Consider the following 56274-nt stretch of genomic DNA (forward strand, 5'->3'; position numbering starts at 1 on the left):
GCGGCTCGCTGGCACTGTTCGCCTTGCGCGCCTCGAGGCTGACGGCCGGCGGCCTGTTCCATCCGATCTCGCGCGAAGGCGCTTTAGTCCTCAACAATCTGTTCCTCACCACCGCAACCGCCACCGTCCTGGTCGGCACGCTCTATCCGCTGGCGCTCGAAGCCGTCACCGGCGGCAAGATCTCGGTCGGCGCGCCGTTCTTCGACCTGACATTCGGCCCGCTGATGCTGCCGCTGCTGGCGATCGTGCCGTTCGGTCCGCTGCTTGCCTGGAAGCGCGGCGACGTCTTCGCCGCCGCGCAGCGCCTGATGACGGCCTTTGCCGCGGCACTTGCCGCCATGCTGGTAACGGTCCTGTTCGTCGATGGCGCCTCGGTGTTTGCCGCGCTTGGCGTCGGCCTTGCCGTCTGGCTGGTCTGCGGTGCGCTCACCGATCTCGCCGTCAAATCGGGCTTCGGTTCGGTGACGCCCACCATCATGCTGCGGCGCTTCGCCGGCCTGCCGCGCTCGGTGTTCGGCACCGCGCTCGCCCATCTCGGCCTTGGCCTGACGCTGCTCGGCATCGTCGGCACGCTCAGCTTCGGCACCGAGAAGATCCTGTCCATGCATGCCGGCGAGACCGTCGAACTGTCCGGCAACACGCTGCGCTTCGAAGGGCTCTACCCGGCGCAAGGGCCGAACTACAGCGAGGATCGCGGCCGCTTCGTCGTCATCGGCGCCGACGGCAATGCCAGGGGCGAGATAAGCTCGGCCAAGCGCTTCTATCCGGTGCGCCAGACGACCACGACCGAATCCGGCATCAGGACTGTTTGGTTCAGCCAGCTCTATCTGTCGCTGGGCGATGAGGGCAATGACGGCTCCGTCGTCGTCAGGCTGTGGTGGAAGCCGCTGGTGACGCTGATCTGGGGCGGTGGCCTGGTGATGATGGCGGGCGCGGCAATGTCGCTGATGGACCGCCGACTGCGCGTCGGCGCGCCGTCGCGCCGCAAGAAACTCGTGCCTTCCGCGAGCCTGTCATGATGGCAAGGTTCTCGCTGGCTTCGCTGGTGCTGTTGCTGGCCCTGCTGTTCGCCGGCAGCGCCTTCGCGGTGAAGCCTGACGAGGTGCTCTCGGATCCCGCGCTGGAGGCGAGGGCGCGAACCCTGTCGGAAGGGCTGCGCTGCATGGTCTGCCAGAACCAGTCGATCGACGAATCCGACGCCGATCTCGCCCGCGACCTGCGCATCCTGGTGCGTCAGCGGCTTGTCGCAGGCGACACCGACCAGCAGGTGATGGACTATGTCGTTTCGCGCTACGGCGAGTTCGTGCTGCTGAAGCCGCGCTTCAGCCTGAGCAATGCCTTGCTCTGGGGCACGCCGGTGCTCTTGCTTCTGGCCGGCGGCATCTTCATCGTGCTCACGGCGCGATCGCGCCGTTCGACGGCAACGAAGGCTCTGACCGCCGAGGAGCAGGCGGCGCTGGACAAGATGCTGCGCGACTGATCGCCAACATTACAAAAGTTTCATGCACCGGAAATGGCGCCGTAATGTGCGCCTCTCTATTCCTCTCGATCGAGGATGTCCTGGCTAAGCCGCATCCAATCAAAAGAGGATACGAGACCCATGAATATTGCCCCCAATTCATATTCCCGCACCCGCAAGCGCCTTCTGGCCGCCGTTGCCTCGCTGGCCGTTGCCGGCGCCGTCGGCTTTGGTGTCGTGACCACCGGAACGGCTCCAGTTCTGGCCGATGCCGTGCGTGTCGAGGCGCCGCAGGTTCCCGGCTTTGCCGACATCGTCGAGCGCGTCTCGCCAGCGGTGGTCAGCGTCAAGGTCAAGGCCAAGATCGAGCCGGCGGCCGATGATGGTTCCGACCAGTCGGACGACCAGGACGGCATGAACAACCTGCCCGACAATCCGCAGCTGCGTCGCTTCTTCAAGGAATTCCGCGGCTTTGGCGACCAGAACGGCCAGAACCAGTTCGGCAGCCGCCGCTTCAACCACCGCGACCACAACAACGACCAGCCGCGCCCGGTGGCGCAAGGCTCCGGCTTCTTCATCTCCGATGACGGCTATCTCGTCACCAACAACCACGTCGTCGAGGAAGGCTCGGCCTTCACCGTGGTGATGAATGACGGCAAGGAGCTCGACGCCAAGCTGATCGGCACCGACCCGCGCACCGATCTCGCCGTACTCAAGGTCGATGGCGTCGGCAAGTTCACCTATGTCGACTTCGCCGACGATTCCAAGGTCCGTGTCGGCGACTGGGTGGTGGCCGTCGGCAATCCGTTCGGCCTTGGCGGCACCGTGACCGCCGGCATCGTCTCGGCCCGCGGCCGCGACATCGGCGCCGGTCCTTATGACGACTTCCTGCAGATCGATGCCTCGGTCAACCGCGGCAATTCGGGCGGCCCGACCTTCAACCTCAACGGCCAGGTCGTCGGCATCAACACCGCGATCTTCTCGCCCTCGGGCGGCAGCGTCGGCATCGCCTTCGACATCCCGGCTTCAACCGCCAAGCAGGTCGTCGAGGATCTGATGAAGAACGGCTCCGTCCAGCGCGGCTGGCTCGGCGTCGAGATCCAGCCGGTCACGTCCGACATCGCCGAGTCGCTCGGGCTGAAGTCCGAGAAGGGCGCGCTGGTGTCGAGTGCGCAGGACGACGGCCCCGGCAAGAAGGCCGGCATCACCGCTGGCGATGTCATCACCCAGGTCGACGGCAAGGACGTCGCTTCGCCCAAGGAACTCGCCCGTCTGATCGGCGCCTACTCGCCTGGCAAGTCGGTCGACGTCATCGTGTGGCGCGACGGCAAGAGTGAGACCATAAAGGTCGACCTCGGCAAGCTGCCGGCAAGCGACAAGCAAGCCTCGACCGATCAGCAGCCGCCCGCCGCTCCGGCAAAGCCCGACACGCTGGCCGATCTTGGCCTCACCGTTACCAAGTCCGAAAAGGGCAAGGGGCTGGTTGTGACCGATGTCGACCCGGACAGCGACGCTGCCGATCGCGGCATCCAGCCCGGCGACATCATCACCTCGGTCAATTCGGTGGAGGTGAGCGGAACCGACGATGTCACCAAGGCAATGGCCGACGCGGTGAAGTCGGGCCGCAAGGCGGTGCTGATGCAGATCACCCGCGACGACTCCAACCGCTTCGTCGCCCTGCCTGTCGCCAAGGGCTGACATTCGAAACTTTTCCGGTGCGGCGGTTTCAACACCCCCGAGCCGCCGCGCGGGAAAGCACGGGGCCTGAATGCGTTAGTCAGTCATCGTGTTCCTCCCCCGGCGGCAGCGGGCTTCCCATCGCCCGCTGCCGCTCTAACTTAAAAGGCCCAGACGCAAATGCCGGCCACCACTCATTCTTCCAGCGAAATCGCGTATAACGGGTCTATGAAGATTCTTGTCATAGAAGACGATCGCGAGGCTGCGGACTACCTCGAGAAAGCCTTTGCCGAGGCCGGGCACACCGCCCATGTCGCCGGCGACGGCGAGACCGGCTTCACGCTTGCCGATGCCGGCGACTATGACGTCATGGTGGTCGACCGCATGCTGCCGCGCCGCGACGGCCTGTCGGTCATCGCCGGCCTGCGCTCGCGCGGCAACACGACGCCGGTGCTGATCCTGTCGGCGCTGGGCGAGGTCGACGACCGCGTCACCGGCCTGCGCGCCGGCGGCGACGACTATCTGACCAAGCCCTATGCCTTTTCCGAACTGCTCGCCCGCGTCGAGGTGCTGAACCGCCGCGCCAGCGCGCGCGAAGCCGAAACCGTCTACCGGGTCGGCGATCTCGAACTCGACCGTCTCTCTCACTCTGTGCGTCGCGCCGCGCGCGAAATCACGCTGCAGCCGCGCGAATTCCGCCTGCTCGAATATCTGATGCGCCACGCCGGCCAGGTTGTGACGCGCACCATGCTGCTCGAAAATGTCTGGGACTATCATTTCGATCCGCAGACCAACGTCATCGACGTCCATGTCTCGCGGCTGCGCGGCAAGATCGAAAAAGGCTTCGACAAGCCGATCCTGCATACGGTTCGTGGCGCCGGCTACATGCTGAAGAGCGGCTGAACCCAGCATGGCCCTTTCCCTGCCGGCCATCATGAGAACGACGGCGGCGCGGCTCTCGGCGCTCTATTTCCTGCTTTTCGCCCTCTGTGCGGTTCTGCTGGTCTTGTACATGACCTCGCTGTCGGCGCGCATGCTGACCGCACAGACGCAGGAGACCATCAATGACGAGGTGCTCGGCCTTGCCCGCGCCTATCAGCGCGGCGGGCTGCCGGTGCTGGTCCGCGTGGTCGAGGCCCGTTCCCGCCAGCCCGGCGCCAACCTCTATCTGATCGCCGATACCAACGGCCAGATCCTGACCGGCAATGTGCAGAGCCTGGAGCCGGGGGTGATCGAGACCGAAGGCTGGACGACGGAGCCCTTCTCCTACCGGCGCTTCGGCGAGGGCGAGCTCGAACGGCAGCGCAGCACGCCGGCCGACCAGAACGAGACGCAGCCCGGCCAGAACGAAGTCCAGGCCGAGGGCGAGAAGGGCCACAATGCGATTGCGTTGGTGCTGCGCCTGCCCAACCAGATGATCATGCTGGTCGGCCGCGATCTCGGCGAACCCGAGCGGTTCCGCGCCGTCATCCGCCGCTCTCTGATGCTGGCGCTGGGCATGATGGGGCTCGGCGGACTGCTGATCTGGTTCTTCGTCGGGCGCGCGGCGCTGAAGCGCATCGACAGCGTCTCCGAGGCCAGCCGCCGCATCATGGGCGGCGACTTGTCCGGGCGCCTGCCGGTCACCGGCGCCGGCGACGAATTCGACCGCCTGTCCGAGAACCTCAATGCCATGCTGGCCAGGATTGCGACGCTGAACGAAGGGCTGAAGCAGGTTTCGGACAACATTGCCCACGACCTGAAGACGCCACTGACAAGACTGCGCAACCGCGCCGAGGCGACGCTTTCCGGCAAGCACAAGACCACCGATTACCGGCAGGCGCTGGAAGGCACGATTGCCGAGTCGGAGCAGCTGATAAAGACCTTCAACGCCATTCTGATGATCTCCAGGCTGGAGGCGGGCTATTCCTCCGAGAGCACCAGCCGCGTCGATCTCGCCGCCGCCGTGCGCGACGTCGTCGAGCTCTATGAGCCGGTGGCCGAGGAGGCGGGCGTGACGTTGGAGAGCTCGGTCGTGGGCGATTTTGCCGTCAACGGCAATCGCGAACTGATCGGCCAGGCGCTGTCGAACATCGTCGACAATGCGATCAAGTACTCGACCGACGCGACCGGCAAGCCCGCGGTGCGCGTGGCGCTCGGGCGCGTCGGCGGCGAAGTCCGGCTTTCGGTCACCGACAACGGCCAGGGCATTCCCGACGATGCCGACCGCGCCCGCGCGACCGAGCGTTTCGTGCGGCTGGAAAAGAGCCGTTCGCAGCCAGGGTCGGGCCTGGGCCTCAGCCTCGCCAAGGCAATCATGACTTTCCATAACGGCAGGCTTGATCTTTTACCCGCCAATCCCGGATTGTCCGTGGTCATGGGTTTTCCTGCACGGGAGAACCATTGATGGCCGCGAGGAAGCCTGTGAAGCGGATCGAAACCGAATGGCATCTGCAACCGGTGGCAAGGCTGCTGCCGCTGGATGAAAACCGCGCCCGGCGTGAACTGTCGGAGATCGCTGACGCCGCCGAGGAAGAGGGTCTGCCCCGGCTGGCGAAGTTCCTGGGAGCCGAGGGCACCGTTCAGGATCTGCTCGCTGCGGTCTTCGACCTGTCGCCGTTCCTGCGTGATGCAGCGCGCCGCCGTCCCGGCATTCTCGATCAGCTGTTCGACGCCGATGTCGAGGCCCGACTGATCGCGATCGGCGAGGCGATCGGCAAGGCGGCCTTTACTGATTCCGTTTCGGAAACGAGCCTGATGATGGAGCTGCGGCTGTGCAAGGCCGAAGCGCATTTCCTGATTGCGCTCGCCGATCTCGCCGGCGAGGTCGAGCCCGCGCTGACGGTGCGCCGCCTCAGCGATCTCGCCGACGCCTGCACCCGCGCCGCCGTCGATTTTTTGCTCCGCGACGCGCATGGGCAAGGCAAGCTCGAATTGCCCGATCCCGAAAATCCGGCGCGCCAGTCCGGCTGGATCCTGCTCGGCATGGGCAAGCTCGGCGCGCATGAATTGAATTTTTCCTCCGACATCGACCTCGTCGTCTTCTTCGATCCGGAGGCGCCGGCGGTGACCGATCCGCTCGATGCGACGGAGCTGTTTTCGCGTCTCACCCGTCGCCTGGTGCGCATCCTTCAGGACCGCACCGAACACGGCTATGTTTTCCGCACCGATCTGAGGCTCCGTCCCGATCCCGGTTCGACGCCGTTGGCGATTTCCGAAGAGGCCGCGCTTCACTACTATGAGGGGCGCGGCCAGAACTGGGAGCGCGCCGCCATGATCAAGGCGCGCCCAGTGGCCGGCGATCTCGCCTCCGGCGCTGCTTTCCTGAAGGAGTTGCAGCCCTATGTCTGGCGCAAATACATGGACTATGCCGCGATCGCCGACGTCCATTCCATCAAGCGCCAGATCCACGCCCACAAGGGCCATGGCGAGATCGCGGTCAAGGGCCACAACGTCAAGCTCGGCCGTGGCGGTATCCGCGAGATCGAGTTCTTCGTCCAGACGCAGCAGCTTATCGCCGGCGGCCGCTTCCCGGAGCTGCGCGGCCGCGAAACCGTGCCGATGCTTGGCCAGCTTGCCGCGCGCGGCTGGATCACCGCCGACGCGCGCGATGCTTTGACCCGGCAGTACTGGTTCCTGCGCCGCGTCGAGCATGCCATCCAGATGGTCGCCGACGAGCAGACACATATCCTACCCGACAGCGATGATGGGCTGGAGCGCATTGCGCGCATGCTGGGCTTTGCCAGTGCCAAGACCTTTTCCGAGGCCTTTCGTGCGTCGCTGCAACAGGTCGAGCGCCACTACGCGGCACTGTTCGAAACCGCTCCGGAACTGTCGGCCGGAGTCGGCAATCTGGTCTTCACCGGCGATGTCGACGATCCCGACACGCTTCAGACCCTACAGCGCCTCGGCTTCCAGCGGCCGAGCGACATCTGCCGCGTCATCCGCGGCTGGCATTTCGGCCGCTACCGCGTCACCCAGTCGGCGGAAGCGCGCGAGCGGCTGACGGAGCTGACGCCGGCGCTACTGAAGGGTTTCGGCCAGACGCGGCGTGCCGACGAGGCGGTGATGCGCTTCGACGAATTCCTCGCCGGCCTGCCGGCCGGCATCCAGCTGTTCTCGCTGCTGCAGTCCAACCCGGCGCTGCTGAAACTGATGGCGACGATCATGGGTGCGGCACCCAGGCTAGCGGCGATCATCACCCGGCGGCCGCATGTCTTCGACGGCCTGCTCGACCCGGCCCTGCTCAACGAGTTGCCAAACCGCGCCTATCTGTCGGCGCGGCTTGCCGCTTTCATTGAAGGCGACCGCGCCTACGAGGACGTGCTCGACCGCTTGCGCATCTTCGCCTCCGAGCAGAAGTTCCTGATCGGCGTGCGGCTGCTTGCCGGCGCCATCGATCCGGCCCGCGCCGGACGCGCCTTTTCCGACCTCGCCGATCTCACCATCGAGGCAGCGCTGCAGGCCGTCATGGCCGAGTTCGCCCTGCGCCACGGCCGCATCGCCGGGGCCAGGGTGGCGCTGCTAGGCATGGGCAAGCTCGGCAGCCGCGAATTGACGGCGGGCTCAGACGTCGACCTCATCCTGCTCTACGACCACGATGCCGATGCTGAAGAGTCCGACGGCAACAAGCCGCTGGCCCCATCCCATTACTATACCAGGATGACGCAACGGCTGATCGCCGCCGTCTCGGCGCCAACAGCTGAAGGTGTCCTCTACGAACTCGACCTTCGCCTGCGCCCCTCCGGCAACAAGGGGCCGGTTGCTACTCATGTAGATGCCTTCAAAAAGTATCAGCGCCAGGACGCCTGGACCTGGGAGCACATGGCGCTGGCGAGGGCCCGCGCTATCGGCGGCGATGCCGCACTGTGCGCCGAGGTCGAGGCCGAGGTGGCCGCCGTGCTTGCCTTGCCGCGCGATGCCTCCAAGGTGATGGCCGAGGCGTCGGAGATGCGGGCGCTGATCGAGAAGGAGAAGCCGCCGCGCGATCTCTGGGACATCAAGTTGATCCCCGGCGGGCTCATCGATCTCGAATTCCTTGCCCAGGTGGCGGTTATCACGGGCCAGGTCGAGGCCGGCCGCAGGGTTACCGCGACGGCCGACATCCTGGCGCGGCTGGCGCCGGATTTCGTCGGCGCCGACATCAGGCAGGAGCTATGCGATGCCTACCGGCTCTATCTGGCGCTGACCCAGATGATCAGGCTCTGCCTCACCGGCGTCTTCGAACGCGACGACGTTCCGCCGGGCCTATCGGATCTGCTTCTGGCGGTCACCGACCTGCCGGATTTCGGTGTGCTGGAAGCACACCTTAAGGAGACGTCGCGAAAGGTCAGAAAGGATTTCGACCTTTTGCTTCGTGCAGGACAGTCGCAACAACGAGCGGCGGTCCCCGATCGCATCGGGGGTGACGATGCAACAGGAGAAGACCAATGAGAAAGTCAACCAAACTTGCCCTCGCTTTCGCAGCCCTTGCCGGCGCCGTCGGCACCACGGCCTATGCCGAAAACAATGCCAGCGCCAAAATGCGCGACGACATGATGATGCGCCTCGACAAGACGATGAGGGATTCGAACGGCACCATCACCTTCGACCAGTTTTCCGACGCCATGAATGCTCGGCTGAAGAAGATGGTCGCCGACAATGGCGGCAAGCTCACCGTCGCCCAGCTCGCCGATGCGCTGGAAAAGGCGCGTTACGAGCGCATGGCCAAACGCATCATCGAACGCTACGACACCAGGGGCGACGGCACGTTGACCACCGACGACATCACCAGCCGCCAGAAGAAGGTCTTCGCCATGCTGGACAGGAACAATGACGGCAAGATCGAGAAGAGCGAACTGCCAAAGGGCGGCCGCTTTGGCCGTCACCGTCCATCGGGCGGCAACGACGAAGACGGCATGCAGTGACCCCGGCTACCGGCTCCGGCGGCGCAGCCGCCGGCGCTTGTGGGAAGATAGGCCGATTGCCGTGACCAAAATCGATCTCGCGAATATTTACCGCGACTACATCGCCTGCCTGAACAGCCAGGATTTGTCGAAGCTCGGACGGTTCGTTGACGACGAGGCGATCCACAATGGCCGGCGGATCGGCTTGTCGGGTTATCGCGAAATGCTGGAGAGGGACTTCGAGGACATTCCGGACCTCTATTTTGATGTCCGGATGCTGATCTCCGATCCGCCCTACATAGCGAGCCGGATCGCATTCGACTGCAGGCCAAGGGGAAGGTTCCTTGGCCTGGACGTAAACGGCAGGAGAGTGTCGTTCGCCGAGAACGTGATCTACGATTTTCGCGGCGGAAAGATCGTGGAAGTGTGGTCGGTTATAGATAAGACCGCCATCGAAGCTCAGCTTTAGGCCGCTGCCTTCACCGCCGGCGTCGCCTTCTTCACCGGGATGCGCACCGACACGATGGTGCCGACGCCTTCGGTCGAGCGGATCTTCAGTGCGCCGCCCTGCAGCTCGGCCAGCGAGCGCGAGATGGCCAGCCCGAGGCCGGATCCGGCATGGTTCTTGGAAAACTGGTTCTGCACCTGCTCGAACGGCCGGCCGAGCTTGCCCAGCGCTTCCTTGGGGATGCCGCAGCCATTGTCCTCGATGGTCAGCACCAGCGCGCCCGAGGTGTTGCGCGCCCTGACCGAAATGTGACCGCCTTGGCCGGTGAACTTCACCGCGTTGGACAGCAGGTTGATGACGATCTGCTTGATCGCGCGCCGGTCGGCGTAGAGCCGCATCGAATCGGCGATACGGGTTTCCACCGTGATCGATTTCTCGGCCGCCTGCAGCGAGACGACGCGCACGGTTTCCTTGATCAGGGGGCAGAGGTCGATCTCCTCGCGGTCCACCGAGAACTGGCCGGCCTCGATCTTCGACATGTCGAGAATGTCGTTGATGACGCCGAGCAGATATTTGCCGCTGCCGTTGATGTCGGTGGCATATTCCTCGTAGCGCGGCGAGCCGAGCGGCCCGAACAGGCCCTGTTCCATCAGTTCGGAAAAGCCGATGATGGCGTTGAGCGGCGTGCGCAATTCGTGAGACATGTTGGCCAGGAATTCGGATTTCGCCCGGTTGGCCGCCTCGGCGCGCTCGGTCTCCTTCATATATTTGCGATTGAGCTCGACGAGCTCGCGCGCCCGTTCCTCTTCCGCCCGGCGGGCAAGGCTGAGATCGTGGATCGTAGCCATCAGCCGGCGCTCGCTATCGACCAGCTTCTCCTGGTGCAGCTTGATCTGGGTGATGTCGGAGCCGACCGAGACGGTGCCGCCGTCCCTGGTCCTGAGTTCGTTGACCTGCAGCCAGCGGCCGTCGGCAAGCTGCCGCTCCAGCGTTACGCCGCCCTGCGGCCCGTTGCTGTTGGCGAGCCTACGCTCCGAGGCGAAGGCCAGCATGCGCTCTTCCAGCGCCGTACGCGCCGCGCCCGGCATGACGTCGCGGTCCGAAAGGCCGTTGTCCTTCTGGAATTTGGAATTGCACATGATCAGGTGCTCGGAAGCATCCCACAGCACGAAGGATTCGTTGATATTCTCGATCGCTGTCCTGAGCCTGAGATCCGCGGCTTCCGAGCGCAGCGCCAGATGCCGCTGCTCGGTCACGTCGACGGCAATGCCGATCAGCTGGATCTCCGGCGCTTCCGGGTCGATCACCTGGGCCCTGGCGCGCATCCACACCCACTGCCCGTCGGCGTGCCGCATGCGGAACACCTGGTCGATATGGTCGATCTCGCGCTCGACGATGCGGTTGGCAAGATCGAACAGGTCGCCATCTTCGGGATGGATGATCTCGTCGACCTCGCCGAACGACAGCATCGTATCGCAGGGCTCGTAGCCCAGCATGTCGTACATCGAGCGCGACCAGTACATCTTGCCGCGCACCATATCCCAGTCCCAAAGGCCGCAGCGGCCGCGCACCAGCGCCATGTCGATGCGCTGGTGTGCTTCGAGGTAGATGCGGTCGGCGGCCTGAGCCCGCGCCGCCTGGCCGAAATAGGCATAGAGGATGATGATCAGCACGCCGGCCGTCAGCACGAACAGCGTGACGTTTAGGGAGACTGTCTTGCGCCAGCTGTCGAAGACCGCTTCCTGCGGCACCAGCACGGCGGCCGCGTTCTTGCGACTCGCCGTCAGGCTCACCGCCGCAAACCAGTCCTGTCCGCCGATGCTGACGTTCATGACGCCGGCGCGCTCGCCGAACATGAACAGTGGCTGGCCGCCCTGGACGAGGCTGTCCAGCGAGCGTCCCTGCCAGCCGGTCGACAGCGGCGATACGGCAATGATCTTGAAGGCGCCGTCGGTGACGGCAAGCACATGGCTTCGGCCCATGGCGCCCAGCCGGCCGGCATTCTCCAGAAGGTCCAGCGCGCCAGTGGAGGCAGCGTTGGGATCGGCGGCAATGGCGCTCGCCATCTGGCCGGCCGCAAGCGAAAGGATGGCCTTGGTGTCCCGCTCCACCTCGTCGCGCTCGTTCATCAGCGACAGGACGCGAAGTGCCGCGATGACGACCAGGAACATAATAATGAGGGCCGGGATCGAACGGCGCAGCAAGGGCTCGGCTGCCAAGAGCCGCCGGTAGGCGGGTTCGGCGATCAGCCGCGTGTTGCCCGCAAGGCCGTCGCCCCGCGCCTCACGCCGCTCAAAAGCCGTCCCTCCGGGCGCCCCCCACGCGTCCGCCTTGGCCATAAATGGCTACTCCCCGAATTCCCTATGCTTGACGATCCGGCAACACCGCACGTCCGAATCGTCTGTAAGGAATCAAAGGTGATTCGCCTTGTCCAGAGGCGCGGCCAAAAAAGATTAAAAATCGACTAAAATAACGCCTTTCCGACCCGGCAGGCGCGATCCTCTCTTCTCCCCTGTGCGAGAAGGTGGCCGAGCGAAGCTCGGGCGGATGAGGGGTGCTCCAGCTTGGCGCTGACAGCACTCCTTCCAACACCCCTCATCCGTCTCGGCGCTGCGCGCCGATCCTTCCCCCACAAGGGGGGGAAGGGAAGGGCGCTCACGCCAGCGTGCGCTCCACAATGTCGCGCAAATCGGCCGACAGGTTTTCGGCACTGGCGATCTTAAGCAGCGCCTCCCTGGCCTTGGCCTGGCGGATTGGCTCCAGCGAGCGCCATGAGCGCAGCGCCGTCGCCAGCCTGGCCGCTACTTGCGGGTTGCGCTTTTCGACCGCGAGAACAGTCTCGGCAAAGAAGCGGTAGCCTTCGCCGTCGGCGCGGTGGAAGCCGGTCTGGTTGGCGCTGGAGAACGTGCCGACCAGCGAGCGCACCCGGTTCGGATTGGCCATCGAGAACCCCGCGTGCTTGGTTAGGACGCGCACCGTCTCGACGGTTTGCGGACCGGGCACGCCGGCCTGGATCTGGAACCACTTGTCCATCACCAATGCGTCGCTGCCATATTTCGTCTCGAAATCGGCCAGGGCTCTCGCCGCCTCGGGCGAGCCGCGATGGCGGTGCGCAAGCACGGTCAGCGCCGCGGCGCGGTCGGTCATGTTGGTGGCGGAACGGAAATGGCGGGCCGCGAGTTCGGTGCCTTCCGGCAGCAGCGTGAGATAGTCGAGCAGGATGTTGCGTAGCGACCGCCGCCCAGCGCTCGCCGCATCCGGGCTGAACGGCCCTTTGTCGGCAAGGCGATCGTAGAGACTGGTGAAGGTCTCGCGGTTCGCGTTGGCGATCGCCATCGCCAGCGCCTCGCGGGCGGTGAAGATCGCGTCCGGGTCGATGCCCTTGCCGATGTCGCGGGCGATGTCGGCCTCGCCGGGAAGCGCCAACGCCAGCGCGCGGTAGGCCGGCTCCAGCGTCTCGTCGCCGGCGATCTTGCCGGCAAGCTCGGTCAGCCGGGCCGTGTAGGCCGGCTCTCTGCCGCCGAGGATCTGGCGGAAGGCCGCAATCAGTGCGTCGGTCAAAAGCGTGTTGAACGCTTGCCAGCGCGAGAAGCTGTCGCTGTCATGGCCGGCCAGGAAGAACTGGTCGTCGGCCTTCTGCTCGACCGACAGCGTGATCGGCGCTGAGAAGCCGCGGTTGAGCGACACAGCCGGGCGCTCGGCCACGCCCGAGAAGCGCACAACCTGCCGGCGCTTGCGGATGTGGATGACGCCGTCCTCGACGGTGGCACCCTCGACGCCCTCATAGGCGACGGGATTGCCATTGGCGCCGACCAGGCCGAAGGCCAGCGGAATGTGCATCAGCCGCTTGCGGCTTTCCGACGGCGTCGGCGGCACCGACTGCTCGATCTCCAGCGTGAATTCCCGCGCAGCCGGATTGTGCGTCGAGCTCACCGTCAGGTTCGGCGTGCCGGCCTGATGGTACCAGAGCGCAAACTGCGACAGGTCGCGCCCGGAAACATCCTCGAACACTTTCAGGAAATCCTCGATCGTCGCCGCCTCGCCGTCATGGCGTTCGAAATAGAGGTCCATGCCGGCACGGAACGCGTCAGCGCCGAGGATGGTGCGGATCATGCGCACCACTTCCGAACCCTTTTCGTAGACCGTCGCCGTGTAGAAATTGTTGATCTCGCGGTAGCGGCGCGGCCGCACCGGATGTGCCAGCGGCCCCTGGTCCTCGGGGAATTGATGCGCGCGCAGCGTACGCACCTCGGCGATGCGCTTCACCGCCCGCGAGCGCTGGTCGGCGGAGAATTCGTGGTCGCGAAAGACCGTCAGCCCTTCCTTCAGGCAAAGCTGGAACCAGTCGCGGCAAGTGATTCTGTTGCCGGTCCAATTGTGGAAATACTCATGCGCGATGATCGCCTCGATATTGGCGAAATCGGCATCTGTCGCGGTCTCCTCGTCGGCCAGCACATATTTGTCGTTGAAGATGTTGAGGCCCTTGTTCTCCATCGCCCCCATGTTGAAGTCGGACACGGCGACGATGTTGAAGACGTCGAGATCGTATTCGCGCCCGAAGGCTTCTTCATCCCATGTCATCGACCGCTTCAGCGCATCCATCGCGTAGCTGGCGAGCCGCTCCTTGCCGGGTTCGACAAAGATGCCGAGCTCGACTTCGCGGCCGGACATGGTGACGAAGCTGTCGGCCACCTTGCCGAGCGCGCCGGCCACCAGCGCAAACAGATAGGATGGCTTGGGGAAGGGATCGTGCCAGACCGCGTAGTGCCAGCCATCGGCAAGGTTGCCGCTGCCGGCCGGGTTGCCGTTGGACAGAAGCAGCGGCGCCTCGTCCAGCTTAGCCTCGATGCGCACCGTGTAGACCGACAAGATGTCGGGACGGTCGAGGAAATAGGTGATGCGGCGAAAGCCCTCGGCCTCGCATTGCGTGCAGTAGACAGAGTTGGAGCGATAGAGGCCCATGAGAGTTTCGTTGCCCGCCGGCGCGACTTCGGTCTCGATCAGCAACTGGAAGCGGGGCGCCGCCGGCGGCCGGGAAATTGTCAGTTGATCCGGCGTCGCCAGGAAATCCGTGGACTGAAGCTCGCGGCCGTCGATGGCGACACGGATGAGCGTCAGTCCGTCACCATCCAGAACCAGCGGTGCAGATGCCGCGACGCCGTCGCGACGTTCGATCGTCAAGGTTGCGGTGACGCGGGTCGCCTCCGGGGAAAGGCGGAAAACAAGGCTGGTTTCCAAAATGAGATAGTCGCTGGGGCGATAGTCTTCGAGCCTGAAGACATGGCCGGTATCGGTGCGCATTCCGTTGGGTTTCCCGTCGATTTGCGTGGCGGAAAGTGTGTCCGCTGGTCCAAAAAATTTGAAGTCCGCGCTCTTTACACGAAACGGTCACTCGACAAAACTGCACCAGTGCCTATTTCAGGCACTCGTTTCCCAATCATCGCGAGGCATTCATGACCGTCGTCACACCGAAATTCGGCATGGGCGCTTCCGTGTTGCGTCGCGAGGACCAGGCTTTCATCAAGGGTGAGGGGCGTTACACCGACGACATCAGCCCTGCCGGCCTGCTGCACGGCTATGTGCTGCGCTCGCCGGTCGCCAAGGCGAGCTTCACCATCGCCTCGACCGAAGCGGCAAGGGCCGCGCCTGGCGTCCATCTGGTGCTGACCGGTGCCGATCTCACCCATCTCGGCAAGCTGAAGTCCGGCGTCATGCAGCGGCAGCCCGACGGCACCAAGGCGCCGACCCGCGACATCCCGATCCTGTGCAGCGACAGGGTCAATTATGTTGGCGATGCCGTCGCCTTCGTCGTTGCCGACAGCCGCGCGCTGGCGCAGGACGCGGCCGAGATGATCGAGGTCGACTACGACAGCGAGGATGCCGCCTCCGGCACCGCCACCGCGTTGGATGAAGGCACGCCGCTGGTCTGGCCGGAACTCGGCTCCAACCGCGCCTTCACCTACCATATCGGCGACAAGGCCCGGACTGCGGCTGCCTTTGCCAAGGCCGCGCACGTCACCCGCATCGAGTTCGTCAACAACCGGTTGGTCTGCAACTACATGGAGCCGCGCTCGGCGATCGGCGAATGGAATGTGGACGAGAACCGCTTCGTGCTGACCACGGGGTCTCAGGGCGTGCACTCGATGCAGTACATCATCGCCGACCTGTTCAAGATCAAGAAGAGTGAGCTGCGCGTCATCACGCCGGACGTCGGCGGCGGCTTCGGGCCGAAGAGCTTCGTCTACCGCGAATATCCGCTGGTGCTGGAGGCGGCCAGGCGGCTGGGGCGCCCGGTCAAATGGGCGGGCGACCGCACCGAGCATTTCCTCACCGACGCGCAAGGCCGCGACAATATCGTCAAAGCCGAAATGGCCCTCGACAAGGACGGCCGCTTCCTCGGCATGAAAGTCGACCTATTGGCCAATATGGGCGCCTATGTCTCGCAATACGGGCCGTTCATCCCCTATGTCGGCGTCACCATGTCGACCGGCGTCTACGATATCGGGGCGCTCGACGTGTCGGTGACCGGCCTCTACACCAACACCTGCCCGGTCGATGCCTACCGCGGCGCCGGCCGTCCGGAAGCGGCTCTGCTGCTGGAGAAGCTGGTCGACGCCTGCGCCCACGATCTCGGCCTGCCGGTCGAGGAAGTCCGGCGGAAGAATTTCATCCGTCCCGAGCAATTCCCCTACCGCACGCAGACCGGCCGCCTCTACGACACCGGCGAATTCGCCGGCCATATGGATCGCGCCATCGACCAGGCCGAGTGGAAGGCGTTCCCGAATCGGCTGGAACAGTCGAAGGCAGGCGGAAAGATCCGTGGCATCGGCATGGCGACCTATATCGAGGCCTGCGCCTTTCCGGGCTCCGAGCCGGCCTTTGTCGAGCTGAACGGCGATGGCACGGTGACGCTTAAGATAGGCACCCAGACAAACGGCCAGGGCCATGCTACCGCCTACGCGCAATTCCTGTCGGAGAAGCTCGATCTGCCGATCGAAAAAATCCATGTCCGGCAGGGCGACACCGACGAATTGAAGGATGGCGGCGGCACCGGCGGCTCGCGCTCCATTCCCCTTGGCGGCGTATCGGCGTCTCGCGCCGGCGAGGACCTCGCCAATAAGATCAAGCGCATCGCCGCCGACGAACTCGAGGCTTCGGCGGGCGACATCGAACTCTCCGATGGCGTCGCCCGCATCGTCGGCACCGACCGCACGATCGATTTTTCCAGCATCGCCAAGGCGGCCAAGACGCCGGACGATCTCAAAGGTTTCGGCGAATTCGTCCAGGATGAATGCACCTATCCGAATGGCACCCATATCTGCGAGGTCGAGATCGATCCCGACACCGGCACGACGGACATCGTGCGCTACACCATCGTCGACGATTTCGGCGTCACGGTGAACCCGATCCTGCTCGCTGGCCAGGTGCATGGCGGCGTCGTCCAGGGCATAGGCCAGGCGCTGACCGAAGACACCGTGTATGGCGAGGACGGCCAGCTTCTGACGGCGAGCTTCATGGATTATGCCATGCCGCGCGCCGACAATTTCCCGTTCTTCCATTTCGAGACCCGCAACGTGCCTTCGACCACCAATGCGCTCGGCATCAAGGGGGCCGGCGAGGCCGGCACGATCGGCGCGACGCCGGCCGCGCTCAACGCGGTGACCGACGCGCTCTGGCGCGCCTACGGCATCAGGCATATCGAGATGCCGGCAACGCCGGCGCGCATCTGGGCGGCGATCCAGGAAGCATCGCCGGCGTGACGGCGGAGAAGAGGGCCGAGCCGAAGGTTGGCGGCGATCATGCCGTCGGCCACAGCACATTGCGGGGCATCGCGCTCAAGATCGTTTCGGTGGCGGTCTTCGTCGGCATGTCGACCTGCATCAAGGCGGCAGGCACGGTGCCGGCCGGGCAGATCGTCTTCTTCCGCTCCTTCTTCGCCATCTTTCCGATCATCGCCTTCCTCGCCTTCAGGGGAAAGCTCGGCACCGCGTTCACGACCAAACGGCCGTTCAACCACGTCGCGCGCGGTGTCGTCGGCGTCGGTGCCATGGGGCTCGGCTTCTTCGCGCTGACCAGACTGCCGCTCCCGGAGGCGATCACGCTCAACTATGCCCAGCCGCTGCTGGTGGTGGTGTTCTCCTCGATCTTCCTCGGCGAGGCGATCCGGGTCTATCGCTGGAGCGCGGTCGCGGTAGGGCTTGTCGGCGTGCTGATCGTCTCCTGGCCGGAACTGACGCTGCTGCGTTCGGGCGCCGCCCTTGGCGACCAGGAGGTGCTTGGCGTCATTGCAGCGCTGACTGCCGCGGCGATCTCGGCCGTCGCCATGCTTCTGGTGCGCAACCTCGTCCAGACCGAGAAGACGGCGACCATCGTGCTCTGGTTCTCTTCGACGGCGAGCGTCATGTCGCTGTTGTCGCTGCCGTTCGGCTGGCAGGCGCTGACGTCGGGCCAGACGGCGCTGCTGGTGGCGGCCGGTTTCTGTGGCGGGCTCGGCCAGATCCTGATGACGGCGGCCTACCGCCATGCCGAAGCCTCGGTCGTGGCGCCGTTCGAATACACCTCGATGATCCTCGGCGTCGTCGTCGGCTATCTGGTGTTCGGCGACGTGGCGTCGCTCAACATGCTGGTCGGCGGCGCGATCGTGGTGGCGGCCGGCATCTTCATCATCTGGCGCGAGCGGCAACTGGGCCTGGAGCGCACCCGCACGCGAAAGGCGACGCCGCCGCAGGGGTGAGGCTGACTTCGTTCTGTCGAGTTCCTTCAAACCCCGCGACCTTTCCGGTTACGACGCCTTCGCCGCCTGCTCCTTCGCCATCCGCACCAGTACCGTTCTCGTCTGCTCGTCGGCCGGGAAAAAAGACTCGATCGCCAGTTCCGACAGCGTCACATCGAGCGGCGTGCCGAAGACGGTGATGGTGCTGATGAAGGACAGCACCTGGTCGCCATGCGCGAGCCTCAGCGGATGCACGATACCATCAGGCTCGACCGGAACGGGACGCCCGCCCTTGAGGCCGGACGGATAGGACCGCAGTTCACGCTCCAGCTCGATCAGCACCGGATCGCCGCTGGCATCGTTCTGGTGCTTCAGGCGCTCCAGCAGATGCGTCCGCCATTCCGCCAAATTGACGATGCGCGGCGCGACGCCGCCCGGATGCAGGCTGAGCCGCAGCACATTGACCGGCGGCTTGAGCAACGACGCTTCGCTGACATCCGCCAGCAGCGGGCCGATGGCGGCATTCGCCGAAACCAGATTCCAGTGCCGGTCGACCGCCAGCGCCGGAAAGGGCTCGTGCCCCTTGAGCACGGTCTCGACCGCGGCCATCGCCGGCGCCAGCGAGGCATCGGTGAGCGACCGCTCGCTGAAGCTTGGTGCAAAGCCCGCCGCAAGCAAGAGTTGGTTGCGTTGCCGCAGCGGGATCGACAGCTGTTCGGCCAGATGCAGCACCATGTCGCGCGAGGGCGCGGCGCGGCCGCTCTCGACGAAGCTCAGATGCCGCTGGGAGATCTCGGCCTCCATGGCGAGGTCGAGCTGCGACATGCGCCGCCGCGTGCGCCATTCGCGGATCAGGCTGCCGGCGGAACTCTGGGCTGTTGTCATGGGGCATGGTTAGGCCGGTGCACGGCGCATTTCAATTACCTGGAAGGTTATCGCTAGGTGAGCGCCCGCAGCTTCGCCTTCACCTCGAGAAAATCTCGCCAGGCCAGCTTCTTGTGCGCCGGCGTTCTGAGCAGATAGGCCGGGTGCAGGGTCGGCATGGCCGGAATGGCGATGCCCGACGCGGTGGTATGGACGCGCCAGTTGCCGCGCAGCCGCAGGATACCCTCGGTGGTGTTGAGCAAGGTCTTGGCCGAGGGGCCGCCGAGATTGACCAGCACCTTGGGATTGACCAGCTCGATCTGCCTTTCGATGAAAGGGCGGCAGATTTCGGTCTCGTGTGGGGTCGGCGTGCGGTTGCCCGGCGGCCGCCACGGGATGACATTGGCGATATAGGCCGAAGTCCTGTCGAGGCCGATCGCCGCCAGCATGCGGTCGAGCAGCCGGCCGGAGCGGCCGACGAATGGCAGGCCTTCGAGGTCCTCGTCCCGGCCCGGCGCTTCGCCGACCAGCATCAACTCCGCGTTCGGGTTGCCGTCCGAGAACACCAGGTTTTTGGCGGTGAATTTGAGGTTGCAGCCGTCGAAGGCCGCCATGTGCTGGCGCAACTCCTCTAAGGTTGACGCCGTCGCCGCCAGTTGCCGTGCAAGTGCGGCCTGCGCTTCGTCCGGTACCGTCGCTGCGCCAGCAGGCGCGCGCGCGGGTGGCGCGTCCGGCAACCGGCTCATGTCGGGCCGTGACGGCGCTGATGGTGGTTGCTGTTGAACGTTTTCGCGCGCTGGCGCCGCTGCCATCGGCGTGCTCTCCGCCGGTTTCGGCACCGCCTCGGCAAACCGGTTCACCGGCGCGTCCTCGAGCGCGTCGTCGACGCCGGCACTGGCATAGAAGGCGAGCAGGTCGGCGAGGTCGGATCGGTTGATGGGGGAGGCGGCAGTCATGCCGCCACCATCGTTCGCGCGGCATGAATTTGCAAGGTTGGACCGTGTGTTGAACTATGGCGGCATACTTCATCCGGTTGGTATGCGCGGATCTTGCACCAGATAAAACGTCCAGCGCGGCGTGTAGTCGGTGATCAGGAATTCGAAGCGGCCCGTCATCAGCGGATCGATCTTGCCATTCTTGAACAGCAGCCGGTCATAGGGTTCGAAGTCGCGGTCGAAATCGGCAAAACTGCTCGATATGATGTTGTCGGGCGTCTTGTTGCGCTGGTCGAACGACAGGCCGTCGCCGAACACGCTCGGCTGGTTGAGGATCTCCTGCAGCTCGAACTGGAACTCGACCCAGGCCTGCCCGCTGTTGTTGAGCACTTCGATGCGCATGTACATGATGCCGTTGGCGACATCGCCGGCCCTGCCGAACGCCTCGATCGGTTTTGTGGTACGGATGGTCAGCGTCACCGGCGTCGCCGAATTCAGCTCTTCGGTGATGACGATCGGATCGTCCTTGGTGCCGATGCCCGAAATGCCGGTGATGTGGAAGCCGCCGAGTTCGTCGGAAAAGGAATAGGCGCCGGTCGCCCAGACCTTTAGCTGCTCGCCATGGGCCTCGGTGGCAACCAGCGGCGAAAGGAGCAGAAGAGCCACGCGGCAGGCCAGGCCGGGCATGGAGAAAAAGCGCGTCAATGAAAAGCCGGATGGCTCAGGCGGGCGCATGCGGCGAAGTATGGCCGATAAGCAAGCCGCCGAACAATTGAAAAAGCTGCAGCCGGATGTTTCTCCATCAGCCGCGACTTTTTGTCGAAATCGGTATTGTCACGCCAGCGCCGGTTTCCCGTCGCGTATTGATGCGCTATGCAGCGGATAAGCCAGCAAGATACCGGGATGGGATAAGCCAGTGCGGAGGGGTTGATGAGCGACATCGAACGCGAGAGCATGGAATTCGACGTGGTCATCGTCGGCGCAGGCCCTGCCGGCCTCGCTGCCGCGATCCGTCTCAAGCAGGTCAATCCCGAGCTTTCCGTCGTCGTCCTGGAAAAGGGCGGTGAGGTCGGCGCCCACATCCTGTCCGGCGCCGTCGTCGATCCGATCGGCATCGACCGCCTGCTGCCCGGCTGGCGCGAGGAAGAGGGGCATCCCTTCAAGACGCCGGTTACCGACGACCATTTCCTGGTGCTCGGCCCTGCCGGCTCGTTCCGCCTGCCCAACATCTTGATGCCGCCGCTGATGAACAATCACGGCAACTACATCGTCTCGCTCGGCAATGTCTGCCGCTGGCTGGCGACCAAGGCCGAGGCGCTCGGCGTCGAAATCTATCCGGGCTTTGCAGCGGCGGGCCTGCTCTACAACGATGCGGGTGCCGTCACCGGCGTCATCACCGGCGACATGGGCGTCGAGAAGGACGGCACGCACGGCCCGGGCTTCGCGCCGGGCATGGCGCTGATGGGCAAATATGTGCTGATCGGCGAGGGCGCGCGCGGCTCGCTGGCCAAGCAGCTGATCACCAAGTACAAGCTCTCCGAAGGCCGCGAGCCTGCCAAGTTTGGCATCGGCCTCAAGGAACTCTGGCAGGTCAAGCCGGAGAACCACAAGCCGGGTCTGGTGCAGCATTCCTTCGGCTGGCCGCTCGACATGAAGACCGGAGGCGGCTCCTTCCTCTACCATCTCGAGGACAACCAGGTCGCCGTCGGCTTCGTCCTCCACCTCAACTACAAGAATCCGTATCTGTCGCCGTTCGAGGAATTCCAGCGCTTCAAGACCCATCCGGCCATCGCCGGAACCTTCGCCGGCGCCAAGCGGTTGGGCTATGGTGCGCGCGCCATCACCGAGGGCGGCTTTCAGTCTGTGCCGAAACTGTCTTTCCCTGGCGGCGCGCTGATGGGTTGTGCTGCGGGCTTCGTCAACGTGCCGCGCATCAAGGGCTCGCACAATGCGGTGCTCTCCGGGATGCTGGCGGCCGAGCATGTCGCAGAGGCGATCGGCGCCGGCCGCGCCAATGACGAGCTTTCTTCCTACGAGGCGGCATGGCGCGCGACCGACATCGGCAAGGACCTGAAGAAGGTGCGCAACGTCAAACCGCTGTGGTCGCGCTTCGGCACCATCATCGGCGTCGGCCTCGGCGGCCTCGATATGTGGCTGAACACGCTGTTCGGCTTCTCGCCCTTCGGCACGCTGAAGCACGGCAAGGCCGACTATGCGACACTGGAGCCTGCCGCCAAGCACGAGAAGATCGCCTATCCCAAGCCCGACGGCGTGCTGACCTTCGACCGCCTGTCCTCGGTGTTCCTGTCCAACACCAATCACGAGGAAAACGAACCGGTGCATCTGCTGGTCGCCGACATGGCCCTGCAGCAGCGCTCCGAGCACGACGTCTTTGCCGGCCCTTCGACGCGCTACTGCCCGGCCGGCGTTTATGAATGGGTCGACAAGGACGGCAACGCCGCCGCGGACCCGACGGCCAAGGACGTGCGCTTCGTCATCAACGCGCAGAACTGCGTCCACTGCAAGACCTGCGACATCAAGGACCCGAACCAGAACATCAACTGGGTGCCGCCACAAGGCGGCGAAGGCCCGGTCTATCAAAACCTGTAAGCCAAGCGCCGACCGGGCCGTCTCGACCGCCGCAGGCAAAAATGCCGGAGAGGGTCCGTCTGCCAGAGCATGTGAGACATTAGGACTGTTGAAACTGCCACGCGCTTGTGTTTCCATTCTCGGACGATACGGAGATGGCCAATGCGCCTGGCAGTTCTGACATGCCTCGTGGCGATCGCCGCCCTGTGCGGTTCCGCTGCGGCCGCCTCGGCCGGCAGCAAGGTGGTGGTCAAGACCAGGACCTATGACATCACCGGGACCACGGGGCTGGCGCTGATGGAGGCCATGGACCGTAAGGGACCGAAGCACGGCTTCATGACGCATGCCATCGCGCAGACCGGCTATACCGTCGACTGGGACCTTGACGCCGGCCAGGACAATGGCGTCTGCCGCATGCGGCGGGCCAACGGCACGCTCAATCTCATCTATACATATCCCCGTGTCGCCTCCGCCACGACGCCAGCCCTCCAGAAGCGCTGGAAGCGGTTCTTCACCGGCGTCCGTGTTCATGAGGAGACCCACGGCCGCATCGCCAGGGAGATGATGCGCGTCACCGAGAGGTCGATCCAGGGGCTGAAAGTTGCCGACGACCCGTTCTGCTACAAGACGCGTCGCGAGGCGCGGCGGCGCATCGAGGCCGCCTATGCCGCATACGAGGCGAAGCAGAACGCTTTCGATGCCCGCGAGCATCGGAACGGTGGTCATGTCGAGCACCTCATCATCGCTTTGATCAAGCCTTGAAGGCTCTTCATCCAAGGGCGGACGCGGATCAACGCGCTCCCGCCCACCCCTTCGGGGTGTGAAGGATCACGGCGACTTTCGTTCTGCGCACCATTTGTGCCACGCCGCTGAAGTCACGCAAGGGAACTCGTATCAGCCTGGCGTCTTGCCATCCGACTGCCCCATCGCAGCAAGAGCCGTCTCATGCTCGTCAGGCTTCTTGTCATCGGGCCGCAGCGAGAACTCCACCATCACAGGAAGATGGTCGGAGCCGGTGTCCTCCAGCCGCGATGCCGAATGGATGACGACGGCACCCTTGCTGAAGACCTGATCGATCGGCAGCCCGGCGTAGCGCCGCAGGAAGTCCGGCAGCTTGAGAAGGGTCCAGGTCGGCCCGGCCGAGGGCATCACCGTCAGTCCGCCGAGCGAGGCGACGCGCCGCACGGCCGCGCTCCACGGCACGGCGTTGCAGTCGCCAGCCATGATCGCCGTCTCGCCGAGCGAGGAGAGTTGCTGTGACAACTCGCCGATCTGCCATGACTGTTCCCGAGGCCATGGCCAGCTGAGATGGATGGCGGCGACTTCGACGGTGGTCCCGCCGAAATCGACCTTCGCAATCGCCATCGCGCCGCGCCGTTCGCACCAGGGCTCGCTGCCGGCGACAAAGGGTCGCCTGGAGAGCAACGCGACACCGAACACGCCGTTGGGATAGGGGCATAGGATCCGGTAGGGATAGGCGCTGGTGATATAGCCAAGCTCGGCCGTCCACATCTCCGACACCTCGTCGAGGGTAATCACGTCGGGGTTGGTCCGGCCGATCAGCGACAGTACCTTCTTCGGCGTCGGATTGTCGTAGCGCAAATTCATCTGCAGCAGTTTGTAAATGGGCTGATCGACCGGCTTGCCGACATAGGCGGCCTGCACCTGCCACAGGCGCGGCAAGGCGTTCGACGTCGTGGCGAAGGCCGCCACCGCAAAGACGAGCGCCGCGGCCGCCTGCAGGCGAAACGAGGTGGCAAGCAGCGGCAAGGCGCACAATGCCATCAGCACGGCCAGATGGACACGGAAGTGGGAGAATGAATCGAAAGCCGGATGCAGCGTGCCAAAAAACCCGGCCACTAGCGCGGCCGAGAGACCCAGCATTGCCAGGAACGCCATCGAAGCCATCATGTTTCGCACGCGTGCCATCAGACCAGGGTTTGCATCGCCGAGGTGTCCAGCCTGTTTATCGGTCAAAATGCGGCCCAATCAAGATGACCAAATGCCTCGCCGGGAGCCTGCGGGCCGCGCCTACTGGAAGGCCGTTTCCGAAAAACTTCGGAGCTTGCGCGAATGCAGTCGATCCATCGGCATCCCGGCCAGTTTTTCCATCGCCCTGATGCCGATGGTCAAATGCTGCGCCACTTGCCGCTTGTAGAATTCCGTCGCCATGCCGGGCAGCTTCAGCTCGCCATGCAGTGGCTTGTCGGAGACGCAAAGCAGCGTGCCGTAGGGCACGCGGAAGCGAAAGCCGTTGGCGGCGATCGTTGCCGATTCCATATCGAGCGCGATCGCCCGCGACTGCGACAGCCGCTGCACCGGCCCTCGCTGGTCGCGCAGCTCCCAGTTGCGGTTGTCGATCGTGGCAACGGTGCCGGTGCGCATGATGCGCTTCAAATCGTAGCCGGAGAGCCCGGTGACTTCCGCCACCGCCTCCTGCAGCGCCACCTGGATCTCGGCCAGCGGCGGGATCGGCACCCAGACCGGGAGATCGTCGTCCAGCACATGGTCTTCCCGGACATAGGCATGCGCCAGCACATAGTCGCCCAGCGCCTGCGTGTTGCGCAGCCCGGCGCAGTGGCCGAGCATCACCCAGGCATGCGGGCGGAGCACCGCGATATGGTCGGTGATCGTCTTGGCGTTCGAAGGGCCGACGCCGATATTGACCATGGTGATGCCGCCATGGTTCGGCTTCTTCAAATGATAGGCCGGCATCTGCGGCAGTCGCTGCGGCGGCGTGCCTTCGCTGGGCATGCTTGCCCCGGGGCGGGTGACGACATTGCCTGGTTCGACGAACTCGGCATATCCGCCGCCGCCATTGGCCATCAACTCGCGCGCACGGCCGACGAACTCGTCGATGTAGAACTGATAGTTGGTGAACAGCACGAAGTTCTGGAAATGCTGCGGCGTGGTCGCCGTATAATGCGACAGCCGGTGCAGCGAATAGTCGATGCGCTGTGCCGTGAACGGCGCCAGCGGCCGCGTCTCGCCGAACGCCACTTCGAAGGTGCCGTTGGCGATCTGGTCGTCGGTGCCGTCGAGGTCCGGCACGTCGAACAGGTCGCGGATCGGCCGCTTGATGCGTTCGGCGGCAGTGCCGTCGACATGGGTGCCTTCAAGGAAGGCGAAATGCAGCGGGATCGGCGTGGTCGATTCGGAAACCGTGACCTGAACGCCGTGATTGCGCATGATCAGGCGAAGCTGTTCGATGAGATAGCTCTCGAAGAGCATCGGCTGGGTGATGGTGGTCGAGAAATGGCCTGGCGTCGGCATATGGCCATAGGCCTGCCGCGAGTCGATCTGCGTGAAGGAACTCGTGGTGACGCCGATCTCCGGGTAGAAGGCCCGGTAGCGCTTGTTATAGTCGCCGCCCGCGGCCAGCGCCGTGAAGGAATCGCGCAGGAATTTGGTGTTGCGGTCGTAAAGCGCTTGCAAGGCCGCGACCGCCTTCTTGGCGTCGTCGAAGCTCCGCTTGCCGAAAGGCTCCGGCATGACGACCGATTCGATGGCTTGGGGGTAGATTCGCTTTTCCATGGCTCAATATAGAGATTTGGAAGAGCGCTTGGGAGGGGTCGAAAGCCCGAACGTGACCGAGCGCGTGTTTTTTCTTCAGCCGCGCTGCAAGCTGACCAGCAGCACAAAGCCGACGCCGTTCTTCTTCAACGCCGGGGCCTCGATCGTCGAACCGGCATCGGCGCGGATCATCGGCACGGCCAGCACCGGGGCGGCGAGAAGCGTCAGGATGAGCGCTGTCCGCGGCAGGAGCCGAAGGATCTTCAGGGCGCTGATGGCGATGCGGTTCATGGTCGTTTGCTTTTCTCTGGGTTTCTGGTGCTTTGTCGTTTCAGTGGCGAAGATGGTTCGAACAGCCGAAGCTGCAGGAATTGGCTGCGTCCCAGGAGCGGGCCGGACGGCCTGCTTCGGCGACGAGGATGGCGAACAACATGCCGAACAGGCTTATCAGCAGGCAGACGATGGTGAAGCGGCGAGCGAGCATCGGCGTGGTGTCCTCCTTCAATGCCGAGGAGAATGCCCGAATGCCTCTGAACCGGCTCTGATGCCGGCGTTCATCTGCGGTTCAAATTGATTGACGGTGTTTTGGACCGTCGCGCAGGGGCGTGAGGTCGTGGCTGTGCGCCTGTCCGCTGGCGACAACAAGTCGGCGGCGCTACCGCGCCGCGCAAAAAGAAACGGGGCCGCGAAGTGCCCCGTTCTCTCATTCTTTGGTGGTAAAGACGATCAGAGCTTGTGCCAGGTCTGGCTCTTGCAGATCAGTCCGCCGAGCACGCAGCCGCTCATCTTGAGCGAGGTGCCCGAAAGCGTCGCCTTGCCGGAATAAGTCTTGTCGTTTGCCGGATCGGTGATGCTGCCGGCATATTTGCTGTCGCCGGCAGGTTTGAGCGAGCCTATGGTCTTGCCGGCATATTTGCCGGTCTTCAGCGTGATGGAAAACGAACCGCCGCCGGCGATGGCTGCGGTATCGCCGGCCTGTGTCTTCCAATTGCCTTCGATCGGGTCGGCCCATGCCGCACCGGTCATGATCAAGGTGGCCGCCAGGGCCAGGCTCACTTTTCGAAACATGTCTGTCCTCCCTATGGGTTTCGGTGGGGCTCCGTTCCGCCTTCCCGCCCCTTACGCAAACGTAAGCTAATCCAGCTTCCGGCAAAACAAAAGCGGTGCCGCCACGGAAGGTTGCGGGATTTATTAGCTACCCGTCGGCGAACAAATGAAGCGATCTAAGCAGGGCCTTTGGTTCTCGTGGTTAGCGGAGTCTTGATCCCCGGTCCCGGAATTTTCGTCAAATTTTTCGCAAGCAGGCAGAATAGCTGGCTTTGTATCCTTAACGAATTTCCGTGTTTACCTCTTGTTTTAGCTTTGTTTTCCTCAAATTAAGCACGCCATTTAACGACGGATTCAAGGCTCGGCTGCATTCTCGAAAGCATCGAAAGAGCGGCCCCCCAATGGACACCAAGGGACAGAAGGAGGCAGCTCTCGGGAGCCAGACAGGGGATTTGAAATGGCACGTTTTGAAATGCTTGAAGCCGGCTTCGGCGCCATGGGGGCAACTGCCCAGGCCGACATTCTTTTCGAACTGGGCATGATGTATGCGACCGGCCGCGATTGCGAGACCGATGTCGTCGCCGCCCACAAATGGTTCAACATCGCCGCCATCAAGGGTTCGGTCCGCGCCGCGGAATTGCGCTCGGAACTGTCGGCCGCGATGTCCAAGGTCGAGATCGCCAAGGCGCTGCGCGAAGCGCGCGAATGGATGACGATGCACTAAGCACCGGGCTCCCGGTGCCCAGATCACGTGCAGTGAGATCACGGGGCAGGAATGCTTTTGGTCAAGGCCGCGAAAGACGGCCGGCCCACCAGGGACAAGGCCGCGAGAAGACGACCATACGAACAAGACCAAGAACACGGCAGGCCAAATCCGGTCAAGCCGTGCGGCAGGCAGGGAAGTAATCGGGGTTTCGGGGCGCGGGGGCGTTCGGGGAAGCTCCATTGGCAAAAGCCGCGACCGGCCGGGACAAGGCCGGCGCGGCTTTTGGCTGTTTCGGCCCGGCCAAGATCATGGTCATACAACAAGACCAGGCCGCGTCGATGACTGAAGTATGTTCGGCGGTGATACTGCGCAGGCCCAATCGAGTGCCGGCGATGCGCCAAGACATGCCGGGCGAAGGGTGAAATTGTCCCGCCTCTCTGGAAGAAGCGTGGCCGGAAGGGTCGCGCGTGAGTGGAGGAGCACTATCACCATGAAAAAATTGGGTATTTTGAGCACGGCCGTATTGGGCCTGATGATGAGCGCACCGGTTGCGTTTGCCGACGACATCACCGTCTCGGTGGTCGGCCCGATGACCGGCCAACTCGCCAACATCGGCGACCAGTTCAAGCAGGGTGCACAGGCAGCCGCCGACGCCATCAATGCCGCCGGCGGTGTCAACGGCAACAAGATCAAACTCGACATCCAGGACGACCAGTGCGATCCGAAGCAGGCTGTTTCGGTCGCCAACCGCATCGTTGCCGACGGCACCAAGTTCGTCGACGGCCATGCCTGCTCGGGTTCGAGCATTCCGGCCTCGGCCGTCTATGCCGAAGCCGGCACGCTGATGATGAGCCCGGCGTCGTCAAATCCGGAACTGACCGATGCCGCGGCAAAGGCCGGCTGGCCGACGATCATGCGCCTCTATACGCGCGACGATGCGCAGGGCGCCTTCATCGGTCCGTGGATCGCCAAGAAATACGCCGGCAAGAACGTCGTCATCCTGCATGACAAGAGCGCCTACGGCCAGGGCGTTGCCGACGCCGTCAAGGCGACGATGAATGCCGGCGGCCTCAACGAGGTGAATTACGAAGGCATCAATGCCGGCGAGAAGGACTATTCGGCTCTCGTCACCAAGCTGAAGGAACTGAAGGCAGACGTGGTCTATTTCGGTGGCTACCACCCCGAAGCCGGCCTCATCCTGCGCCAGGCTGCCGAGCAGAACGTCAAGTTCCAGCTGATCATGCCGGACTCGATCGCCTCGCCGGAATTCTGGCAGATCGCCGGCCCGGCCGGCGAAGGCACCATGTTCGTCTTCCCGTCGGACCCGCAGGCCAAGCCCGAAGCCAAGGACGCCATCGCCAAGATCAAGGCCGGCGGCTTCGTGCCGGAAGGCTTTACGCTGTTCTCCTATGCCGTGGTTCAGGCCTTCGCCGAAGGCATCAAGCGCGCCGGCAGCGATGACCCGGCCAAGGTCGCCGAAGCGCTGAAGAACGGCCAGCCGATCAGCACCGTGGTCGGCGAAGTCACCTTCGACGAGAAGGGTGACCTGAAGAACGCCAGCTACGACATCAACCAGTGGCACGACGGCAAATACGCGCCGATCCAGCCGTGATCTTCTCTACCTGACAGTTGGAAATGGCCGGGCTTGCCCGGCCATTTTCATTTTCGGGCGGCTATCCCTGGTCCTGCTCGGCAAAGCGCACCAGTACGGTGCCGTCGCTGACCTGCGCGCCCTCGACCGCGATCTCGGCGATCACGCCGTCATGCGGCGCGGCAATCGTATGTTCCATTTTCATTGCTTCCAGGATCAGCAGCGGCTGGCCCTTGGTGACGGCGTCGCCTTTGCCCACGCGCACCAGCTTGACCAGGCCCGGCATCGGTGCCCGCAGGGTGTCTGAAGCGGCGGCGGCTTCGTCCGCCTTGGCCAGCGGATCCGGCACCGCGAAATTGTAGCTGGTCGCGCCTTCGAACACGGTGACGTGGCCGGGCCAGCGCGCGAGGCGAGGGGAGGCGCGAAGATCGTGCGAATTGACACCTTCGTAGGGAGCGCTCAGCGCGACCTCGAAGCGTCCGTCCTGCCGCACCGAAACCCGCGCGAGGATATCCTCCTCGCCATGGCGCAGCCGCGTGCGCCGCGCCACCATGTGGAAATGCGCATAGCCGGAAAGCGATGACCAGGGATCGTCGGATGGCACTTGCGCCCCGGCGCCGGAGGCCGCGAGCGCTGCTGCGGCGACGGTCTCGCCGCTCGGCGGCGGGACGACGGTCAGCGCCTCCTGATGCCGGCCGATCAGACTGGTGTCGATATCGCCGGCCGAAAAATCCGCATCGGCGGCAAGCGCCGCCAGAAACGCGGTGTTGACGGTCGAGCCGGCGATCTCGGTCTGCGCCAGCGCGGAGCCGAGCGCATCGAGTGCTGCAGGCCTGTCCTTGCCGTGGACGACCAGCTTGGCGATCATCGGGTCGTAGAAGGGCGAGATCGCATCGCCCGCCCGCACGCCGGTCTCGATGCGTATGGTAGCGCCTTCCGGTGTTGCGTCGGGGAATTTCAGATGATGCAGGGTGCCTGTCGCCGGCAGGAATCCCTTTGCCGCGTCTTCGGCATAGATACGTGCCTCGAAGGCATGGCCGGAGAGTTGGATATCGCCCTGCGTCTTCGGCAGCTTCTCGCCGGCCGCCACCCTGAGCTGCCATTCGACCAGGTCGGTGCCGGTGACCATTTCGGTGACGGGATGCTCGACCTGCAGGCGGGTGTTCATCTCCATGAACCAGAAGCGGTCCGCCTTCAGCCCTTGCGAGGCATCGACGATGAATTCGATGGTGCCGGCGCCGGAATAGCTTATCGCCTTGGCGGCCTTCACCGCCGCTTCCGTCATCGCCTTGCGCAATGCCGGCGTCATGCCGGGGGCAGGGGCTTCCTCGATCACCTTCTGGTGGCGGCGCTGCGCCGAGCAGTCGCGTTCGTAGAGATGCACGACGTTGCCGAAATTGTCGCCGAACACCTGCACCTCGATGTGCCTTGGCTTGTCGACATATTTTTCCACCAGGACGCGGTCGTCGCCGAACGCCGCCTTGGCCTCGCGCCGCGCGCCCGACAGCGCTTCGGAGAAATCGTCGGGATGCTCGACGCGCCGCATGCCCTTGCCGCCGCCGCCGGCGCGCGCCTTGATCAGCACGGGGTAACCGATCTCGCGTGCTTTGGAGGCGAGCAGCACGATCTCCTGCGCCTCGCCATGATAGCCCGGCACCACCGGCACGCTGGCCTTTTCCATCAGCCGCTTGGCAGCGTCCTTCAGTCCCATGGCGCGGATCGAGGCCGCCGACGGGCCGATAAAGGTGAGCCCCGCCGCGGTCACCTGGTCGACGAAATCAGGGTTTTCCGAGAGGAAGCCGTAGCCGGGGTGGATCGCCTGCGCGCCCGTCGCCAAGGCCGCGGCGACCATCTTGTCGCCGCGCAGATAGCTTTCGCCGACCGGCGAGGGACCGATATGCACGGCTTCGTCGGCCATCGCGACATGCATGGCTTTAGCGTCGGCGTCGGAATAGACGGCGACACAGCGCACACCCATTTTGCGCGCCGTGCGGATCACCCGACAGGCGATCTCACCGCGATTGGCGATCAGGATCTTGGCGAACATGGAGCCTCCCGGGTTTGCTTCGGGCGGCGCCAGTCTGGCAGGAACCAGCCTACTTGGAAGCTGCGATCTCGCAAGCGCCGCCGGTTGTGACCTTGTAATGAGCGCGGGTGGCTTTGCAGGATTTCATCGCCAGTTCTTCGGCCGCCTTCTGCGATTGCGCATTCAGGTGCGCGCCGCAGATTATGTAGATCGACGTCACCCGCATGTAGGGCGTGGTCGCATAGGCCGAGTGGCCGCTGGCCGCCACATAGGCATTGTATGCCTTGGTGCAATCGGACTTCGGGTTTCCCGACAAAGTCGGGTGGAAACGGATATCGCCCTTGTTCCCAGCCAGCGATGCCGCCGACCCGACGCCGGGCACCACGAATATAAGCAATCCTGCAAGTATCGAGACAGTCGTCTTGCGAAAGTATTTCAGTTCCATTTTCATCCCATGCCCATTGGAAAGTGCAGGATGAGCAATAGCGCCTAACTTCCGGCGCCGCCAGTTCTGGAATGAAAAATCGCACTTCGAGCTGTGGATCGATCGCTTCGGCCATGCAGTCTAGGCTCCACGATGGGCAGCAACGACCTGCCGGTATAGTTCTGCTGTCTGCTCGTCGAAACAGCAGAAGATGACGGTTTCTGGAACCGTGTTCTTATCGAGGAAGGTGTCTACCGTGGCGACAGCAATCTCCGTCGCCTCATCCTTCGGGTAGCGGTAGACGCCGGTCGAGATCGCCGGAAACGCCACCGTCCGGCAATCGTTGGCGGCGGCGAGTTCGAGCGAGCGGCGGTAGCAGGAGGCGAGCAGTTCGGCCTCACCCTTGCCGCCGCCTTGCCAGACCGGTCCGACCGCGTGGATGACATAGCGTGCCGGCAGCCTGTAGCCCTTGGTGAGTTTGGCATCGCCCGTCTTGCAGCCGTTCAGCATTCGGCATTCGGCTAGGAGTTCGGGACCGGCCGCGCGGTGAATGGCGCCGTCGACACCGCCACCACCGAGCAGCGACGAGTTGGCGGCGTTGACGATGGCGTCGACCTCGAGCTTCGTGATGTCGCCGGTGTGGAGGCTGATCCTGTTGCCGACCTCGCTCATCTTACATCCTGAACACGCCGAAGCGTGTCTCCTCGATCTCGGCATTGAGCGCGGCCGAGAGGCTCAGCGCCAGCACCTCCCGCGTCCTTGCCGGATCGATGATGCCGTCGTCCCAGAGCCGCGCCGATGAATAGAGGGGGTGGCCCTCATGCTCGTATTTCATCAGGATCGGCTTCCTGAATTTTGCTTCCTCCTCGGCGCTCCACTCACCGCCCTTGCGCTCGATGCCCTCGCGCTTGACCATGGCCAGCACCGTCGCCGCCTGTTCGCCGCCCATCACCGAGATGCGGGCGTTCGGCCACATCCACAGGAAGCGCGGTGAATAGGCGCGGCCGCACATGCCGTAATTGCCAGCGCCGAACGAGCCGCCGATGATCATGGTCACCTTCGGCACTTTGGCGGTGGCGACCGCCATGACCAGCTTGGCGCCGTCCTTGGCGATGCCGCCGGCCTCGTATTTTCGCCCGACCATGAAGCCGGTGATGTTCTGCAGGAACACCAGCGGGATCTTGCGCTGGCAGCACAGCTCGATGAAATGCGCGCCCTTCAACGCGCTTTCGGAAAACAAGACACCATTGTTGGCGATGATGCCGACCGGCATGCCATGCAGATGGGCAAAACCGGTGACCAAAGTGGTTCCGTAGTTCTGCTTGAACTCGTCGAACTCCGAACCGTCGACGACACGCGCGATCACCTCGCGCACATCATAGGGCTGGCGCAGATCTGTCGGCACGATGCCGTAGAGCTCATGCGGATCGTGAAGCGGTGGAATCGATTTCTGTAAGTTCAGGCTTACGGCCTTGTTCCGATTCAGGTTCTTGACGATGCGCCGGCAAATGGCCAGCGCGTGTTCGTCGTCCATGGCGTAGTGGTCGGCAACGCCGGAGAGTCGCGTGTGCACATCGGCACCGCCAAGATCCTCGGCGCTGACGTCCTCGCCGGTGGCGGCCTTCACCAGCGGCGGGCCGCCGAGGAAAATGGTCGCCTGGTTGCGCACCATGATCGTCTCATCCGACATCGCCGGCACATAGGCGCCGCCCGCCGTGCACGAACCCATGACACAGGCGATCTGCGGAATGCCCGCCGCCGACATGTTGGCCTGGTTGTAGAAGATGCGGCCGAAATGCTCGCGGTCGGGGAACACCTCGTCCTGATTGGGCAGATTGGCGCCGCCGCTGTCGACCAGATAGACGCAAGGCAGATTGTTCTGCAGCGCGATCTCCTGCGCGCGCAGATGCTTCTTCACTGTCAGCGGGTAGTAGGTGCCGCCCTTCACCGTGGCGTCGTTGACGACGACCATGACCTCGGTGCCCTCGACGCGGCCAATACCGGCGATGAGGCCGGCCGCGGCGATGTCCTCGCCATACATCGACCACGCCGCGAACTGTCCGATCTCGAGGAAGGGCGAGCCGGTGTCGAGCAACTGGGCAAGGCGCTCGCGCGGCAAAAGCTTGCCGCGGCCCTGGTGGCGCTCGCGCGCCTCATCCGAGCCGCCGCGCTCGACGGTGGCAGCCTTCTCCGCAATATCGGCAACCAGCGAGCGCATGCGCTCGGCATTGGCGCGGAAAGTTTCGGAGGAGGGGGAGATCTGGGTTTGCAGCGTGGCCATCTTGTTGTCGTTTCCTCACACCTCTTGATGCCGCAAGGGAACCAGTGTATCAGCCCGCGCCCGGATGCTGCGTGCCAAGCGTGGTTTCTTTTGTACGAGTGACACCCTCAGGAGGCGACGATGAAAGGCATGCGTAAGCGTTTCACCAGATGTCTCCCTTCGGCCATGGCCTGACGCCGCCGAAGGGCGGCCTTCCACGTCCCGAATTTGAGCGAGAGGAACACGACGCCTGCAAGCGTCGTGGGTGTCATCATGTTTGTGCGGTTTGTAACGCCGCTGATCCATCCAGGGAGCCGGGTGGAGACCGGCTTTTTCCGGGCGTCCTGGTATCTGTACCGGAACGGCTGCCCGGAATGGATTCATAGCGAACTGGAGGACCAGTTCGACTGGTTCAACCAGCACCTGCCCATTCCGGGAAGGGTTGGCCGGCATTTCAAGTGCCGGAATTCGATCTGGGGCATCTGCTGGTTCCATCCGGACGCCAGGGAAGCGATCAGCCGTGCGCGTTATTGCGCCTGGCTGATCGAGGAGGGTGGCTTGCCAGTGCGGTCGATCACGTCGGCGCAGCAGCGTGAGGTCCTGTGGCGCGATGCGCACCAGATCGTCGCCAAGCCCACCACTGATTTGCCGAGGGCATTCGCCTGAGGCAGCGGAGGGGAGCATCACGCCCCCTCCGCCATGATCTCGCGTCCGATCAGCCAGCGGCGGATTTCGCTGGTGCCGGCGCCGATCTCGTAGAGCTTGGCGTCGCGCAAAAGCCGGCCGGTCGGATAGTCGTTGATATAGCCATTACCGCCGAGCAGCTGCAGCGCGTCGAGCGCCATCTGAGTCGCCTTTTCGGCGGCAAACAGCACGCAGCCGGCGGCGTCCTTGCGGGTGGTCTGACCGCGGTCGCAGGCGGCGGCCACGGCATAGACGTAGGCGCGCGCGGCACTCATCACCGTGTACATGTCGGCCAGCTTGCCTTGCACCAGCTGGAACTCGCCAATCGCCTGGCCGAACTGCTTGCGCTCGTGTACGTAAGGGATCGCCACGTCGAGGCAGGCCGCCATCAGCCCGATCGGGCCGCCGGCAAGCACCGTGCGCTCATAGTCGAGGCCCGACATCAGCACCTCGACGCCGCGTCCTTCCTCATGCAGCACATTGTCGAACGGCACCTCGACATTTTCGAACACCAACTCGCCGGTATTCGAGCCGCGCATGCCGAGCTTGTCGAGCTTTTGCGCCACCGAAAAACCGGCCATTGTCTTCTCGACGATGAAAGCGGTTATGCCGCGCGAATGGCGCTCCGGATCGGTCTTGGCATAGACGACCAGGGTCTCGGCATCCGGACCGTTGGTGATCCACATTTTCGAGCCGTTCAGCACATAGCGGTCGTTGCGCTTTTCGGCGCGCAGCCTGAGCGACACGACATCCGAGCCGGCGCCGGATTCCGACATTGCGAGAGCACCAACCTTTTCGCCGCTGCAGAGCGGAGGCAGATATTTCTCCTTCTGCGTCGGTGTCGCCCAGCGGTTGATCTGGTTGACGCACAGGTTGGAGTGGGCGCCATAGGAAAGACCGACCGAGGCCGAGGCGCGCGAGATCTCCTCCACCGCGATCACATGGGCAAGATAGCCCATGCCGGTGCCGCCGAAATCGGGATCGGCGGTGATGCCGAGCAGGCCGAGCGCGCCGAGTTCGGCCCACAGATGCGCCGGGAATTCGTTCGAGCGGTCGATCTCGGCGGCGATCGGCGCGATCCTGTCTTGGGCGAAGCGCCGCACCAGGTCGCGCAGCGCCTCAATGTCTTCGTCAAGCCCGAAGCTGAGCGTATTCGTGTACATGCCGTTCCTCCCCGGTATTAGTGTCGATCCTTGCGCCAACGAGGCGCATTGTCATCGAAAGATACGACGCCGTGACCTCTGCGATCGACAGCCGCTCGCCCGGCCGGAACCAGACGATGACGCCGGTCATCATCTGGATCAGCGCCATGGCGGTCAGGCCGGTATCGTCGATGTCGAAGGCGCTCGTCTCCACGCCGTCGCGCAAGATCGCGCGCAGTTCCTTTTCGTAAGCTGTGCGCATGCGCTGGATCTGCGTCAGGCGCTCATGCGACAGGCTGCGCAGCTCCATGTTGGAGATATGCGTGGCGTGGCGGCGTTCGATATGGAAGGCGATGTGGTTCCGGACATAGGCGGCGAGCCGTGCGGCCGGGTCGGCAGTTGTCGGGCGTGCCGTCTCCCACGCTGCGCTCAGCCCCTCCATGTGTTCGCGCATCAGCGTGAACAGCAGGTCTTCCTTGGTCGGAAAATAGCGGTAGAGCGCGGCCGCCTGCACGCCGACTTCGGCCGCCAACTGGCGCATCGACATCGCTTCGTAGCCGAGACGCGCGATCAGGCTGACCGCCGCCTCGCGGACGGCAGCCTCGGTCTTTTCGCCATCGGAACCGGTCGTGCGGGCCATTTTTTCACCTCATCGAGGCAAATAATAAAACAAACGTTCAATTAATTCAAGGGGGCGCAATCTGCGTGCCCTGTTCACACAACGATCGTGAAGCTCGATGGCGCGTTCCAGGAGCTGATTTCCTCGACGTCGACGCGCGAAACCGAAGCGCCTGCCGGGCCGATCCAAAGGCGATCGATCATTGACGAGACCGCGGCGTTGGTTCCGGCCATCCGTGCCGTCACCGAACCATCGCTTTCGTTGCGCACCCAGCCGACAAGGCCAAGTCCAATCGCCGCGCTTCGTGCCCAGACCCTGTAGCTGACGCCTTGCACTCTGCCGAAAACGCGCGCCTGCACCGCCCTTTGCCGATCACTCATCGTTCACCCCAAAGCGTCTCCATGCGCTGTGCGGATGAATCTGGCGCTTCACCCAGCGAATGCAAGCGGCTTACATCGGGATTGCGCGGGGGCCGGATGCTCGCGCTCTGGGCTACGTATGTATGACATGATCCAATCGCAGGTCGGGCTCTCCTGCTGCCGATACAGGTGCCAGACCGCAACGAGCGGAAGTCGCCAATAGACCTGCCGCATGGCAGATAAGCATCCTCGCCAAAGCCTGAGCTGGATTGCTAGTCGCCGCGAAACGCGCGGCTGGCCTGGTCGGTCAACGGCTTGAGCAAATAGGAAAGCACCGTGCGGTCGGTGGTCCTGAGAAAAACCTCGGTCGGCATGCCTGGCTTCAGCTCCAGCGGGCCTGCCTCTTGGAGGCTCCTGGCCGACAGCACGATGCGCACGGCATAGTAGGAGACGCCGGCCTTCTGGTCTTCGATGAGATCGGGCGAGATGCGGTCCACCTCGCCTTCGACCTCCGGCGTCGTCTGCTGGCTGAATGCGGAAAGGCGAAGCGTCGCCGGCTGTCCGATGCGCAGTTGGTCGATGTCCTGAGGGGCGACACGCGCCTCGACCACCAGCGCGTCGGCCGTCGGCACGATCTGCATGATCGCTTCGCCCGGCGAAATGACGCCGCCGACCGTATGGATCGCCAGCTGATGCACCCGGCCGGATTGCGGTGCGCGGATGTCGATCTGCTTCAGCGATTGCTGGGCCGCGATCTGGCGCTCGCGCAACTCGCTCGCCTTGGCGTCGATCTCGCGCAGCTCGCTTGCCACCTCGCTGCGCATGTCCTGGTCGATCTGGATGATCGCCAGTTCCGTCTCGCTGATGCGTCCGCGCGTCTGCGCGGCCGCGGCGGTAAGCTGGCCGTCCTCGCCGTCGAGCCGTGCCTGGGCGCGCTCGCGGTCGGCCAGCCGCGAAATCGGCACCAGCTTCTTCTTCCACAGGTCCCGCATGCCCTGCAGTTCGACCTTGGTGAGCGCGATTTCCTGCTGCTTGCTCTTCTGCTGGGCTTCGATACCGGCGATCTCCTGCCGGAATTGCACGACGCGCTCGCGCAACTGCGAGACCTGGCCGTCGCGTGCCTGGCCGCGCAAGGCAAACAGCTTGTTCTCGCCGTCGATCAGTTCGGCGATCTTGGGCTCGGCCGCGCGTGCCGCAAGCTGTTCGGGATAAGCGACCGCCGTGGCGCCATCGCGTTCGGCCATCAGCCTGGCACGGCGGGCAGACAGCTCGTCCAGACCGTTGTCGACGATGGCCAGATTGGCGCGTGCCACCGTGTCGTCGAGCCGCACCAGCACGTCGCCGGCCGCGACCATGCTGCCATTCTTCACATTCAGCGCGCCGACCACGCCGCCCTGCGGATGCTGGACCGATTTGACGTTGGAATCGACGACCAGATGGCCGGCCGCGACCACGGCGCCGGAAAGATTGCTCGTCACCGCCCAAAGGCCAAGTCCGCCGACCAGCACGAGGGCAGCGATGCCGCCCAGCCTCACATTGCGGTCAATGGCGCGCCGCAACCGCTGCTGTTGCGGCGATGCGGCCTCGACTGGCTTTGCTCCCTTGTCGAGAAAGGCAAGCGCCATCGACCTTGCACGCAACGCCAAGTCCCTGGCCGTATGCAGTCCCTCCGTTGCAAAGCTGGGCATTGCAAGCGCCATCTTCATCCCGCCGTTCCCACCGCATGAAGCGGCACGGCTGCGGGCTGCAGCACCTGCCGCGCTATCTCGCTCTTCGGGCCAAAGGCCTGCTGCCTGCCGCTGCCGAGCACCAGCAGATGGTCCAGTGCGGCAAGCGCGCTCGGCCGGTGCGCCACCACGATGGCGATGCCGCCGCGCGCCTTGATGCCTTCGATGGCTTGCGTCAGGGCCTGGTCGCCGGCGGCGTCGAGGTTGGAATTCGGTTCGTCGAGCACGACCAGGAACGGATCGCCGAACAGCGCGCGCGCCAATGCCACACGCTGGCGCTGGCCGGCCGAAAGTGCCGCTCCGCTTTCGCCGATTTCCGTCCGATAGCCTTCGGGCAGGCGCAAGATCATTTCATGGACGCCAGCGGCCCGCGCCGCCGCGATGATCGTCTCCGGCACGGCATCGTCGTCGAAACGCGCAATGTTCTGGCCGACCGTGCCGGCGAACAGTTCGACGTCCTGCGGCAGGTAGCCGATATGGCGGCCGAGCGAGCGCGCCGGCCATTGCTCGAGGGCCGCACCGTCGAGTCGGACCTTGCCGCGCGTCACCGGCCACACGCCGACCAGCGCGCGCGCCAGCGAGGATTTCCCGGAGCCGCTTGGGCCGATCACGCCAACGCCCGATCCGGCGCGCAGCGAGAATTCGACGTCCTGCACCACCAGGCGCCGGTCGCCGGGGGCCACGACGCTGATGCTCTCGACCGAGAGCTCGCCAGTCGGGGCAGGCAGCTCCATCCCGCTCTCCAATGCCGGGAGCGCCGCAAACAAATCGTCCAGGCGCCGCCAGCTCTGGCGGGCGTTGAGGAAGCCCTTCCAATGCGCAATGACAAGCTCGATAGGCGCCAGCGCGCGTGACGTGAGGATTGAGCTGGCGATGATGATCCCGGGCGTCGCCTGCTGGTGGATGACCAGATAGGCACCGAGCGCCAGCACCATCGACTGCAGCATCATGCGCAGGATGCGTGACACCGCGCCCAGCCCGCTTGTCAGGTCGCTGGCGCGCTCCTGCGCCTCGCGAAAGTCGGCATTGGCCCGGCTCCAGCGGCTAGCCAGCCTCTCGCCCATGCCCATTGCGGCCAGCACCTCGGCGTTGCGGGTGCTCGACTGCGCGATCGCGCTGCGGCTGGTGCTGAACCTCGACATCGCCTTGGTCGGCCCGCGAACCAGACGGTCGGTGAGCACCGTCAGCGACACCAGCAGAAGGGCGCCGATGAGCGCTGCAACACCGATCCATGGGTGGAAGAGAAAACAGATCACCACATAGAGCGGCATCCATGGCAGGTCGAACAGGGCGGCGGGGCCGGGGCCGGAGAGGAAGCCGCTCACCTGGTCGAGATCGCGCAGCGCCTGCAGCCCTTCGCCACGGTCGCGCGTGCGCAGCGGCAGGCGCACCACGCAGCCGAAGACGCGGCTGGAGATAGTCTCCTCGATGCCGGCGCCTATGCGCGTCAGCACCCGTGCCCGCACCGCTTCGAGAATGCCCTGAAAGACGTAGAGCACGGCCACCAGGATGATCAGCGCCACCAGCGTGGGCACGCTGCGGCTGGGCAGCACGCGGTCATAGACCTGCAGCATGAACAGCGAGCCGGAAAGCATCAGGATGTTGATCAGGCCGCTGAAGCCGGCAACGGCAACATAGGCACGGCGGAAGGAGGCAAGAGCCTCCCGCAGCTCGGAGCGAGCCTTGCGGTTCGGGTTTGGCGAAAACGGATGAAGCAGTATCTTTACCTCAACTATGCCCGGCCATCGGCATCTGGCGGTCTGGAAATCCGAACGCTGCCGTCAGAATGGCTGGGGCGTCAAATCTCCTTCAAATTCGCGGCGGCCCGCGCCTGAAGCACGGACCGCCAGGCAGTCTTGCATTTCGCGGTCAGCCCATGAGGTCTGCGCTCTGATGGTCCGATTGGGCTATCTGAGCCAGGATCTTGGCCACCGCAGCATGCGCCGCGTCGCCCGCATCGGCAACGATGTGGCCGTCAGCCGGGATATGCGCCTGCAACGCCGCCACCGCGCGGTCTATCGCCTGATGGAAGGGGCCGCCGCCATCGAGCAGATCGGAAATATCCTCTGCATTGGTGGGTGAGGCGATTGTCTGGCGGAACTGCAAATGCTCGCTGCCAAGCACGGCCGTATGTGATGTGTCCTGATCTGTCGCGCCGCCTGCAGTCTCATTGGCGCTGAGGGTGCCTTGCTTCGCCGCCGAATGGGTCTTGAAGATGTCGGCGAGCCAGCTTTTGGTGGTGTTGCCGGCATTGTTGCTCCCCGCATCCGCCACGGCGGTGGGAGCCGCCGATGCCACCGGCTGCGTGTCGCTCGTGTCGGAACTGGCATCGTCGGCCGAGGCGGTCGCGGCAAGCGTGCCCGACTTCATCGTCGGATCGATCAGGTCGCGTTTGACGTTCTTGGTGCCGATCGTCGCGGTCTGCGTCGAGGTGGCGATGTTCACGCCCGAGAATGTCACCGTGTAGGTGCCAGGCTTCAGCACCAGATCGTAGCCGCCGGCAGCCGATGTCGTGGTCTTGAAGGTCTGGCCGGCGGAATTCTTGGCCGTCACCGTGATGGCGCCGAGCCCTTCGCCCGGATCGTAGAAACGGTCGCCATCCTTGTCGTCGAAGGTGACGCCGGTCAGGAACAGGTCGGTGCCGGTCTTGGCGAAGTCTTCGGTGACGAAGGCGCTGCTGCGGCCCTTGTAGTCGCCGACCTCGAAGCCAAGGCCGACTTCGCGGAAGTTGGGATTGAGGATGTTGGCCCGGTGTCCCGAGGAATTCATCAGATTGGTGTGGAGGAGCTTGACCTCGTCGACATAGCCGGTCGGGGCGCGGGTCGTTGCCCAGGCGATATTCTCACCAGTGGCCCACGATCCGGTCAGGACATAGCCTGCAGCCTTCATGCGCGTCGTCGGCGACGAGCCACCGGAACCGGTGTGCGAAAAAATGTCGGTTGCCAGCATCCACCGGTCGTGACCTTCGGCGGCTTCGCTGAGGTCGTTGTCGAAGGCCAGAGGCTGGGCACCTGTCTTCGCACGCTCGGCATTGATGAGTTCGAGCAGATACTGCTCGTTGGCACTGTGTTGCGGCATTGGTATCCCCGTGGGTTCTGATGGTATTGAACCCCCTGTGCTTCCCGTCACCCGTCCTTGAGCAGCATATGTGTTTATGATTCGGCGCTAAAGTAAACAAATTAGAACATACGCACATATATCGTGTGCGATTTTGCCGGATCGCTTTAGCAAGGCTGAAATCAGGGTGCAGGATCAGTTTTCGGCTGAGCTCTCAAGTTCTTCTGACGCTTCTGCTCAGGCCATGGTGCCATTTCGAGAACTCTATATTTTCCCGGCGCGGTTTTTCCGAGGACCCTTAAGAGCTGGAATTCGCTAATGTATCTCCCGTACGAGAGATGCGCGAAATGTCCGGAAGCGGACGGTACTCGATCGAGAGGGGAGCCTCGACAAGAACAGGTCGTTCAAAGAGGATATATCTGTGTCGACCTGGCAAGGCCCGCTTCTGCACCGGCGAGACGGCTTCGAAGCGGATGTTGGGTTTCACACGGTTCGCTTGGCGTGAACTAAAAATTCCGAGCCCAGCATCGATCAAGGAAGGCCGGCGTGCCGACGGACGACCGATTCGATGCAATGCGAAATGAGTGCGGCTGCGCGACGGGAACCGACTAGTTCCCTCGCGCTGCTGCCAGTGCGCCCGGCAGTTCCTCGGCGAAAATGTCGAGCTCGTGGTCGAGCCCGACGCTGACCCTGATGCAGCGGTCGAGCACCGGCACCATCGGCTTGCGGATGAACACGTCGCGCGCCAAAAGCCCCTGCAGCACTTTCAACGCGAAGGCGCCATCGCTGCCGCAGTCGATGGTGACGAAATTGGTCGCCGAAGGCAGCGGCTTCAGCCCGTTTGCTTCAGCGATCCCGGCAATTCGCGGCCGCCCAGCTTCGACCCGCGCCACCACGCTCTCGAGATAGACCTGGTCGGCAAGCGCCTCGACGCCGGCGATCTGCGCCATGCGGCTGACGCCATAGTGGTTGCGGATTTTCTCGAAATCGCGGATCACCTGGGCCTCCGCCACCGCATAGCCGCAGCGTATGCCGGCCAGCCCGTACGCTTTGGAGAAAGTGCGCATGCGAATGACGTTTGGTCGGGAAACTTCGAGCGGCGGCAGCGCCGAGGCCGGCCCCAATTCGCCATAGGCCTCATCGAGCACCAGCATGGTGGTCTCGGGCAGCGCCTCGATGAAGCGGGTGATCTCGGCCGCCTCCCACCAACTGCCCATCGGATTGTCGGGATTGGAGAGATAGACCAGAGGCGCCTTATCCGCGACGACCGCCGCGAGCAGCCCGTCCAGGCTTTCTTTGTCGCCCTCGTAGGGCACCGCAACCAGACTGCCGCCGACGCCGGCAATATGGAAATTGAAGGTCGGGTAGGCGCCGAGCGAGGTCACCACCGCGTCACCCGGCGCAACATACATGCGCGCCACCAGGCTGAGCAGACCGTCTATGCCTTCGCCGACCACCACGTTCTCGGCACCGACGCCGAGATGGGCGGCAATTGCGACCTTGAGGTCGAAATTGTCGGGGTCGCAATACATCCACATGTCGCGGGCAATCCCGGCCATGCGCTCGATGACCCGCGGCGAGGGGCCAAAGCTGCTCTCATTGGCGCCGATGCGGGCACGAAAAGCACGGCCACGCTCACGCTCCTGCGCCTCCGGCCCGACAAACGGCACCGTCGAGGGAAGCGCGCCGACAAGCGGCGTGAGGGGAGGGCGCTGGCGCATAGTAAGGCTCGCTCGAAAATCGGTCTTCTTGCTAGCGTGGAGGCATGTTGGGCGCAAGATGACAATGCCGCACTGGATTTCGCCGATCCGTTTTGCTAGCGAAATAGAATGAGCAACCGATTGCCGCCCGCTTGGGCCAAGCACCTTAAAACCCAAGCAGCGCCGAAGGGCGCACCGCCGAAAGTTGGGCAACCGAAACCTCAGCCCGCAAAGGCGGCTCCGTCTCGCGCTCAGGCCAACGATATGATGTTGAGGCAGGCGCTCGAGTTCCAGCAAGAGAATCGATTGCCTGAGGCGGAAGAACTCTGTCATCGCGTTCTGGCTAGAACGCCCGAACATCCGCTGGCCCTTTATATACTGGGGACGCTGGGGATCGGGTACGGCGAAGAGAAGGTTATGCGGTATTTTGCTCGGGCGATCGCGCAGGAGCCTCTAAATCCCTACTACCACCTTAGCCTCGGTCAAGCCTATTTGAGGCTCAGCGAGTTTACACCGGCGATCGAACACATTCAGTACGCACTGACATTGAAGCCGGATCTGGTGGAAGCGCTTTGCGCCTTGGGCGATGCATACAATTCGTTTGACAAGGGGGAAATGGCGCTGCCGCTCTTTGAGAAGGCGCTCAGGGTCGACCGAGATCATCCCATGGCCCGGTTGGGGCTGCCTCGTGCGCTGGCAAGCCTCGGCCGTATGGACGAAGCCGCGGTTCATCTCAAAGAGGCAATAGATCGGCGCATCGCGGTACCTGCTGCCTACAATGCACTTGTACGCACGCACAAATTCACTGAAGAGCCATCAGAACTCGCGGCGATCCTGACGGAGCTTCAAGACCCTGACCACGGATCCGAGGGAGCGACGGCGCTCCATCACGCGGCCGGAAAGTTGCTCAACGACCTCGGTCGCTACAAGGAGGCGATGGATCACTTCAAAAAAGGAAATCAAGCCGGAGGCCAGAGCTTCGATGTGCAATCCTACCGGCGTTGGGTCGACGCCCTGATCGAAACCTTTACACCGGATTTGGTGGCTTCAAGGACTGCTTCTGGCAATGTCTCGGAGGTGCCCGTGTTCGTAGTCGGGATGCCTCGCTCGGGCACAACACTGACTGAGCAGATCTGCGCCAGCCATCCCAATGTTCATGGCGCTGGCGAGTTAGCAAAGCTTAGACGCACAGCGAATGGGCTCGATCTTAGGCATGGTTCCGACATAAGCCCGGGTGAGGCGATCGCATCGATGACTCCACAGCTGTCCAGGGCGCTGGCTGCGGAGCATCTTGCCTACCTGCGCGAGCGGGCCCCTGATGCGCTTCGAATTGTCGACAAGATGCCTCACAATTTCGAGCTGGTCGGCCTGATTGGCATCCTTTTCCCCAACGCGCGCATCATTCATTGTCGCCGCGACGCCATTGACAACTGTATCTCTTGCTTTGTCCTGCAACTCAGTGAAGGGCATAGCTATAGCGCCGATCTGGAGACACTGGGGCTTTACTACAGGGAGTATGATCGTCTGATGCGGCATTGGGAAAAGATTTTCCCGGGCCGTATCTTCGAAAACCGGTACGAGACGTTGATTGAAAATCAAGAGAAGCAGTCGCGCTGTCTCATAGATTATCTCCGACTACCCTGGGACGATAGCTGCTTGCGCTTTTTTGACAGGGGCGGCTCCGTAAAAACCTATAGCAATTGGCAGGTCCGCCAGCCGATCTATACGTCGTCCGTCAAGCAGTGGACGAATTACGAAAGCGAGATCCAGCCGCTGATCGACGCCTTGGGAGATCTTGCCGACATTTGAGCGTGAGGGCCCGTCGCTGTTTCGCCGTTACCTACGAAATTCTTGAGCGGAGCCCGTCGTCCTCAAAGAACACGGTGCCCAACAAAAAACCCGGCGGTTGCCCGCCGGGTCTCGATTTCAGTCAGGTCGAGCCTGTTAGAACGAGCGCTGGAAGCGGAGGAGGCCGCCGACGCTGTTCTTCTTGTCCGCATTGGTCCAGTTGCGATTGTCAACGTCGCCAAACTTGCCGTCGTGGTCGTAGTCGACTTCGGCCGTGACCGTGAAGCCGGGCACGATGTCGTAAGCGACGTTCGCCGCGACGCCATAGTTCTTGTCGTCGTCAGCCGATGCCTGCAGGTTGAACGAGGTCTTCTCGTTGAACTTGTAGGTGCCACCGCCCCACACAGCCCAGTTGCCGCCCCACTGCTTGTAGAAGTTGCGGTCGATGTTATCGTCCGTTCCGTAGCCGGCCATGAGGAACAGCGACAGTTCGCTGGTGGCGTTCACGTCGAGGCGAACCTTGCCGGCCCACTCTTCCCAGGTGCTGTCATAGGCGCCGACAGCAATGATATCGCCCCAACCCTGCGTGTACTTCACGCCGCCGACGACATGCGGCACGTAGCTGTCGATCGTGTCGTTGCCGGACGTGGCATTGAAGACATAGTTGCCAGCCCCATCGAGGACAGCAGCACCAGCATCGCCGGAACCTTCTTCGAGCGAAACCACTGCGGAGAAGCCGTTGCCGGCGTCGAAATAGTACTGGACGACGTTGGTGTCGAAGCCACCATAGGGAACCAGCGTATCCTGGATGACGTTGCCGGCGTAGCCGATGAACGTATTGAAGGCCGATTCGTCCTTACCGACGCGCAGGCCACCGAGCTGGATCCAGGCGAAGTTCAGCGTGACGCCTTTGTTGACAGCGTCATTGCCGAAGTCATCGCCATAGCCGTTGGAGTTGCCGAAGTTGAAGCGGGTCTCGGTGTAGGTCTTCAAGGTGCCGAGCTCGGTTTCCTGGCCGGTCCAGGTCTTCAGCGTGAAGCGGGTGTTCTTGTACCAGGTGTCCTGTTCCTTGGGGTCGCCGAACTGGTTGAAGGCGCGAGCACCATCGAACGAGCCGACGTCGCCGGCGCCGATGTCGTAACGGACAAAGCCGCCGATGCGCAGGCAGGTTTCGGTGCCGGGGATGTAGAAGTAGCCCGAGCCGTAGACGTCGCAGATCTTGACGTATTCAGCCGGTTCCGGCTCGGCGACGACGACGGCGTCGGCGGCGCGCGCACCGGAAACTGCGATCAGGGCCGCAGCGGAGCCAAGGAGAAGGCTCTTGATGTTCATTTTCTGACCTCCAGTCAGAATCGAACGAAACAGCGGAGATGGCAGCGTGCGTTCTTCTCTACGCTATTGTTATCGTTATTTTTTCTTGGAAAACCGCGGGACTTTGCGTGGGCGTGCGGCCATCACCACAGGCGTTTGTTGGCGAAAGCGTGCCCCGAACCGGATTTGAGATAGCGCTCGAATGAAGCTGCCTTGGCCTGGTTTGAGAAGGCCATATAGGTGACGATCCGCCACGGCAGGAACTTGGATGTATGGCTGGCTTTTCCTGCGTTGTGTTCAGCAAGCCGTCGTTTTAGGTCCGACGTCACGCCGACATAGCGCTCGCCTTCTGTAGCCTCGCTCTCCAGAAGATACACATACCACACGAACCGCCCTCCTTTGCCAAGGCTTCGGAGGGCATCCTGCTCCGCGCAGGAGGCACTGCCAATCCAATTTTGCAAGGGATTCGCTATACTTATCCTGCGCGCGTGTAGGGCGCGCAGGCGGACCGGCCCTCCTTCGCTACGGCTTCGGAGGGCATCCTGCTTCGCTCATAAGGGTTGGGCTTGTCCTGCGAAGCTCGAAGAGCGAAGCAGGATGGCGGAGAGGATGGGATTCGAACCCACGAGAAGCTTTTGACCTCTACTCCCTTAGCAGGGGAGCGCCTTCGACCACTCGGCCACCTCTCCGTTGCGCCGCTGGATAAAGAAAAGCGCCGGTACAATCAACAGCTGGCGCCATTATCGCGGAAAAATCCGGCGTAGCCTGACGGACAGCCTACGCCATGCGGCGATTCTGCGGCAATTCCCTGGCCGGCGACTCGGGTGACATGACCGCAATTGCGGCGGCGCCGTCGCCGGATTCGGCCGCATTGCAAGGGCCGCGGGAGCCCAGATGGTTAACGAGAGCTTTCGGAGTGAGGCCAAATCGTGTCATTTGTGCAACAACGACCGGGGATAGCGCCCGAACTGCCCTTTTGCCGGTACGATCGTGGTTGAACGCCGCCGCCTCATGGGTAATGTCGAATTCGAAGGAGCGGCGCGGTGCGCATCTTTTTCGGTTAGTGGGGATGGGGCAGGGAACGCTGTCCTTCAGCAAAGAATACCCAGACCCGTTTTTTAACTTTTGACTGGAGGTCAGAAAATGAACATCAAGAGCCTTCTCCTTGGCTCCGCTGCGGCCCTGATCGCAGTTTCCGGTGCGCGCGCCGCCGACGCCGTCGTCGTCGCCGAGCCGGAACCGGCTGAATACGTCAAGATCTGCGACGTCTACGGCTCGGGCTACTTCTACATCCCCGGCACCGAAACCTGCCTGCGCATCGGCGGCTATGTCCGTTACGACATCAGCGGCGGCGACGTCGGCTCGTTCGACGGTGCGAAGACCCTCGACGTGGAGGACGGTAGCGAGAATGACACCTGGCGCAAGAAGGCCCGCTTCACGCTGAAGACCTGGACCGGCCAGGAAACCGAACTCGGCACCTTGAAGACCTACACCGAGACTCGCTGGAATTTCGGCAACCGCAACGACTATGCCACCGTGTCTGACAATATTGCTGGCAACTCGGGCGTCTCGCTGAACTTCGCATGGATTCAGCTCGGTGGTCTGCGCGTCGGTAAGGACGAATCGGCCTTCAACACGTTCATCGGCTACGCCGGCAACGTCATCCAGGATACGCTGGTTCCCTACGGCGATTTCGACACCAACGTCATCCAGTACTACTTCGATGCCGGCAACGGCTTCTCCGCCGTTCTCTCGCTCGAAGAAGGCTCGGGCGGCGGTACTCCTGATTTCTACGGCAAGGGTACGATCGACAGCTACGTTCCGCATGTCGTCGGCGGTCTGAAGTATACGCAGGGCTGGGGCGCCATCACCGGCGTCATCGCTTATGACAGCAACTACGAAGAAGTCGCCGGCAAGGTTCGCTTGGACATCACCCCGATGCAGAACCTGTCGCTGTTCATCATTGGCGGCTACGGCACCGACGACAACCTGTCGGATCCGACCTGGGCAATCCCGGCCGGCGGCCGCGGCTTCTACAAGCAGTGGGACGGCAACTGGGCAGTCTGGGGTGGTGGCACCTACACCATCAACGAGAAGACCTCGTTCAACCTCCAGGTGTCGTATGACGAAGGTGAGAACCTCGGTATCGCGGCGAACGTCGCCTACGACGTCGTCCCCGGCTTCACGGTCACGGCTGAAGTTGACTACCTCCATGCAGGCAAGTTCGGTGAGGCCGATTTCTCCAACTGGACCAATGCTGACGACGACAACAACATCGGCGGTATGCTCCGCTTCCAGCGCTCGTTCTAAGGGCTGGTTCTATACAGGTGAAATCCAGCCCGGGCGCATCAACGCCCGGGCTGGATTGTTTTCGTGACTGGGTCAACGCAAACGAAAGGATGGGGGTATCGGTAGCTGAATAGGGTCCGTGGGATGATTTCGTGGGATCCGTTGATGGGCGGATGAAATCACAACTGCGTGATTCAAAACTCTTGAAAGGGCGCCTCCAAGCGGATAGGGCTGATCTATCCATTCGGGGGTTGCAGCGAATGATGACGACCGAAGCGATTCAAGAGGAAACACCCTCTGATCATTTTTCGATGTTTTCTTCTCAAAGCTCAAAGATCAAATACAGCTTTAACAAGATAAGAGAAGTAAAGTCGTATAGGGTCGGAGAGCTTTTTTCAGCCTATCGAGACATACTTTGGGATGACGGGCGACATAAATACAATGTCAGCTCTTTCATTGGCGAAATAGACGAGATCCTCCTTGGGGAGCGTTTCAGCGCCTTTGACCAAAGCACCCTGGACAACCTTATCGGTACCTTGCGCCAGCGCGGCAACAGCAACGCGACCATCAACCGGAAGATGGCTGCCCTTAGCAAACTGTTGCGCAAGGCTCATAAGATGGGAGATATCCACAGCCTGCCCGAGTTCCGCCGCCAGAAGGAGCGGGCGGGACGGATTCGTTTCCTTGAAAAGGACGAAGAGGCCAGGCTGTTCGCGGCCATCAGGAGCCGCAGCGAGGACGCTTACCGCCTTTCCGTATTCCTCGTCGACACCGGCTGCCGCCTCGGCGAGGCGCTCGGTCTGATCTGGAACGACATCCAGGAACACCGCGTCTCGTTCTGGATCACCAAGTCCGGCCGCAGCCGCACCATTCCGATGACCGCTCGTGTCAAGGAAGTGATCAAGCTTCCGGTCACCGAAGGCCGCCGGCCGAAGGGTCCGTTCACCAAGCTCAGCCAGGCGCAATATCGCGCCATCTGGAACGATGCGAAGGCCGAGGTCGGCCTCGGCGCCGACGAACAGGTGGTGCCGCATATATTGCGCCATACCTGCGCTTCGCGACTCGTCCAGGGCGGCATCGACATCAGGCGGGTCCAGATGTGGCTCGGCCACCAGACGTTGTCGATGACCATGCGCTATGCACATCTTGCCACAAACGACCTCGACGGCTGCGTCGTCGTGCTGGAAACGCCCCGCAGTGAAGGGACGACCGGCGGCACGGAGAACTCGGCGTTCTCGTCTCCGCTGACCACGCCGACATCGGCAGGGCCTAGGCAAAAGAGTGAAGCGGGCACAGCGAAGGCGACCAAGCCGGCCGGGAAAAGCTCCAAGGCCAAATAGCTCCGCCAAACTTTCCTATACTGCAACAACGACCCCGAGACCGACTTGGTCTTTGGGGTTTTACTTTGCCTGAACCTGCTGTTCGGCCCGATCCAGGAATGCGGCGATGGCGTCCGGCAGGCCGCCGGTCTCCAGGAAAGGCGCGTGGCCCTGGCCATCGACCGTGATCGTCTCCATGCCAGGATGGCGCTTCTGCATCTCCTCGAGCGTCCCGGCCGACAGCAGCTTCGAGTTGCCGCCGCGTATGGCAAGCAGCGGCACGGCGGCGAGCGCTTCGAACTGCGGCCATAGATCGAGTAGCGGCTTGCTGGTGTCGAGGCCGGCCAGCGTTTCGACCAGCCGCGGGTCGAAATCCGGCAGCAGCCCCTGATCCGTCTCGCGATAGAGAGCTAACACCATCCGCTCCCAGTCCGCCTCGGTCAGCGCGGGAAAGTCACCGCCATGAGCGCTGCGTTGGGCATCGAGCGCCTCGGTCCGGCTCTTCGGCTTTGGCGCAGGATCGAGATAAGTGCGGATATGGGCAAGGCCCGCGGCTTCGATCACTGGGCCGATGTCGTTCAGCACGATGGCCTTGAGCACGGCCGGCCGCATCGCGCCGAGCACATGGATGATCAGCCCGCCGCGCGACGTACCGATGAAGGCCGCTTGCTCGATGCCGAGGCCCGCCAGGCCGGCGAGGATGTCACCGGCCTCGACACCGACATTATAGCGACTCACATCGGGGTCGTAGGCGGACTGCCCGCGCCCGCGATAGTCGAAGGCGATGACTTTTCGTGGGTTCTTCTCCTGCCTCGACAGATGCAGCGCCAGTTCATGAAAGTCGCGCGCATTGCGGGTCAGGCCGGGCAGGCAGACGACCGGCCAATGGCCCGAATTCGCTTCGCCGTAGACGCGGGCATGCAGTTTGAGGCCGTCCGGGGCGGTGTAGAAGAAATCGGAAAAACTTTGGTGATCTTGCATATGGACTCGATTCCCCGCCGTTGTCGGATCGCTTCCGACTGCTACAGCCGAGGGCAGGGGGCGGTCAAATGGAGAAGGAAGGGCCTCAACTCCGCCCGTTCACCAGATCTCCCACGATGTCGTACTTTCCCGAAATACGCATCTTGTAGACCTCGTAATTCTCCATCACACGCTGTACGTAACTTCTTGTTTCCGTATAGGGAATCCGCTCGATCCAGTCGACGACGGCGTCCACGTCCTTGCCGCGCGGGTCGCCATATTTGGCCACCCATTGGGCGGCGCGGTTGGGGCCGGCATTGTAGCCGGCGAAGGTCAGCACATAGGACCCGTCGAAGCGGGCGAGCTGTTCGCCGAGGAAGGCCGCGCCCAGCGTCGCATTATAGCCGGCATCGCTGGTCAGCCGGGTCTGCGAAAACGTCAGTCCAGCCTTCTTCGCCAGTTGCCTGGCGGTGCCCGGCATCAATTGCAGCAGCCCGCGCGCGCCGGCGCTGGAGACGGCGCCGACATTGAACTCGCTTTCCTGGCGCGCGATCGCATAGGCCAGCGCCTTGCCAGAGCCGGAGATGTTGGCGGTGTCGGGAATGACACCCAGCGGATGCGACAGTGCCCCGACATCGATGCCCCGCGCGCCGGCGATCTTGCCGATTTTCAGCGCCATGAAATGGTTGCCCTGCTTTTCCGCCAGCACGGCGAGCAGCGCCAGTTCGCCCGGACTGGTCAGCTGCCCGGCGAGGTCGCGGTAGAGCGTCTCGGCATAGCGGTCGTAGCCTGCCTCCTGCAGCCGCACGATGGCGCTGACAGCTTCTCGGATTACGAAGTTTTTCCGGTCAGCCGCACTCGGCTGCGGATACATGATGTTGAGGCTCCTCAAACCGACCCGCTCGCCGGCAAGCTGGCCGTAGAAGGTGGTGCCGTAGGCGGCGGCGCGAGAGAAATAGTCCGTGGCGTTGCCGGGGCCACCGACCTCTGCCGCGCGGCCGAGCCAGTAATAGGCGCGCGACAGCGACATCGGCCCCTGCGCCAGGTTGGCAATGCGCGCGAAATGCGTGGCGGCGGTGGCGGGATCGTTGAGGCCGCGCAGCGCGTACCAGCCGGCATGGAATTCGGCCTCGGCGGCGTTGGCGGCACCTTCGGCGGCATGCGCGGCGACAATTCTGTAGGCGGTCTTCATGTCGCCCTGGTCGACCAGCTCGCGCGCCAGCACCCGGCGCTCCACCCACCAGGCATCGGGATCGACCAGAGCCTCGCGGTCGCTCGGCACCTTCATCACGATCGCCGCGGCGTCGGAAAACTTCTGCTGCTTGCGCAGATATTCGGCCTGCGCAAAGAAATAGCCGGCCGAACGCTGCGCGGCGGGCACGGCCTTCAGCAGCTTGGCCGCATTCTTGTCGCCCTTGGACACGGCCGCCCAGGCATCGGCTAGCGGCTGGGCGCCGGCGAGGCCGGCGACGCGCAACGCCGAGCTGACCCTGTCGGCATAGAACATGCGCTCCATGCGGAAGCGATGGTCGGCGGCCGGGATCAGCGCGCCGAACTCCTTGATGACCGCAGTCTCGTCCTTGGCCTCGAGCCTTTCCATGCGCCAGAATGGCGACAGCACCGAACGCGCTGCCTTGGCATTGCCCAGCGCGACATAGGAGCGGGCAAGGATGATCACGCCTTCCGGTGTCAGCGGCTGGCTGCCGTCGAATGCCTTCACCACGGTCTGCGGCGAGGGGTTCTCGCGATAGAGCGCGCGCTCGCTGTTCTTGCGCAGCGCGATCGTGCCCGGCCAGTTCGGCAGCATCTTGGCGGCGTCGGCGATGTCGCCGCTCGGCACCTGGTCGCCGCCATAGAGCGCGATCGCCCAGGCAAGGATATGGCGGTCGAGCGAATCGGCCGGCAGTGCCTCGCGCATCTGGCGCGCGCCGCCAATGTCGTTGGCCGCCAGCCTGTCGAGGCCGCTCTTCAGCGGGGCGACGCTGGGCGAGGGGCGCGCATCCGGCTGGCCCGGATCTGACTGGCTCTGCAAGTCGGGCATCGGGATCGCCGACGTCAGATGCACATCGACGCCACCGCCGATCGCCGCGACTGGGATCAGCGCAAGCGTGGCGCCCAGAAGCGCAAAACGATGGGACCGCCTGGTCGGCATGGTTTTCGTCATTCCTGTTCGTGCACACTACCAGCAGGCACGGAAGCGTTGCAGCCTAGACTTCGGTGGTGAAAAGCCCGTGAACAAAAGCTCATCTAGGTCGTTCGAATTGCCGACACTGGCACCATGGCAATGCTTGCCGCGCAACAATGTCGAGACTATGGTGCGCGGCTTCGCTTTCGGCTAGAAGGCGCGCACCATAGACCGACCGACAAAACTCGAATGCATGTCGCCCAAAAGTGGATACCGGTTTTGGGACAACGACATGCATAACCAACAAAGTCCCAAGGAGTTGGACGACATGCTGAGAGGCTCGCTGACCGCGCTCGTGACACCGTTCGAAAAGAGCGGGCGTTTCGACGAGAAAGCCTTTCGCGCGTTCGTCGAATGGCAGCTCGCTGAAGGCACAACCGGGCTGGTGCCCGTCGGCACCACAGGCGAGTCGCCGACGCTATCGCATGACGAGCATCGCCAGGTCGTCAAGGTGTGCATCGAAGTCGCCAACGGGCGCGTTCCGGTCGTCGCCGGTGCCGGCTCCAACAACACCGAAGAGGCCGTCGGGCTGGTGCAATATGCCGAGAAGGCGGGCGCCGATGCGGCTCTCGTCGTCACGCCTTATTACAACAAGCCGACGCAGCGCGGTCTCTATGCGCATTTCGCCGCCGTCGCCAAGGCGACCAGCCTGCCGATCATCATCTACAACATCCCGCCGCGCTCGGTGATCGACATGAGCCCGGAGACGATGGGCCAGCTGGCACACGACTTCAAGAACATCGTCGGCGTCAAGGATGCCACCGGCAAGGTCGAGCGCGTTTCCGAGCAGCGCGCCACATGCGGCAAGGATTTCATCCAGCTTTCCGGCGAGGACGCCTCCGCACTCGGCTTCAACGCCCATGGCGGCGTCGGCTGCATCTCGGTGACGTCGAATGTCGCGCCGAGACTCTGCGCCGAATTCCAGGAAGCCACCCTTTCCGGCGACAGCGCCAGGGCGCTCGACCTGCAGGATCGGTTGTTACCGCTGCACAAGGCGATCTTTACCGAGCCTGGCCTGTGTGGCGCCAAATATGCGCTGTCGAAGCTGGGCAAGGTCGAAAACGTCGTGCGCTCGCCGCTGGTGACGATCGAGGCATCGACTGCCGAGAAGATCGATCAGGCGATGAAGCATGCCGGCTTGATAAATTAGGGATGAGGCGCCACCTCTCCACATCATGAATCAAGTCAGAAAAGCCGATCCCAACAACAAGACCGTTGCGGAAAACCGCAAGGCGCGGTTTTCCTATGAGGTGCTCGACACGATTGAGGCCGGTCTGGTGCTGACCGGCACCGAGGTCAAGTCGCTGCGTCAGGGCCAGGCCAACATCCAGGACAGCTACGCCTCGGTCGAGGGCGGCGAGATCTGGCTGATCAACTCCTATCTGCCGGAATATCTGCAGGCCAACCGCTTCAACCACGAGCCGCGCCGGCGCCGCAAGCTGCTGCTCAACAAGCGCGAGATGGCGAAACTGTCGCAGAGCGTCGACCGCGAAGGCATGACGCTGGTGCCGCTGAAGATCTATTTCAACGACCAGGGCCGCGCCAAGCTCTTGCTCGCCGTCGGCCGCGGCAAGAAGCTGCACGACAAGCGCGAGACCGAAAAGCAGCGCGACTGGTCGCGCGAGAAGGGCCGGTTGCTGAAGGATCGTGGGTGACAAGCATCAGGCGATAGCCTGAAAAAAGCCAAGCGTTTGGCTTTCAAGTTTTTCGAACAGCGGAGCCTGCGAAGCGCAATAGGGGATAGTCTTGAAGAACCGGATCATCCTCTGGGGCGCGGCTGGCTTGGTCCTTGCGGGTCTCGTCGCAGCGGGTGGTTTTCTCTACTTCCGCACCTTCTCGCCGGACCGCGACAGATATCCGGTCAGGGGCATCGACGTTTCCCATCATCAGCACCAGATCGATTGGCGGCGCGTAGCCGCCGACGATGTCGCCTTTGCCGTCATCAAGGCGACCGAAGGCGGTGATCATGTCGACGATGCCTTCGCCGCCAATTTGCGCGAGGCCCGCGCCGCCGGGCTCGCGGTCGGCGCCTATCACTTCTTCACCTTCTGTCGGCCGGGCGCCGACCAGGCGAAGAACTTCATTTCGGTAGTGCCGCGCGAAGGGCCGCTGCTGCCGCCGGTTGTGGATATCGAATTCGGAGGCAATTGCCCGAAACGGCCGTCGCCCGAACAGTTGAACGCAGAACTCCAAGCTTTCCTCGGTCCGGTGGAGGCAGCCTTCGGTAAGCCGGCGATCATCTATCTGATCGACGAGGCGGCGGATGCCTATTCCGGACAGATCGCCAGCCGCCAGCGCTGGGTCCGTTCACTGGCGCTGTGGCCAGGCCATGACGACTGGATTTACTGGCAGTACCACAACAGCGGTCGCGTCGATGGCATCAGCGGCGATGTCGACCTGAACGTCCTGCAGGGCGGGCAGGAGAGGCTGGCGGAACTCTTTGCCAAGCCCGACTCTATCTCCGCAGAAACCCCGCGATCTCCCTGAACACATTGACGAACATCGCTTCCGTCAAAACGCCGGTATTGGTGTTGTAGCGCGAGCAGTGATAGCTGGAGAACAGCGTGACGGCGCCGACCTGCTGCTGTCCGCCATGCCGGAACGGATAGGCGACGACGCGCCCGCCCAGCGCCCGCACCGTCGACTGATGCGCGATCGAGCCCAGCGCCAGCACGGCGCGCAGATTGGGAAAGCGCGCAATGGTCGGCACCAGGAACGTCCGGCAGGTGGCGATCTCCGCACCCACCGGCTTGTTTTCCGGCGGCACGCAGCGCACGGCATTGGTGATCGCCGTGCCGACAAGCTCCAGCCCATCGTCCGGCCGCGCCTTGAACTCGCCGCGCGCAAAACCATGCGCGATCAGCGTCGAATAGAGCAGGTCGCCGGCATAGTCGCCCGTGAAGGGGCGCCCCGTGCGGTTTGCGCCGCGCAGACCCGGCGCCAGCCCGACGATCAAAAGCCTGACGGCGTCCTCGCCTTCGGGCGGCAGGAAGGTCGGCACCGGCGCGTTGAACCAGG

The 56274-nt window shown here is 63.5% G+C and carries 49 protein-coding genes and 1 tRNA gene (2 of these 50 running past the window's edge); 23 read left to right on the forward strand and 27 right to left on the reverse strand.

Going from position 1 to position 56274, the window contains the following annotated elements; translation table 11 throughout:
• The 8 genes from ACFX5Q_RS10130 to ACFX5Q_RS10165 all read left to right on the forward strand — a co-directional run.
• A protein-coding gene (locus ACFX5Q_RS10130) for a heme lyase CcmF/NrfE family subunit (protein ID WP_404277334.1) crosses the window boundary here: on the forward strand, positions 1 to 1019 show its 3' portion. The gene continues 964 nt to the left of window position 1, outside the view; the window shows 1019 of its 1983 coding nt (coding positions 965-1983); its start codon lies beyond the left edge, outside the window; the stop codon is at positions 1017 to 1019.
• The gene (locus ACFX5Q_RS10135; RefSeq protein ID WP_404277335.1) at positions 1016 to 1480 is read left to right on the forward strand and encodes a cytochrome c-type biogenesis protein; all 465 of its coding nucleotides are present in this window, start codon (positions 1016 to 1018) and stop codon (positions 1478 to 1480) included. Before ACFX5Q_RS10130 ends, ACFX5Q_RS10135 begins: the two co-directional genes overlap by 4 nt.
• Positions 1481 to 1600: 120 nt before the next feature.
• Positions 1601 to 3157 (forward strand): Do family serine endopeptidase, encoded by a 1557-nt coding sequence (locus ACFX5Q_RS10140; protein ID WP_404277336.1) that lies wholly within the window; start codon positions 1601 to 1603, stop codon positions 3155 to 3157.
• A gap of 207 nt (positions 3158 to 3364) precedes the next feature.
• Positions 3365 to 4039 (forward strand): response regulator transcription factor, encoded by a 675-nt coding sequence (locus ACFX5Q_RS10145; protein WP_006199726.1) that lies wholly within the window; start codon positions 3365 to 3367, stop codon positions 4037 to 4039.
• A 7-nt stretch (positions 4040 to 4046) separates the two neighbouring features.
• Positions 4047 to 5522, forward strand: a complete 1476-nt coding sequence (locus ACFX5Q_RS10150; RefSeq protein WP_404277337.1) for an ATP-binding protein — start codon at positions 4047 to 4049, stop codon at positions 5520 to 5522.
• Complete coding sequence (locus tag ACFX5Q_RS10155) at positions 5522 to 8548, forward strand: bifunctional [glutamine synthetase] adenylyltransferase/[glutamine synthetase]-adenylyl-L-tyrosine phosphorylase (protein WP_404277339.1); 3027 nt, start codon at positions 5522 to 5524, stop codon at positions 8546 to 8548. The genes ACFX5Q_RS10150 and ACFX5Q_RS10155 overlap by 1 nt, the downstream gene beginning before the upstream one ends.
• Positions 8545 to 9021 carry a hypothetical protein gene (locus tag ACFX5Q_RS10160; RefSeq protein ID WP_192183458.1) on the forward strand — a complete coding sequence of 159 codons (477 nt, stop codon included), beginning with the start codon at positions 8545 to 8547 and terminating at the stop codon, positions 9019 to 9021. Before ACFX5Q_RS10155 ends, ACFX5Q_RS10160 begins: the two co-directional genes overlap by 4 nt.
• Positions 9022 to 9082: 61 nt before the next feature.
• A complete protein-coding gene (locus ACFX5Q_RS10165) occupies positions 9083 to 9469 on the forward strand; it encodes an ester cyclase (RefSeq protein ID WP_404277462.1) in 387 nt (128 codons plus the stop codon).
• On the opposite strand, the gene ACFX5Q_RS10170 is transcribed toward ACFX5Q_RS10165, so the two are convergent.
• Positions 9466 to 11787: a PAS domain-containing sensor histidine kinase gene (locus ACFX5Q_RS10170; protein ID WP_404277340.1), complete on the reverse strand. Its 2322-nt coding sequence runs from the start codon at positions 11785 to 11787 to the stop codon at positions 9466 to 9468. The two genes, ACFX5Q_RS10165 and ACFX5Q_RS10170, sit on opposite strands and share 4 nt — an antisense overlap.
• Before the next feature lie 316 nt (positions 11788 to 12103).
• Positions 12104 to 14749 carry an aminopeptidase N gene (gene pepN / locus ACFX5Q_RS10175; protein ID WP_404277341.1) on the reverse strand — a complete coding sequence of 882 codons (2646 nt, stop codon included), beginning with the start codon at positions 14747 to 14749 and terminating at the stop codon, positions 12104 to 12106.
• Positions 14750 to 14901: 152 nt separating this feature from the next.
• Between pepN and ACFX5Q_RS10180 the strand changes: the two genes are divergently transcribed.
• Together ACFX5Q_RS10180 and ACFX5Q_RS10185 are read left to right on the forward strand one after the other, a co-directional pair.
• Entirely contained in the window at positions 14902 to 17208 is a 2307-nt protein-coding gene (locus tag ACFX5Q_RS10180; RefSeq protein ID WP_404277342.1) for a xanthine dehydrogenase family protein molybdopterin-binding subunit, read from the forward strand.
• Positions 17121 to 18182 (forward strand): DMT family transporter, encoded by a 1062-nt coding sequence (locus ACFX5Q_RS10185; protein ID WP_404277464.1) that lies wholly within the window; start codon positions 17121 to 17123, stop codon positions 18180 to 18182. Before ACFX5Q_RS10180 ends, ACFX5Q_RS10185 begins: the two co-directional genes overlap by 88 nt.
• A gap of 48 nt (positions 18183 to 18230) precedes the next feature.
• Here the strand turns inward: ACFX5Q_RS10185 and ACFX5Q_RS10190 are convergent, their stop codons facing one another.
• The 3 genes from ACFX5Q_RS10190 to ACFX5Q_RS10200 all read right to left on the reverse strand — a co-directional run bounded on the left by ACFX5Q_RS10190 (position 18231) and on the right by ACFX5Q_RS10200 (position 20695).
• Positions 18231 to 19046, reverse strand: a complete 816-nt coding sequence (locus tag ACFX5Q_RS10190; protein ID WP_404277343.1) for a helix-turn-helix domain-containing protein — start codon at positions 19044 to 19046, stop codon at positions 18231 to 18233.
• A 53-nt stretch (positions 19047 to 19099) separates the two neighbouring features.
• Positions 19100 to 19981 (reverse strand): uracil-DNA glycosylase family protein, encoded by an 882-nt coding sequence (locus ACFX5Q_RS10195; protein ID WP_404277344.1) that lies wholly within the window; start codon positions 19979 to 19981, stop codon positions 19100 to 19102.
• Positions 19982 to 20050: 69 nt separating this feature from the next.
• Positions 20051 to 20695, reverse strand: a complete 645-nt coding sequence (locus tag ACFX5Q_RS10200; RefSeq protein WP_404277345.1) for a hypothetical protein — start codon at positions 20693 to 20695, stop codon at positions 20051 to 20053.
• On the opposite strand from ACFX5Q_RS10200, the gene ACFX5Q_RS10205 reads away from it, so the two are divergent.
• From ACFX5Q_RS10205 to ACFX5Q_RS10215, 3 genes are all read left to right on the forward strand, one after another.
• Complete coding sequence (locus ACFX5Q_RS10205; RefSeq protein WP_404277480.1) at positions 20646 to 20846, forward strand: hypothetical protein; 201 nt, start codon at positions 20646 to 20648, stop codon at positions 20844 to 20846. The two genes, ACFX5Q_RS10200 and ACFX5Q_RS10205, sit on opposite strands and share 50 nt — an antisense overlap.
• Before the next feature lie 44 nt (positions 20847 to 20890).
• The gene (locus ACFX5Q_RS10210; RefSeq protein ID WP_404277346.1) at positions 20891 to 22570 is read left to right on the forward strand and encodes an electron transfer flavoprotein-ubiquinone oxidoreductase; all 1680 of its coding nucleotides are present in this window, start codon (positions 20891 to 20893) and stop codon (positions 22568 to 22570) included.
• 141 nt (positions 22571 to 22711) lie between these two features.
• Positions 22712 to 23311: a DUF922 domain-containing protein gene (locus ACFX5Q_RS10215; protein WP_404277347.1), complete on the forward strand. Its 600-nt coding sequence runs from the start codon at positions 22712 to 22714 to the stop codon at positions 23309 to 23311.
• Between the two features lie 132 nt (positions 23312 to 23443).
• Here the strand turns inward: ACFX5Q_RS10215 and ACFX5Q_RS10220 are convergent, their stop codons facing one another.
• The 5 genes from ACFX5Q_RS10220 to ACFX5Q_RS10240 form a co-directional block, all read right to left on the reverse strand.
• On the reverse strand, positions 23444 to 24478 hold the full coding sequence (locus ACFX5Q_RS10220; RefSeq protein WP_404277348.1) for an endonuclease/exonuclease/phosphatase family protein: 1035 nt from the start codon (positions 24476 to 24478) through the stop codon (positions 23444 to 23446).
• 102 nt (positions 24479 to 24580) lie between these two features.
• Positions 24581 to 26041: an AMP nucleosidase gene (locus ACFX5Q_RS10225; protein ID WP_404277349.1), complete on the reverse strand. Its 1461-nt coding sequence runs from the start codon at positions 26039 to 26041 to the stop codon at positions 24581 to 24583.
• Positions 26042 to 26158: 117 nt separating this feature from the next.
• A complete protein-coding gene (locus ACFX5Q_RS10230) occupies positions 26159 to 26353 on the reverse strand; it encodes a hypothetical protein (RefSeq protein WP_404277350.1) in 195 nt (64 codons plus the stop codon).
• A gap of 40 nt (positions 26354 to 26393) precedes the next feature.
• Complete coding sequence (locus ACFX5Q_RS10235; protein ID WP_404277351.1) at positions 26394 to 26546, reverse strand: hypothetical protein; 153 nt, start codon at positions 26544 to 26546, stop codon at positions 26394 to 26396.
• 242 nt (positions 26547 to 26788) lie between these two features.
• Positions 26789 to 27130: a DUF2147 domain-containing protein gene (locus ACFX5Q_RS10240; RefSeq protein ID WP_404277352.1), complete on the reverse strand. Its 342-nt coding sequence runs from the start codon at positions 27128 to 27130 to the stop codon at positions 26789 to 26791.
• Positions 27131 to 27566: 436 nt separating this feature from the next.
• On the opposite strand from ACFX5Q_RS10240, the gene ACFX5Q_RS10245 reads away from it, so the two are divergent.
• The 3 genes from ACFX5Q_RS10245 to ACFX5Q_RS10255 all read left to right on the forward strand — a co-directional run bounded on the left by ACFX5Q_RS10245 (position 27567) and on the right by ACFX5Q_RS10255 (position 29427).
• Positions 27567 to 27833 carry a sel1 repeat family protein gene (locus ACFX5Q_RS10245; protein WP_006199745.1) on the forward strand — a complete coding sequence of 89 codons (267 nt, stop codon included), beginning with the start codon at positions 27567 to 27569 and terminating at the stop codon, positions 27831 to 27833.
• Positions 27834 to 28054: 221 nt separating this feature from the next.
• Positions 28055 to 28237 (forward strand): hypothetical protein, encoded by a 183-nt coding sequence (locus ACFX5Q_RS10250; RefSeq protein ID WP_404277353.1) that lies wholly within the window; start codon positions 28055 to 28057, stop codon positions 28235 to 28237.
• 68 nt (positions 28238 to 28305) lie between these two features.
• Positions 28306 to 29427, forward strand: a complete 1122-nt coding sequence (locus ACFX5Q_RS10255) for an ABC transporter substrate-binding protein (RefSeq protein ID WP_404277355.1) — start codon at positions 28306 to 28308, stop codon at positions 29425 to 29427.
• 61 nt (positions 29428 to 29488) lie between these two features.
• Here ACFX5Q_RS10255 and ACFX5Q_RS10260 read toward each other — a convergent pair whose 3' ends face one another.
• From ACFX5Q_RS10260 to ACFX5Q_RS10275, 4 genes are all read right to left on the reverse strand, one after another.
• Positions 29489 to 31453 carry an acetyl/propionyl/methylcrotonyl-CoA carboxylase subunit alpha gene (locus ACFX5Q_RS10260; protein WP_404277357.1) on the reverse strand — a complete coding sequence of 655 codons (1965 nt, stop codon included), beginning with the start codon at positions 31451 to 31453 and terminating at the stop codon, positions 29489 to 29491.
• Between the two features lie 49 nt (positions 31454 to 31502).
• Positions 31503 to 31877, reverse strand: a complete 375-nt coding sequence (locus ACFX5Q_RS10265) for a hypothetical protein (protein ID WP_404277358.1) — start codon at positions 31875 to 31877, stop codon at positions 31503 to 31505.
• Between the two features lie 120 nt (positions 31878 to 31997).
• A complete protein-coding gene (locus tag ACFX5Q_RS10270) occupies positions 31998 to 32528 on the reverse strand; it encodes an O-acetyl-ADP-ribose deacetylase (RefSeq protein WP_404277359.1) in 531 nt (176 codons plus the stop codon).
• 1 nt (position 32529) lies between these two features.
• Complete coding sequence (locus tag ACFX5Q_RS10275) at positions 32530 to 34137, reverse strand: carboxyl transferase domain-containing protein (protein ID WP_404277360.1); 1608 nt, start codon at positions 34135 to 34137, stop codon at positions 32530 to 32532.
• A 240-nt stretch (positions 34138 to 34377) separates the two neighbouring features.
• On the opposite strand from ACFX5Q_RS10275, the gene ACFX5Q_RS10280 reads away from it, so the two are divergent.
• A complete protein-coding gene (locus tag ACFX5Q_RS10280; protein ID WP_404277361.1) occupies positions 34378 to 34782 on the forward strand; it encodes a hypothetical protein in 405 nt (134 codons plus the stop codon).
• Positions 34783 to 34799: 17 nt separating this feature from the next.
• Here the strand turns inward: ACFX5Q_RS10280 and ACFX5Q_RS10285 are convergent, their stop codons facing one another.
• The 7 genes from ACFX5Q_RS10285 to ACFX5Q_RS10315 all read right to left on the reverse strand — a co-directional run bounded on the left by ACFX5Q_RS10285 (position 34800) and on the right by ACFX5Q_RS10315 (position 43425).
• Positions 34800 to 35963, reverse strand: a complete 1164-nt coding sequence (locus ACFX5Q_RS10285; RefSeq protein WP_404277362.1) for an isovaleryl-CoA dehydrogenase — start codon at positions 35961 to 35963, stop codon at positions 34800 to 34802.
• Positions 35932 to 36582, reverse strand: a complete 651-nt coding sequence (locus ACFX5Q_RS10290) for a TetR/AcrR family transcriptional regulator (RefSeq protein WP_404277363.1) — start codon at positions 36580 to 36582, stop codon at positions 35932 to 35934. Before ACFX5Q_RS10290 ends, ACFX5Q_RS10285 begins: the two co-directional genes overlap by 32 nt.
• Before the next feature lie 74 nt (positions 36583 to 36656).
• Positions 36657 to 36941: an acylphosphatase gene (locus tag ACFX5Q_RS10295; protein WP_404277364.1), complete on the reverse strand. Its 285-nt coding sequence runs from the start codon at positions 36939 to 36941 to the stop codon at positions 36657 to 36659.
• A 251-nt stretch (positions 36942 to 37192) separates the two neighbouring features.
• Positions 37193 to 38626: an HlyD family type I secretion periplasmic adaptor subunit gene (locus tag ACFX5Q_RS10300; protein ID WP_404277365.1), complete on the reverse strand. Its 1434-nt coding sequence runs from the start codon at positions 38624 to 38626 to the stop codon at positions 37193 to 37195.
• Positions 38623 to 40365: a type I secretion system permease/ATPase gene (locus ACFX5Q_RS10305; protein WP_404277466.1), complete on the reverse strand. Its 1743-nt coding sequence runs from the start codon at positions 40363 to 40365 to the stop codon at positions 38623 to 38625. Before ACFX5Q_RS10305 ends, ACFX5Q_RS10300 begins: the two co-directional genes overlap by 4 nt.
• A gap of 151 nt (positions 40366 to 40516) precedes the next feature.
• On the reverse strand, positions 40517 to 41725 hold the full coding sequence (locus ACFX5Q_RS10310; RefSeq protein WP_404277366.1) for a CAP domain-containing protein: 1209 nt from the start codon (positions 41723 to 41725) through the stop codon (positions 40517 to 40519).
• Between the two features lie 587 nt (positions 41726 to 42312).
• Positions 42313 to 43425 carry a pyridoxal phosphate-dependent aminotransferase gene (locus tag ACFX5Q_RS10315; RefSeq protein WP_404277367.1) on the reverse strand — a complete coding sequence of 371 codons (1113 nt, stop codon included), beginning with the start codon at positions 43423 to 43425 and terminating at the stop codon, positions 42313 to 42315.
• A 108-nt stretch (positions 43426 to 43533) separates the two neighbouring features.
• On the opposite strand from ACFX5Q_RS10315, the gene ACFX5Q_RS10320 reads away from it, so the two are divergent.
• Positions 43534 to 45213 carry a tetratricopeptide repeat-containing sulfotransferase family protein gene (locus tag ACFX5Q_RS10320; protein WP_404277368.1) on the forward strand — a complete coding sequence of 560 codons (1680 nt, stop codon included), beginning with the start codon at positions 43534 to 43536 and terminating at the stop codon, positions 45211 to 45213.
• A 135-nt stretch (positions 45214 to 45348) separates the two neighbouring features.
• On the opposite strand, the gene ACFX5Q_RS10325 is transcribed toward ACFX5Q_RS10320, so the two are convergent.
• From ACFX5Q_RS10325 to ACFX5Q_RS10335, 3 genes are all read right to left on the reverse strand, one after another.
• On the reverse strand, positions 45349 to 46524 hold the full coding sequence (locus tag ACFX5Q_RS10325) for a porin (protein ID WP_404277369.1): 1176 nt from the start codon (positions 46522 to 46524) through the stop codon (positions 45349 to 45351).
• Between the two features lie 122 nt (positions 46525 to 46646).
• On the reverse strand, positions 46647 to 46889 hold the full coding sequence (locus tag ACFX5Q_RS10330; protein WP_404277370.1) for a GIY-YIG nuclease family protein: 243 nt from the start codon (positions 46887 to 46889) through the stop codon (positions 46647 to 46649).
• A gap of 212 nt (positions 46890 to 47101) precedes the next feature.
• Positions 47102 to 47192, reverse strand: a tRNA-Ser gene (locus ACFX5Q_RS10335).
• 454 nt (positions 47193 to 47646) lie between these two features.
• Between ACFX5Q_RS10335 and ACFX5Q_RS10340 the strand changes: the two genes are divergently transcribed.
• Both ACFX5Q_RS10340 and ACFX5Q_RS10345 read left to right on the forward strand, forming a co-directional pair.
• Positions 47647 to 48813: a porin gene (locus ACFX5Q_RS10340; protein WP_404277371.1), complete on the forward strand. Its 1167-nt coding sequence runs from the start codon at positions 47647 to 47649 to the stop codon at positions 48811 to 48813.
• 239 nt (positions 48814 to 49052) lie between these two features.
• Positions 49053 to 50132, forward strand: a complete 1080-nt coding sequence (locus tag ACFX5Q_RS10345) for a tyrosine-type recombinase/integrase (RefSeq protein ID WP_404277372.1) — start codon at positions 49053 to 49055, stop codon at positions 50130 to 50132.
• A gap of 60 nt (positions 50133 to 50192) precedes the next feature.
• Here the strand turns inward: ACFX5Q_RS10345 and ACFX5Q_RS10350 are convergent, their stop codons facing one another.
• Positions 50193 to 51092 (reverse strand): alpha/beta fold hydrolase, encoded by a 900-nt coding sequence (locus ACFX5Q_RS10350; RefSeq protein ID WP_404277373.1) that lies wholly within the window; start codon positions 51090 to 51092, stop codon positions 50193 to 50195.
• Between the two features lie 85 nt (positions 51093 to 51177).
• A complete protein-coding gene (locus ACFX5Q_RS10355) occupies positions 51178 to 53223 on the reverse strand; it encodes a lytic transglycosylase domain-containing protein (protein ID WP_404277468.1) in 2046 nt (681 codons plus the stop codon).
• 301 nt (positions 53224 to 53524) lie between these two features.
• Between ACFX5Q_RS10355 and dapA the strand changes: the two genes are divergently transcribed.
• The 3 genes from dapA to ACFX5Q_RS10370 all read left to right on the forward strand — a co-directional run bounded on the left by dapA (position 53525) and on the right by ACFX5Q_RS10370 (position 55743).
• Positions 53525 to 54406 carry a 4-hydroxy-tetrahydrodipicolinate synthase gene (dapA, locus tag ACFX5Q_RS10360; RefSeq protein WP_404277470.1) on the forward strand — a complete coding sequence of 294 codons (882 nt, stop codon included), beginning with the start codon at positions 53525 to 53527 and terminating at the stop codon, positions 54404 to 54406.
• A 25-nt stretch (positions 54407 to 54431) separates the two neighbouring features.
• A complete protein-coding gene (smpB, locus tag ACFX5Q_RS10365) occupies positions 54432 to 54911 on the forward strand; it encodes an SsrA-binding protein SmpB (protein WP_404277374.1) in 480 nt (159 codons plus the stop codon).
• Positions 54912 to 55002: 91 nt separating this feature from the next.
• A complete protein-coding gene (locus ACFX5Q_RS10370; protein WP_404277375.1) occupies positions 55003 to 55743 on the forward strand; it encodes a GH25 family lysozyme in 741 nt (246 codons plus the stop codon).
• Here the strand turns inward: ACFX5Q_RS10370 and ACFX5Q_RS10375 are convergent.
• A protein-coding gene (locus ACFX5Q_RS10375; RefSeq protein WP_404277376.1) for a uracil-DNA glycosylase crosses the window boundary here: on the reverse strand, positions 55712 to 56274 show its 3' portion. Its footprint extends 109 nt past the window's final position; only the last 563 of its 672 coding nucleotides appear in the window; its start codon lies off the right edge, out of view; it ends in the stop codon at positions 55712 to 55714. The genes ACFX5Q_RS10370 and ACFX5Q_RS10375 overlap by 32 nt on opposite strands.

This window comes from Mesorhizobium sp. IMUNJ 23033, from assembly GCF_044778005.1.
GTDB classification, from domain to species: Bacteria; Pseudomonadota; Alphaproteobacteria; order Rhizobiales; family Rhizobiaceae; genus Mesorhizobium; species Mesorhizobium amorphae_A.

Bases quoted from the DNA above. Each gene is read 5' to 3' on its own strand.
- ACFX5Q_RS10135 (WP_404277335.1), top strand. From the start codon at position 1,016: ATGATGGCAAGGTTCTCGCTGGCTTCGCTGGTGCTGTTGCTGGCCCTG.
- ACFX5Q_RS10140 (WP_404277336.1), top strand. From the start codon at position 1,601: ATGAATATTGCCCCCAATTCATATTCCCGCACCCGCAAGCGCCTTCTG.
- ACFX5Q_RS10145 (WP_006199726.1), top strand. From the start codon at position 3,365: ATGAAGATTCTTGTCATAGAAGACGATCGCGAGGCTGCGGACTACCTC.
- ACFX5Q_RS10150 (WP_404277337.1), top strand. From the start codon at position 4,047: ATGGCCCTTTCCCTGCCGGCCATCATGAGAACGACGGCGGCGCGGCTC.
- ACFX5Q_RS10155 (WP_404277339.1), top strand. From the start codon at position 5,522: ATGGCCGCGAGGAAGCCTGTGAAGCGGATCGAAACCGAATGGCATCTG.
- ACFX5Q_RS10160 (WP_192183458.1), top strand. From the start codon at position 8,545: ATGAGAAAGTCAACCAAACTTGCCCTCGCTTTCGCAGCCCTTGCCGGC.
- ACFX5Q_RS10170 (WP_404277340.1), bottom strand. From the start codon at position 11,787: ATGGCCAAGGCGGACGCGTGGGGGGCGCCCGGAGGGACGGCTTTTGAG.
- pepN (WP_404277341.1), bottom strand. From the start codon at position 14,749: ATGCGCACCGATACCGGCCATGTCTTCAGGCTCGAAGACTATCGCCCC.
- ACFX5Q_RS10180 (WP_404277342.1), top strand. From the start codon at position 14,902: ATGACCGTCGTCACACCGAAATTCGGCATGGGCGCTTCCGTGTTGCGT.
- ACFX5Q_RS10190 (WP_404277343.1), bottom strand. From the start codon at position 19,046: ATGACAACAGCCCAGAGTTCCGCCGGCAGCCTGATCCGCGAATGGCGC.
- ACFX5Q_RS10195 (WP_404277344.1), bottom strand. From the start codon at position 19,981: ATGACTGCCGCCTCCCCCATCAACCGATCCGACCTCGCCGACCTGCTC.
- ACFX5Q_RS10205 (WP_404277480.1), top strand. From the start codon at position 20,646: ATGGAGAAAAAGCGCGTCAATGAAAAGCCGGATGGCTCAGGCGGGCGC.
- ACFX5Q_RS10200 (WP_404277345.1), bottom strand. From the start codon at position 20,695: ATGCGCCCGCCTGAGCCATCCGGCTTTTCATTGACGCGCTTTTTCTCC.
- ACFX5Q_RS10210 (WP_404277346.1), top strand. From the start codon at position 20,891: ATGAGCGACATCGAACGCGAGAGCATGGAATTCGACGTGGTCATCGTC.
- ACFX5Q_RS10215 (WP_404277347.1), top strand. From the start codon at position 22,712: ATGCGCCTGGCAGTTCTGACATGCCTCGTGGCGATCGCCGCCCTGTGC.
- ACFX5Q_RS10220 (WP_404277348.1), bottom strand. From the start codon at position 24,478: ATGGCACGCGTGCGAAACATGATGGCTTCGATGGCGTTCCTGGCAATG.
- ACFX5Q_RS10225 (WP_404277349.1), bottom strand. From the start codon at position 26,041: ATGCCGGAGCCTTTCGGCAAGCGGAGCTTCGACGACGCCAAGAAGGCG.
- ACFX5Q_RS10230 (WP_404277350.1), bottom strand. From the start codon at position 26,353: ATGAACCGCATCGCCATCAGCGCCCTGAAGATCCTTCGGCTCCTGCCG.
- ACFX5Q_RS10235 (WP_404277351.1), bottom strand. From the start codon at position 26,546: ATGCTCGCTCGCCGCTTCACCATCGTCTGCCTGCTGATAAGCCTGTTC.
- ACFX5Q_RS10240 (WP_404277352.1), bottom strand. From the start codon at position 27,130: ATGTTTCGAAAAGTGAGCCTGGCCCTGGCGGCCACCTTGATCATGACC.
- ACFX5Q_RS10245 (WP_006199745.1), top strand. From the start codon at position 27,567: ATGGCACGTTTTGAAATGCTTGAAGCCGGCTTCGGCGCCATGGGGGCA.
- ACFX5Q_RS10255 (WP_404277355.1), top strand. From the start codon at position 28,306: ATGAAAAAATTGGGTATTTTGAGCACGGCCGTATTGGGCCTGATGATG.
- ACFX5Q_RS10260 (WP_404277357.1), bottom strand. From the start codon at position 31,453: ATGTTCGCCAAGATCCTGATCGCCAATCGCGGTGAGATCGCCTGTCGG.
- ACFX5Q_RS10265 (WP_404277358.1), bottom strand. From the start codon at position 31,877: ATGGAACTGAAATACTTTCGCAAGACGACTGTCTCGATACTTGCAGGA.
- ACFX5Q_RS10270 (WP_404277359.1), bottom strand. From the start codon at position 32,528: ATGAGCGAGGTCGGCAACAGGATCAGCCTCCACACCGGCGACATCACG.
- ACFX5Q_RS10275 (WP_404277360.1), bottom strand. From the start codon at position 34,137: ATGGCCACGCTGCAAACCCAGATCTCCCCCTCCTCCGAAACTTTCCGC.
- ACFX5Q_RS10285 (WP_404277362.1), bottom strand. From the start codon at position 35,963: ATGTACACGAATACGCTCAGCTTCGGGCTTGACGAAGACATTGAGGCG.
- ACFX5Q_RS10290 (WP_404277363.1), bottom strand. From the start codon at position 36,582: ATGGCCCGCACGACCGGTTCCGATGGCGAAAAGACCGAGGCTGCCGTC.
- ACFX5Q_RS10295 (WP_404277364.1), bottom strand. From the start codon at position 36,941: ATGAGTGATCGGCAAAGGGCGGTGCAGGCGCGCGTTTTCGGCAGAGTG.
- ACFX5Q_RS10300 (WP_404277365.1), bottom strand. From the start codon at position 38,626: ATGAAGATGGCGCTTGCAATGCCCAGCTTTGCAACGGAGGGACTGCAT.
- ACFX5Q_RS10310 (WP_404277366.1), bottom strand. From the start codon at position 41,725: ATGCCGCAACACAGTGCCAACGAGCAGTATCTGCTCGAACTCATCAAT.
- ACFX5Q_RS10315 (WP_404277367.1), bottom strand. From the start codon at position 43,425: ATGCGCCAGCGCCCTCCCCTCACGCCGCTTGTCGGCGCGCTTCCCTCG.
- ACFX5Q_RS10320 (WP_404277368.1), top strand. From the start codon at position 43,534: ATGAGCAACCGATTGCCGCCCGCTTGGGCCAAGCACCTTAAAACCCAA.
- ACFX5Q_RS10325 (WP_404277369.1), bottom strand. From the start codon at position 46,524: ATGAACATCAAGAGCCTTCTCCTTGGCTCCGCTGCGGCCCTGATCGCA.
- ACFX5Q_RS10340 (WP_404277371.1), top strand. From the start codon at position 47,647: ATGAACATCAAGAGCCTTCTCCTTGGCTCCGCTGCGGCCCTGATCGCA.
- ACFX5Q_RS10345 (WP_404277372.1), top strand. From the start codon at position 49,053: ATGATGACGACCGAAGCGATTCAAGAGGAAACACCCTCTGATCATTTT.
- ACFX5Q_RS10350 (WP_404277373.1), bottom strand. From the start codon at position 51,092: ATGCAAGATCACCAAAGTTTTTCCGATTTCTTCTACACCGCCCCGGAC.
- ACFX5Q_RS10355 (WP_404277468.1), bottom strand. From the start codon at position 53,223: ATGCCGACCAGGCGGTCCCATCGTTTTGCGCTTCTGGGCGCCACGCTT.
- dapA (WP_404277470.1), top strand. From the start codon at position 53,525: ATGCTGAGAGGCTCGCTGACCGCGCTCGTGACACCGTTCGAAAAGAGC.
- smpB (WP_404277374.1), top strand. From the start codon at position 54,432: ATGAATCAAGTCAGAAAAGCCGATCCCAACAACAAGACCGTTGCGGAA.